The following is a 54,841-nucleotide window of genomic DNA, read 5'->3' as shown; positions in this document are numbered from 1 at the left end:
GCCGTACGGACCGGCCAGAGCGGTTCATGGGGTTTCACTTCATGAACCCGGTTCCGGTGATGCAACTGGTCGAACTGATCCGCGGCATTGCGACGGATGAACCAACTTTCAACGCGTGCAAGGCCGTCGTGGATCGTCTGGGAAAAACGGCCGCCAGTGCCGAAGACTTCCCCGCCTTTATCGTGAACCGCATTCTGATGCCGATGATCAACGAAGCGGTCTATACATTGTACGAGGGCGTTGGAAACGTGCAGTCCATAGACCAGTCCATGAAGTTGGGCGCGAACCATCCGATGGGCCCACTGGAACTGGCTGATTTCATTGGGCTGGACACCTGCCTGGCCATCATGAACGTGCTGCATGATGGGTTGGCAGACACCAAATACCGTCCCTGCCCATTGCTGACCAAATATGTCGAAGCCGGTTGGCTGGGGCGCAAGACCGATCGTGGGTTTTATGACTACAGGGGCGAGGTTCCGGTCCCCACCCGCTAATGCAGAGGGGCAAAGCCCCTCTGGCCCTTCGGGTTTGGGTGGCGTGACTGTCTAGCGTTTCAGCGTCTCGCCCAATGACATCGTGTGTTTTCTCAACCACGCCATAAAGCCGCGCGGATCACGCTCTAGCAGTTGCATATCTTCATCCGAAATCGGCTCTCCGATGACAGGTGACTGCGGTTTGTTGCACGAGCGCACGATCTCATGCAGCAAAAGCCCCTGCCGCAAAATCGGGGACAGCTTGTTGGCGATCTGGTAAGCGCGCGAGTTTCGGCCGGGGAAAAAGATGGGAACCACGCGCGCACCAGAACGGCGGATCATCTTGGCGGTAAACACGTTCCATTCCCGTTCTTGCGCGGGCCCAAACCAGTCGTCCGAGGACATAACAACACCCGACGGGAACAATGCCACGACCCCGCCTTGTTTCAGGTGATCCATCGCCTTGCCGCGCATTTCGAGCATTTTGCCTTGCGCCTCGGGGTCATGCGGGAACGGAACCGGGATCATGAATGATGTCGCCGCCTCGTCCAAACCGGTCAAAACAGAGCGGGTCAGGATTCTGTAGTCACTGCGGACCCGGCCGATCAACTCAGCAAGGATCATACCGTCGACCATACCGTGCGGATGGTTCGCCACCACGACCACCGGGCCTTCTTTGGGAATGCGGGCAATCTGCTCTTGCGGCGTGGTCAGGTCGATTCCCATAACCTCAAGCGCGCCGCCCCAAAACCTTTGACCGCGGTAATATTCGTTCTTCTTTTCGAATTTGTTGACCATACGCAGAATGGTCAGTTTGCCGGTGCACCATTCAATCGCGCGAATGGCGGTTGAGGTCCAAACATCGTCGAACGAGTTCGCGTAAGTCAGGGTTCTACGGTCGTAGATTTCGCCCTGATCTTTGGTCCCATCCAACAAAGGGCCTGTCTTGGTCTCGTGCGTAGTTTCCGCCAATTCCTGGTCATCCCGTTCTTCATCGCGCGGCCGATGAGGTCAGAACCCTTCCCCGAACTTGTCATTCACCAGGGTTTCCAAAGCATCAGCTAACGCCTCAGCATCCGGTCCGGACGTCTCGACGTCAATAGTCGTTCCACGCGATGCTGCCAACATCAAAAGGCCCATAATGCTGTCGCCCGAAGCAGAAAAACCGTCTTTGGATACTTCGGCTTGGGCATCAAAGCCCTCGACCACCTCAACCAACTTGGCCGAGGCGCGGGCGTGCAAACCCTTTTCGTTTACTATTTTCAAACTTCGGTTGGTCATTCTTAATCAGTCCGGTCTTCTTCTAATGTCACATTTTGCGCATTGATGTATTTACGTCCAGCCTCCATCGCCTGCCGAACGGCGTCTGCCACAGGCAGATGGCGGGTTTTGGCCAGTTTAATCAACATAGGCAGATTTGCACCATAAAGGATACGACGATCATGCGGGGCGCAGGCGCGTAGGCTTAGATTCGACGGGCTGCCCCCGAACAGATCGGTCACGACAACGACCCCATCCCCAACATCCACACTGTCAGCGGCCACACAAATTTCGGCCTGCTTTTCCTCGCGATTATGGTCTGCCTCAATCGAAATCGCTATAAGACCAGGTTGCTTTCCAACCACATGCTGAACGGCAGCCAGATACTCTCTGGCCAACCCACCATGTGCTACGATTACAATCCCGATCAATCCGGCCTCACATTCAACGATCGACGTTCCATTTCGCGGTGCCTAATTGCCACTTGCTGCCCCTTCTCTGCAAGAGCCTTTGCGACCGCCTCTGCCATGGCAACCGACCGATGTTGACCGCCGGTACAGCCAAAAGCCACTGACAGGTGTGCTTTGCCTTCTGCACGGAAGCTTGGCAGCAACAGGTTCAGCAAATCCACGACCCGATCGAAAAACGGAGCATAATTCGTATCAGATTTTACGTAGCTGGCAACGTCCGGGTTTCGACCATCTTCCGACCGCAATTCCGGCCGCCAATAGGGATTGGCCAGAAATCGGCAATCGAAGACCATATCAAGCCCACGTGGAAGGCCCCGTTTGTACGAAAATGACTCGATCGAAACCGCAAGGTGCCGCCCGCCCTGCGGAGCAAACCAGCGCTCGACCTCTTCGCGCAGTTGGTGGACATTCAGCGGGGAGGTGTCGATCAGCGTATCTGCAATCTCGCGGATCGGGGCCAAAAGCTCTTTTTCCTGCCGCACGCCAGTTTCCGGGCTTGCATCAGTGGCCACTGGATGTCGGCGGCGGGTTTCCGAAAAACGCCGCAGCAGAACCTCGTCATTGCAATCAAGGTAAAGCGTCGTCAAATCAACCTGCTCCATGCGCCTCAGGCGCACAGCCAGTTCGATGAACCCGATTGTCGAGAAATCGCGGTTGCGCGCGTCGATACCCAAGGCCATCGGCCGATCATCCTGCGGCCCGTCCAAAAGGCGCATCAACAGACCCATGGGAAGATTATCGATGGCTTCGAAGCCCAGGTCTTCAAGCACACGGATTGCAGTCGAACGGCCCGCGCCTGATGGGCCCGTGACCAAAACAATACGCCGTTGCGGTTTTAAGTGCTGGGCCATTCCGGGTCTAAACACCCCATTTTCAGAAGTTGCATCAGTATTGCGGACAAATTGGGGATGCCTTTCGCCCGAAGCAAGGGCACAGTTTGCCTCAGTACAACCGTGTTCACCGGCTCCGGTAAACGGGCGGGTTCGGATTGATCGAGATCCACCACGTAACAAACCGGCGTTGCCCCAGCGGTTTTTGCACGAAGCAACCCAACGCCCCGAGCCTCAATCACTCCGCGCAACGTCGGAACAGCATCCGCAATAACCGCTCCGTCAACCATGGTCAGGGCAACACGATCATCAGCAACCAGCGCTGCCCCATTTGCCATCATCTGCAACGCCAACGCCGATTTACCTGATCCCGAAGGTCCCACGACCAATGCACCGCGCCCTTCGACGGCCACGCATGTTCCGTGAACGATAGCTGTGTTCTGATGTCGAATGTCCAAGAGGGTCTGGCCACTCATGCGTTTACACCGGCAACCCCACCACAAATCGCGCACCCAGCGGATCCGATGTAATGTCTGCCTCGGTCGGGCGGATATTTTCGGCCCAAATCACACCGCCATGAGCTTCTACAATCTGTTTCGAGATTGCCAGCCCAAGGCCGGAATTGTTGCCAAAATGCTCTTCCGGTCGCTGCGAATAGAACCGTTTGAATATCTTGGTCAACGCCTGATCCGGAATTCCGGGGCCTGTGTCTTCGACTACGATCAGCACTCGGTTTTCTCGGCGACGCACCCAGACGCGTATGGCGTCGCTGTCTTCGCAGAACGAAATCGCGTTAGTGATCAGGTTGACGAAAACCTGCGCCAGACGCGCCTCAAGCCCATTCACGACAATCGGCTGACGCGGGAGATCGGTAATGTAATCAATGCCTTTGGCGCGGGCGTCTTCACCCAAATACTGCCCGATATTGTCCAGTAGCTTGAGCAGATCGAAAGGCTGTTCCTCTTCCTTTACCAACTCAGCATCCAGGCGTGACGCGTTCGAGATATCACTGACCAAACGATCCAACCGACGCACATCATGTTCGATCACGCCCAGCAATTTATCGCGTTGGTCGTCGCGCTTGACCACACGCAAGGTTCCAACGGCCGACTGCAAACTCGCAAGTGGGTTCTTGATTTCGTGCGCGACATCAGCAGCAAACTGTTCGTTTGCATCGATGCGGTTGTACAATGCCGAAACCATCCCCCGCAAAGCCTGGCTGAGACGCCCGATTTCATCTGGCCGCGCGCTAAGGTCGGGAATGCGGATGCGACCCGGATTGACACCTGCCCCCCGGTCTTTGCCCGTCTCAGCCGCAGCGGCGAGATCCGCCAGCGGGTTGGCAATGGTGGATGCCAGAACAAGGCTCAGGCCGATAGAGACCAAAAGTGCCACGACGAACATTTGCAGGATACGTTCCTGTTCGCGCCGGGCCAGCGCGTCGATTTCACCAGCAGGACCGGCCATTGCCACAGCCCCCATAGGCGCCCCATCCTGCAGGATCGGAGCCGCCGCAACGATAACCGTCTTGCCGGCTGCATCCTTTACCGCTTCGACTTGTAACTCTCCCCGCAATGCCTCAGGAATGAGATCTTGCACGCGCTGCGCCAAAGTCGGTGCTTCATCGATTTCCGAGCGTGTAAATACCCGGGACAATCCAGTCCAGACGGCGTTCAGCGCATCACTGATCAAAGTGCTGCCGGTCTGAACCTCGGAGCCGTTTTTAAGCAACGCAGTGTTCTGCGAAGGGGCCGCCACCCCGCGCGTCCAGCCAATCAGCGTGCCGTCTGCGTCGTATACAAAAACTTCGCCCCCGTCTGGCAGGCTGAGCCCAGCCAGCGTATCCTTGACGTCCAGTGCAGATGTGACCTGAGAATGCCCAATCAGGTTCTGCCGCAGCTGGGTTTCGAACACGTTGCTGACAAGCTGCGCGTCACCGATCAGGTTGCGCGCCGTTTGCTGGACCTGGTCCTCGCGGGAATCGTTGAGGTACAGCAGCCCCGTAACAAGGATAACAAGAGCAATCAGGTTGAAGGTGATAATCCTGCGCGCCAAAGGCGAGCCCCGCAACGAGAACATGTTGCGACGTTGGCGTGACGACCGCAGCTCGGCAGACTCCGGATCCTGCGGGATCACCCAGTCATCCCCCAGAACGACGTCGCCGTCCCGCAATTCGCTGGCTTGCTCTGTATCGCGCACGAGGTTCGGTTACCCCTTCTCAGTGGCCACGCTTATTCTTCGTTGTACCTGTATCCGATGCCATACAGTGTTTCGATTGCCGAAAACTCTGGGTCTGCGGCGCGCATTTTTTTACGCAGGCGCTTGATGTGGCTGTCGATGGTCCGGTCGTCGACATAAACCTGATCATCATAAGCGACATCCATCAGCTGATCACGGCTTTTGACGAAACCGGGGCGCTGCGCCAGCGCTTGCAGCAACAGAAACTCGGTCACGGTCAGTGAGACGTCCGCCCCCTTCCAGCTGACCGCATGGCGCAGCGGGTCCATCCGCAGGTCACCCCGTTCCATCACTTTGGTATCGCCCGAAGCGGCATTGGTCACATCGCCGGACGTAGCCTCCTGCCGGCGCAGCAACGCACGGATGCGTTCAACCAGCAACCGCTGTGAAAAAGGCTTTTTTACATAGTCATCCGCGCCCATGCGAAGGCCAAGAACCTCATCGATTTCATCGTCCTTCGACGTTAGAAAGATGACCGGCATCTGGGTTTTCTGCCGCAGCCTCTGCAACAGGTCCATGCCGTCCATGCGTGGCATTTTTATATCCAGCACGGCCATATCGGGCAGTTTTTTATTGAATGCGTCCAGGGCTGCTTGCCCGTCGTTATAGGTTTCAACCTCGAACCCTTCGGCTTCGAGAGTCATGGACACAGACGTCAGAATATTTCTGTCGTCGTCCACCAGTGCAATCTTCGACATCGGGTTTACCCCTATTCCTGCTCACTCATGCAATATTTCGCTTATTAGTAGGGCATCTTTGTCGTTTTTATGTCCGCGAATCAATCCGTATCTGCGAATCGTGCGTTTGTTGTCACACAGCTGCGGCAAAAAAGCCGTTAATGGCTTCAGAAACGCGCATTGATTTCCGTCAGGAAATTTCTGGTGGCGCTAAACCTGAATTTGGTTGCGCTAACTGCGCCAAACCGTCCTGTTCACGCCCTAAATGACCATGATAAGACCCGTCTGTCCGCCGGAACGATCCGGCAAAATGCCCCAAGAGCGCATGCGGCCCACCCGCCGAAGCGCCGCCACAGGAGAAGACACACATGACATCTGGACGGGTCAACCCGCAATTCCGCCTCGAAGATCAGGGCATCGGGGGTCTGGGAAATGTCTATTATAACTTCATGGAACCAGCGCTGATCGAAGAGGCGCTGAAGCGCGGCGAAGGCACCCTTGGCAATGGTGGGGCTTTTCTGGTCACCACCGGCAAGTTCACTGGCCGCTCGCCCGAGGACAAGCACGTTGTCAAGACCGACAGCGTCGCTGACACTATCTGGTGGGAAAACAATGCCGAGATGAGCCCCGAAGGCTTTGACGCTTTGCACGATGACATGCTGGCCCATATGAAGGGCCGCGATTACTTTGTGCAGGATTTGGTAGGCGGTGCCGACCCCGCCTTTTCAATAAACGTTCGGATGGTCACAGAACTGGCCTGGCACAACCTGTTCATCCGTCATCTGCTGCGTCGCCCGGATCGCGAGGATCTGGACGAGTTCGTCGCCGATTTCACCATCATCAACTGCCCCAGTTTCCAGGCGGATCCTGCAAAGCACGGCTGTCGCAGCGAGACCGTGATTGCGCTGAACTTTGACCGTAAACTCATCCTGATCGGTGGCACTGAATACGCAGGTGAGAACAAAAAATCCGTGTTCACATTGCTCAACTACATGTTGCCGGAAAAAGGTGTGATGCCGATGCACTGTTCGGCCAACCATGCCGTTGGCAACCCGGTCGATACCGCCGTGTTTTTTGGCCTGTCCGGCACCGGTAAAACCACGCTGTCCGCCGACCCTGCGCGCACCCTGATCGGTGACGACGAACATGGCTGGTCGGACCGCGGGACTTTCAACTTTGAAGGCGGCTGCTATGCCAAGACCATCAACCTGAACCCCGAGGCCGAGCCGGAAATCTACGCGACAACCAGCAAGTTCGCCACGGTGATCGAGAATATGGTCTTTGACCCAGAAACCAAAGAGCTGGACTTCGAGGATGACTCGCTGACGGCAAACATGCGCTGCGCCTACCCGCTGGAATATATCTCGAATGCATCCAGCAGCGCCCTTGGCGGTCACCCGAAGAATATCATCATGCTGACCTGCGACGCATTTGGCGTTCTGCCTCCGATCGCGCGGCTGACCCCGGCGCAGGCGATGTATCACTTCCTTTCGGGCTTCACCTCGAAGGTTGCAGGGACCGAACGTGGCATCACCGAACCCCAGCCGACATTCTCAACGTGTTTCGGCGCCCCATTCATGCCGCGCCGACCGGAGGTTTACGGCAACCTTCTGCGTGAAAAAATCGCTCAGCACGGTGCGACATGCTGGCTGGTGAACACCGGCTGGACCGGTGGCGCGTATGGTGTCGGGTCCCGAATGCCGATCCGGGCAACCAGAGCGCTGCTGACCGCTGCGCTGGATGGGTCGCTGCGCGACGCCGAGTTCCGTAAGGATGCCAATTTCGGGTTTGACGTGCCCGTGGCCGTACCCGGCGTGGCCGAGGTGCTTCTGGACCCGCGCCGTACGTGGGACGATCAGGCCGCCTTTGACAAACAGGCCGACAAACTGGTGCAGATGTTCGCAGAGAATTTCGAACAGTACCTGCCCTTCATCGACGAAGACATCAAAGCCGTGGCAATCGGCTGATCTGACATTGGGGGCATCTTGCCCCCAACGTCCTTTTGGGCAGCTTGCCAGACAATATCGCCAAAAAATCTCGGCAACATCACAATATCGTTGTATGTCACATTGTCTGCACAAAACGCGTTGCCCGAAACGTGCTATTCAATTAGTTTTTGCATCTGTCGAAATAAAAAATGCCCGAAGCCTTTTCTTCGGGCGGGACGTAAATACTGTTGGGTCGCTCGGGCAAACTCTCAAATCAACACATTTGCCACCCAATGACAAAATACGTCTGCGACAGAGGGGATGAGTGTCAACTTGCGACCTTTTGGACGCCGCCAAAGAATTGGCATCTCTGGTCGTGCCGCGGGGCGGCAACGGTTGGCACAAGTAAAGACAGGTAGACTATGACGGAAATCTCAAAACTGACTGAACTGCGTAAACTGATGCAGAGTATGGAACGCACGCTGGGCCTTGAGCAACTGTCTCCGGTGGAGCGCGACATATACTACGCGGCCGAAGAGCTTTCGAAGTCAGACGACGAGGTACGTACATTCGGTTTGATCGAGCATACGTTGGTGCGAAGCGTTTCGCGCCCGACCTTTTTTCGCGCGCTGAAATCGCTGGTTGAAAAAGGGTATCTGTCGCAAAGCGGCACCGCAAATCGAGGGCGGTACATCGTTCATGCCCCAAAGTAACACCGCAAATTCGCGTATTGGTGGCTGAAACTCGTGCGCAGGTGGGCTACGGACACGTTCTACGCCTCTTTGGCTTATATCGTGGCATCGCTGCTGACGTTCGAAGTTCTGACGCCGCTTCAGAACATGTTTTTCCCCGAATATCCCAGCCGGGCCAGCCTGCTGTTCCTGCCGCATGGTGTGCGGGTTTTGGCAGCTTGGCTGCTAGGGTGGCGGGCGGTGTTTGCGCTTTTACCCGGCGTATTTATCGTCTTCGCCCTTTTGGGTGGCAGTGATGTTTTCCTGCCAAGCCGATTGATGGCCATCGTCATTGCCGTCACGACCGTTCCGGCGGTGTTCTACATATGCAAATGGGTCGGTTGGGACTTGTTCCCCCGACCTGACCGCAAACCGTGTTGGGCCTGTGTGATGGCGGTGGGGATCATCACGTCTTTTCTTGTATCAGGTCTGACCAACATAGCTTTCGGCAGCGCACGCGCCGAGTATGTCGCTTTTTTAATCGGTGATATTTCAGGGCTTTTCTTCCTGATGCTGGCTTTGTACTTCGCCTTTCGTATTGCCGACCAGCGCGGTTAACCCAGCAATCCCCGTCGCAACAGGTTCAATCCAGTTACCAGCAGGACCAACAGCGTCACTTTCCGGAACAGCGCCTGATCGATCCGTGATTGCAATTGCAATCCGATCCACATACCGATCGCAGCGGGTAAAATCAAAGCTGCCGAAAACGGGGCGGTATCGGCCCGGAATATGCCTGATCCCACATGCGCCACCAGTAGCGCAACAGCCCCCAGTCCATAGATTACACCCTGAACCCGCATTTGCATCGCTTTGGGTGTGTTCAGCGCAGTCAGATACGCAACGGTTGGCGGCCCCCAGATGCCCGACATTCCTCCGACAAACCCCGCAACAGAACCAATGCCCAATTCAATCCGAGGTGACGGATTGCGAAGGACCAATTGCACGCCCAAAACCTGAATCAGGGCAAAAAACGAAACCGGGATGCCGATTATCAACAGAAACGTTGACGCGGGCAGCGAACTGACCACCTGAGCCCCGATCAACAAAAACACCAGCCCTGCGGCCAGGAACACGCGAAACGCCTTCATCGCGGATATGGCGGCCGGAATACCTTCACGAAGAGCCTGAAAGCCATTCGTTACCAAAGTCGGCAAAATCAACCCGGCAAGCGCCAAGTCCGGCGGCAGGAACATACTGAGCCCCGAAACCAGGACCATCGGCATGGCAAATCCGACCATACCTTTGACCCAACCGGCCACAAGCGCAACGCCGGCGGCCAATAACAGTTCGTTTGGGTTAAGCAAGGAAAGCAGTGTCATGGCCCCGTGATACCACTATTGACGCGCGCTGCACTGCAAAATTGACAAAGCAATTTTAGAACTATTTCTCGCTATAATTCGTATTTTTCTTGCGCTGCACGTGCAGCATGATATGACCGGACGACACCAGAAAAGGACGTGATTCATGGCCCCTGACGGACAAGATGTGACCCAGATGACACCATCCGCTATTCTGCCCGACCTTCTGGCACTGACCCGTGCGGCTATCCCGGCGGTGGAAACGGTGTTTGATCATGCTCGCTCGATTGTGCGCAACTCTGTGACCGAGGATGGGCGTGTATCTGGTGCGCTGATTGAGGCGCATCAAACGGCCGCTCATGGACTTGCATGGCTGGCGACCTACACCCAATCGCTGCAACAGATGCAACACTGGGCTGAAGCGCTGGAGGCCGACGGCAAGTTCGGCGAGATCGAACAGTTGCTGCACCAGATCGCCTTTGGCGAATATCTCTGGCAGATTTACGGCGGCATCCAGATGAATCAGGGGGAAATCGTCCGTCTTCAGGATCTTGGATTAGGCCAGGACGACATGCGTGTGCTGATGGTGCCCGAGGTCATGACCCTGACCCAAAACGGCAATACTCAGGCCGCACGCACCCGCCTTGTCGCGCTGATGGAAGATCAGGCCGGGGCCACCATGTTTGGTGCCTCGGGGCTAGACGAAGAACTGGAAATGATCCGCGACCAGTTTCGCCGTTACGCCCAGGAAAAGGTCGAGCCGAACGCGCATGAATGGCACCTGAAGGACGAACTGATCCCTATGAAAGTCATTGAAGAACTGGCTGAAATGGGCGTCTTCGGCCTGACGATCCCGGAGGAGTTTGGTGGGTTTGGCTTGTCCAAAGCCTCGATGTGCGTGGTCTCGGAAGAGCTTTCGCGCGGCTATATCGGTGTGGGCTCGCTGGGCACACGCTCGGAAATCGCGGCGGAACTGATCATTGCAGGCGGCACGGAAGAGCAAAAAGCAAATTGGTTGCCAAAACTGGCCAGCGCCGAAATCCTGCCAACCGCTGTTTTCACTGAACCGAACACCGGCTCTGACCTTGGCAGCCTGCGAACGCGGGCCGTGAAGGATGAAAACGGCGATTACACCATCACCGGAAACAAGACATGGATTACCCATGCCGCGCGCACTCATTTGATGACCCTGCTGGCACGCACCAACCCGGACAGCACCGATCACCGTGGCCTGTCCATGTTCCTTGCCGAAAAAACGCCGGGAACCGATGAAAACCCCTTCCCCACCCCAGGCATGACCGGCGGCGAGATCGAGGTTCTGGGCTATCGCGGCATGAAAGAATACGAGTTGGGCTTTGATGGCTTCCACGTGAAGGCGGAAAACCTGCTGGGCGGAGAAGAGGGCAAAGGCTTCAAACAACTGATGGAGACCTTCGAATCCGCCCGTATCCAAACCGCCGCGCGTGCCATCGGTGTGGCCCAAAGCGCGCTGGATATCGCCATGCAATATGCACAGGACCGCAAGCAGTTCGGCAAATCCCTGATCAACTTCCCCCGCGTCTCGGGCAAGCTGGCGATGATGGCGGTCGAGATCATGATCGCCCGTCAGCTGACCTATTTCTCGGCCCGCGAGAAAGACAACGGGCATCGCTGTGATCTTGAGGCCGGAATGGCCAAGCTGCTGGGCGCGCGTGTGGCTTGGGCCGCTGCGGATAATGGCCTGCAAATCCACGGCGGCAACGGGTTTGCGCTGGAATACAAGATCAGCCGCATCCTGTGCGACGCGCGCATTCTGAACATATTCGAGGGAGCAGCCGAAATTCAGGCACAGGTCATAGCCCGGCGTTTGCTTGGGTGACCGAATTCGGCACTCCTGTTTCCCCAACTAACCCGGCCTGCGCGCCGGGTTTTTTTCTTGCGAAACTGAAATTGCACAAATGACGGGCACGAAGGCTCAAGCGTCGGTGGTGATCCTCCGGCAAGTAAATTTCACCTTTGAACTCGGCCCTGATCCCCGATAGATCACTTACTGGCCCTGATACAAAGGATCGCAGCAGGAATGACCACACGACTATTCGCAGTCTGGGCAATCGTGACTGCCCTTGTGCTGGGCGGCTGCGCCACCACACAGCCGACCGCAAGCCAAAACGATATCGACACGCTGGCATATGCGATCCAATCCCTCGGACCCGATGTCGATCCGGTCGAAGCGCGAACGGCCGCCACCATCTCGTACACCTACTCACAGCAGCTAAAGCAGGATTGGAATGTCACGGACTCGGCCATCATCCACAATGCCAAGGTTATCAATGGCTTTCGTGAGCGCGGTTTGTGCAATGACTGGGCCGAAGCCATGACCAAGCGCCTGCGGCAGGAAGATTTTCGCACGCTGGATATCCATTGGGCGACATCGCCACCCACCCAATTCAGGATCATCCATCACTCGGCCCTAATCAGCGCCGAGGGAGATTCGATGTATGACGGAATCATCCTTGATCCCTGGCGGGCCAGCGGTGCACTGACATGGGCGCCCGTACAGGAAGACACCAAGTACAACTGGCGCCCCCGACTGGAAGTGCGGCAAGAGCTGCTGAATGGTGAGTTGCCTTTGTAGCAGCGGTTCCGTCCGTGCGCTTGGTGGGTTAAACCGGTTACATGATACGCCTGATCCTGACCCTGCCGATGTTGGCCCTGTTTCAATGCGACAAGGATGAGACCGTCGCCGCTTATGGCGCGGCCGACACGACCTGGGCGCTGCAGGAAATCGATGGTCAGCCTTACAAGGCCAGCGCCCTGCTACGATTTCCTGAGCAAGGCAGGATCGAAGGCAACGCCCCTTGCAACAGCTATAGCGGCACCCTGACCGCGCCTTACCCATGGTTCGAAATCGCCGATCTGACGGCCACCCGCGCCGCCTGCGCCGGGCTTGAAGCCGAAGGGTTCTACTTTGCCGCCCTGATGGCCATGACCCAGTCCGAGGTATCTGGCAACGTTCTGATCCTGCGCAATGATGCAGGACACGAGATGGTGTTCACAGCCGTCGAGTAAACTGATCCACGAAACGCGCCCGTGCCTCGGGCAGAGGATAATTCCCCAGCGACGGGGCCAGATGGTGTGCCAGAAAATATCCGGTTGTCTGAAGGCCAAGTACAATCTCAGCGTCGGGCGCGCGCCCCTCTCCTCGCAAGCACGGGGGCAGCGGCAACAGCCTGTCTGCCCATTCCCCTGCCCCTTTGGCACTGACCGCACGGCCGGTTTTGGGTGAGACATAGGCCAAACCGCTGGTTGAACCGGTCACTGCACAGGACGATAGATCAAGACCGAACCCCAACTCTTCCAACAAGGCCAATTCCCACCGCAGATAAGCCAGCGGCCAAATCTCATCCTGCCCGAGCAAGTCCATCAACCGTTCGGTTTGCGCATAAATCGCTGGATGAGGCTCCCGCTCTGGCAGACAGAACGTCAGCAACGCAACAACTGCGTTCAATCCCGCCAGGGCCAATCGGCCAGAGAATGCAGCCGCGGCACGCGACCGCAGCGGTTCAACCTGAAAGGTTCCGATATGTTCCTCAAGCCGGGCGCGCCAAAGCACATCCAGCTGCGCCCCCGGTTGCAGGATCGGGGCGATCTTGCGGCTGGTCCCGCCCCGCACAACACCGGCATGGCGGCCATGGCATTCGGTGAAAACCTCAATAATGGCCGCCGTTTCCCCGTGGCGACGCGTGGTCAAAAGGATACCGTGATCACGCCAGTCCAACTTGGGCTCCTTTTGCCTGCGGGTTTCCGGTTTCCCGCAACAGATCGCAAGGCGCCAGTATCCGCAAGGGCTGTGATGACCAGAATTTTGCGCGCTTAAAACCTGACCCTGAAGGCCGCACCCACCAGCGGGGCTGTGTCGTAGCTCTGGCGGCTAAGCTCTGTTCCATTTGCGTCATCCAGCGTCAAACGCCCATCAAGCTCGGCCCCCGCAAAGACATTCAGCGAAACACCCGGATTGGGGTTATACCCGAACGAGATCACCACGGGGATGCTTTTGTCTTCGCCCACGCCATTTGGCGCCAGCCCATCATCGTCCAGTCGGAAGCGAATACGCTCATACCGGGCCGACAGGGCAAGGTTCATCGTGTCACTGAGCGCATAGCTGAGCGTCAGACCCGGCCCCTGCGTGGCCCCAATCCCCGAGCCCGTATTCAGGTTCCAGCGGTCATTGATGTCCCAATCCACAAGCAGAGCCGGAAAAAAGTCGATATCATTGTCTTCAATCTGCGAAAACACCCCAAAAGCCGGTCCGATGGTCAGCCGCTCGTTCAGCTTCCAAGCGACGCCCGCAAAAACGCCATAGGTTCTGCCATCACTGGCCTCGGCCCCGCTTTGATAGTCCCACCTGACTTGCGGAGAGATGAAAACCGTGGTCGCGTTCCCAACACCAAACCGAAGCGGTACCGCAACGCGGATGTCCCGAATGTCTTCCCATGGTTGGTTATTGGCCTGACTGAAGTTGTAGTCCAACCTGCCAAAGCTCGCCGAGACCCCAAGCGACGTGTCATCTTGAAACGTATAAAGCGCTGTGGTGCGTAGGAAAATGCGGCTTGCAGAGAACTCACCACCCTCACTCAAATCTGCGTCACCCTGATACGCGGCGAGACCATCGATTTGATACCCCCATCCCAACCGGGGCTGCGCAAGCGAAGGTAACGCAAAAAAACCGGAAATCGTCGCAGCAACGCAGCATAGTCGGGCAATCGTTTTCATAGAGCTCAACCTCAATAGGGCGGGGTACAAGGACAGATAACACTTCGGTGCGAACGGTAGAACGTATCGCAGAAATAGAATGCCGAACTGTGTCAACCAGGGCTGGAAGCTAGTCCAACCCTTCATCGCCCAGAAGGTGACGGCCTTGTCTGTCCTCGACCTCAATCACCCAAAGGTCAGGATCAAAACTGCGCTGGCGCTGGATGGCCTGATCCACCTCGGTCTCTGGGCCAGAAGAAAGCTCGACCCATTTGCGTTCACCGCTCATCAGGTCAAAGCTGCGCTGGAAGGCAATCGCCTGCCCGTCCAGCGTGTTCAGCTTGACCAGTACCGCACCCGCCGTATCGTCGCCGTGGGTCACGACAAAGGCCGGGATTTCCTGAAAGCGAAGCCGCGCCAGATAGGCGTGAACCCAGAATTCGGCCGTCAGGCGGGTCATGCGTTGCCGTCTTTGAAATCCAAACCCATTTCCGAGTAGCGCTCGGACTCTTCCAACCAGTTGGGCCGGACTTTGACCTGCAGGAACAGGTGGATCTTGCGGTCCAGAAACTCTTCAAGTTCTGCTCTTGCTGCTTGGCTGACAGCCTTGATCGTCTCACCGCGTTTGCCGAGAACAATACCCTTGTGACCATCGCGCATGACATAGATCACCTGATCGATCTTGGCCGAGCCATCCTTGCGTTCCTCCCAGTTCTCGGTCTCGACCGTCAACTGATAGGGCAACTCCTGATGCAGGCGCAGGGTCAGTTTCTCGCGCGTCATCTCAGCGGCAATCATGCGTAGGGGCAGATCGGCAATCTGGTCTTCAGGGTAAAGCCACGGGCCTTCGGGCAGTTCCGAAGCCAGCCATTTGCGCAGATCGTCGACGCCGTGGCCCTTTTCCGCCGAAATCATAAAGGTTTCGGCAAAAGGGTATCGCGCGTTCAACTCGCTGGTCAGGGCCAGCAGTTTCTCGGACGGAACCTTGTCGATCTTGTTGATCGCCAGCGCGATCTTGCGGCCCTGCCCGATCTCTTGCAGCCCCTCAAGAATGCGTTCGACCCCTTCGGTGATGCCGCGATGGGCCTCGACCATCAGCACGACGATATCGGCGTCTGCGGCCCCGCCCCACGCAGCAGCGACCATAGCGCGGTCAAGGCGGCGGCGCGGTATGAACAGGCCGGGCGTGTCCACAAAAACCAGCTGCGCGTCGCCTTCCATCGCGACGCCCCGGATGCGCGCGCGGGTGGTCTGAACCTTATGCGTCACTATCGAGACCTTGGCCCCGACCATGCGGTTCAGAAGGGTGGACTTGCCTGCGTTTGGCTCTCCGATCAGGGCGATAAATCCGGCGCGTGTGCTCATGTGTGTTGCGATCCTGTTAGCAAGTGCGCACCCCTATAGCAGAAACAACCCACGGACCAGAGGGATTTGTCGCATTGCTGCCATGCACCCCCGCTGCCACACCGCTATCACGCACTGTCAGCGATGGGTGTGATCCCACGGCCTGTTAAGGGCTCAATACCACCCGTCAACCTACCTACACGGAAGGTGCGTTCAGGTTAGCCGGTCCAGCAACGCCTTGGCCGCAGCCTGTTCGGCCTGCCGTTTGGACCCGGCGGTGGCTTGCGCCTCTGCACCGTCCTGCAAGCGGGCAGCGATCGTGAAAACGGGCGCGTGATCGGGGCCGCTGCGTTTGAGTTCGACGTAAGACGGCGGCTTTTGCCCGCGCGCCTGAGCCCATTCCTGCAACGAGGTCTTTGCGTCGCGCGCATCGGCTTCGACCTTGTGGATGCGATCACCCCATAGCCTTAGGATCACATCTCGTGCAGCTTCGAACCCTGCATCGCGATAGATCGCGGCGATGACGGCCTCCATCGCGTCACCCAGCAAAGCCTGCTTGCGGCGGCCGCCAGACAGCATCTCGGACCGGCCCAGCTTTAGCACTGCACCCAGATCGATCTGACGGGCGACGTCCGCGCAAGCCTCTTTGCGGACCAGCGCATTGAAGCGCGGGGCAAGTTGGCCCTCGGACGCCTTTTTGTCGGCCTCCAGCAGCGCTGTGGCCATGACAAGCCCCAATACGCGATCGCCTAGGAACTCAAGGCGCTGATTGTCTGGCCGCGTTGTCGATGAGACCGAGCCATGGGTCAGCGCCCGCACCAGCAGTTCCGGGTCAGAAAACTCATACCCAAGACGCCGCTGGAATGCCTTTATCTCAGCCGATAGCTTCAATTGATCGCCTTGAAAAAGCGATCGCTGCGCCATGTCCAGAAGAACAGCATCGACCGTCCCGCAGACGAGAACATGATCCGATCCGCACGACCAATCAGGTTTTCATACGGCACATAGCCAACGCCACCGGCGGATTGCGGCAGACGGCTGTCGCTGGAATTGTCGCGGTTGTCACCCATGAAGAAATAGTGGCCTTCGGGTACTGTGTAGATGCCCGTATTGTCCGAAGCCTGATTGCCGATGTTCAAGACATCGTAGGACACCCCATTAGGCAAAGTCTCGATCAGGCGGGATTTTTCGCAGGCACCACCAATGCCGACGGGGCCGTTTTCACAGCGCGGGCGCAGTCTTTGCGGCCCCTGCAGTTCGGCGGTTTCAGTAAAGACGCCATCTGGTTGTTGCGGCACCGGGGTCCCGTTCAGGATAACCTGTCCGTCGCGGATCTGAATACGGTCACCCGGCATGCCGATCAGTCGCTTAATGTAGTCGCGCCCGGTGACCGGATGGCGAAAAACAATGACGTCGCCGCGCTCGGGCTCTCCGCCCAGGATACGGGAATTATCTCCTCCTGGTATCCAGCCGCAGATATCTTCGGCATCAATGTTCAAACCGACACTGGGGATAATCAGGCTGGGGCAGGACGCATAGGAATAGCCATAGGCCATCTTATTAACGAAAAGGAAATCCCCGATCAGCAAGGTCTGTTTCATAGAACCGGAAGGAATCCAAAACGGCTGAAAGAACAGGGTACGGAAAACGCCTGCAATCAACAGGGCGTAGACGATGGTTTTGATCGTCTCCCATATGGGATTTCCGGTTTTGACGTCCTCGGCCATACTGCTCTCCGGTCCTTGAGTTGTTGGGGTGCTACATGCGGGGCCGTTGGGGGCAAGTCAAGACTGAGCGGCGTGATCTTGAAGCGGGCGGGCCTCAATCACAACGAAGGCCTGCGCCCATGGGTGGTCATCAGTCAGTGTGACATGGATAATGGCCTCGTGCCCCTCTGGCGTCATCTCTTTCAGACGTTCGGCAGCCCAGCCGGTGCAATGCATCACGGGCTGACCCGTGCGCAGATTGGTGACCGCCATATCCCGCCACGAAATACCCATGCGCAAACCGGTGCCCAAAGCCTTTGAGCAAGCCTCTTTCGCCGCCCAGCGCTTGGCGTAGGTTCCCGCGGTGTCGGCCCGGCGTTCGGCCTTGTTCTGCTCGGTTTCAGTGAAGACACGATTGCGGAAACGGTCGCCAAAACGGTCGAGCGTACCTTGAATGCGTTCGATATTCGCGAGGTCCGTGCCGATGCCAAGGATCACATCACACCTCCAGAACCACAGTGCCCATCTTCTCACCGGCTTCGACCATCTTGTGAGCTGCCGCAGCATCGGCCAAATGCCCCGCAGGCACGACCGCATGGGTCAAAACGCCCTGCTCCAACCATTCCGTCAGTTGGGCTTCGCCCCTGCGCCGCGCGACGGCGTCCAACTGATACACGATCAGCATGTGCAGGCGAATGTTCTTGAACATGAAGCCGTAGAAATCAAGCTCTGGGCGCATCTGCGACGCCGATGCATAGCTTGCGATGGTACCGCCGGGTCGGATCAAACCCAGCGAGGCATCCTGATTAGCTGCAAAATCGACTTCGACAATACGGTCAACACCGGCGCCATCGGTCATGTCCATCACAGCTTGCGTCACATTCTGAGTGCGGTAGTTCACAAACTCATCCGCGCCAGAATGTGCGGCCTTTTCCTGCGAACTCACCGTTGTGATGACCCGCGCACCACCAAGCGCGGCCATCTGGCAGGCGTAACGCCCCACGGTTCCCGCACCCCCGGTCACCAGAACCGTCTTGTCCGCAATCGGCCCGTCAGCATACAACGCGTACCACGCGGTCATCGCCGGGATTCCAAAGCAGGCCCCTTCGGCAAAACTGGTCGTCTCCGGCAGAAAAACCGCCTGCTCGGACGGCAGGGCGATATACTCTGCACCGGTTCCGAACGCGCGTTGCCATTGGCCATTCCAGATCCAGACCCGTTCGCCGACCCGAGCCGGATCGACATCCGCACCGACGGCTACGATAACCCCCGCACCGTCCGAATGTGGAATGACAACAGGATACTGCATGACCGCCCCGGGGCGCGCGCCACCGCGCAGTTTGACATCCGATGGATTGATTCCGGTGGCCTTTACCTGAACCACGACCTCACCCGGTCGAGCAACGGGGTCAGGCATGTCGACCAGTTCAAGCACATCTTCTGCCGTGCCAAAGCTACGATAAGTGATTGCCTTCATGGCGTCCCCTCTTGATCCGGCGTGTGTTGCGCAACCTGATCAGGCTCGTGCCTCATCCATCAGGCGACGCATCTCAGCTATTGCCGGGGTGAGACCACGGAAAATCGCCTCACCGATCAGGAAATGTCCGATATTCAACTCGCGCACCTCAGGGAAAGCCGCGACGGGTTGCACCGTTTCATAGTTCAAACCGTGCCCTGCGTGCACCTCAAGACCCAGTGAGTGGGCGAAGGCCGACATCTCGCGCAGGCTTTCCAGTTCGGTCGTTGCTTCCTCCATTCGGCCTTCGGCATGAGCGTCGCAATAAGCGCCTGTGTGCAGCTCAATCACTTCGGCACCGATGCGGTGCGCCGCCTCGATCTGGCGCTGATCGGCTGCAATGAAGATCGACACGCGACACCCCGCCTCGCGCAGCGGCGCGATATAATGGGCCAGCTTGTTTTCCTCACGCGCGACCTCAAGCCCGCCTTCGGTTGTACGCTCTTCGCGTTTTTCCGGGACAATGCAAACGGCATGCGGTTTGTGGCGCAAGGCGATCTTTTGCATTTCCGGCGTCGCGGCCATTTCGAAGTTCAGCGGCACCGACAGCACCTCCATCAGACCATCGATATCCGCGTCTGAGATGTGGCGGCGGTCTTCGCGCAAATGGGCAGTAATTCCATCTGCCCCGGCCTCTTCCGCCAGTTTGGCGGCGCGCAACGGGTCGGGATAGTCTCCACCGCGCGCGTTCCGCACGGTAGCGACATGGTCGATATTCACGCCCAGACGCAGGTGGTTTTCAGACATCGCTTGATTCCTTTCCCGAACTCTGGCCCGAGCCTAGAGGGTTTGATACCGGAACGGCAGGTTCGCTTTCGGCAAGACGTTTGATTTCTTCGAATTTCGCTTTGATCCGCGCACGGCGGCGTTGCTGGTAGGTACGAACCACCGGAAGGCTGAGGTGATAACAGACGAACCCGGCAATGAGCCCCGGAAAGATGCCCCCAATCATATAGGGAAAGAACACTTCGTCGTAAAAAATGCTCAACCCGCCCCAATCAGCGACGCGATCTGTGAACATGGCCATAAAGTTGTTCTTCAGATCACCAAGCGCCTGAACGAAACTGTCCGTCAGGCCGTGTGTTTCACCCTCTTCAAAATCGTCCCCCAACAGAAAATGACCCGTTTGCAGACAGACCACGGCGATTGGAACATAAGTCAGGGGATTTCCGAAAAATGTACCGCTCAGCGAAGCCAGCAGATTGCCGTTGATCAATCGGCTGATCAGCGCTGCGATAAAGAAATGAAACCCATAGAAGGGCGTGAACGCAGTAAACACGCCCGCCCCAACGCCGCGCGCAATACGTTCAGGTGAATCGGGCAGGCGCCGGATACGGTGTTTGACGTAGTGAAAGGCACGGGTCCATCCGCCGCGCGGATAAACGAACTCCGAAGCGATCTGAATGGGTGAGCGTCGGTCTCGGCGCTTAAAAACCACTCCTGATCACCCTCTCTCAAACAGCCGCTACAGCGGTTTTTTCCTTATCGCGATACCGATCAACCGCGGCGACGTCGCTTTCGGCCTCAAGTGTCAGCATCAGCGAATGCAATTGTTCAAGGTCGCGCAGCTCAACACTGATCAGAAGTCGGTAAAAATCCGGTTTGCGATCAACGAATTCCAGGTTCGAGATATTGGCCTTTTTCTCGCCAATCAATGTGCAAATACGCCCCAGTACCCCAGCGTCATTTCCGATGGTCAGATCAAGCGTCACACCATACACCGCCGGGTGCGTGCCGGAATGCCAGTGCAGGTCAACCCAGCGGTTAGGCTCGCTTTCGTATTCAGACAGTCGATCGCAATCGATTGCGTGCACCACCACGCCCCTGCCGCGATATGTGATGCCGACAATACGCTCACCAGGCAGAGGTTGGCAGCACGGTGCGCGTTCGAATTTCTGTCCGGGTTCCAGACCGATCACCGCACGGCGCGGGGAAATGGCATCGCCGTCATCCTGTGTCAGTTCGGGATAGACCGCGCTGACCACGTCATGCGCCGTCAATTCGGCACTTCCAAGGCGCGCCAACAACTCGTGACGATCCTTGAGCCGCAAGTGCTTGGCGGCAGTATCCAGGGCTTTGTCGGTGGCTTTGCGACCCACGTGGTCGAAGCCCGACCGGGCCAGTTCCTTGCCAAGCTTAATAAATCGCTCGCGGTCGACCTCGCGCAGCGCGCGGCGGATCGATGTCCGGGCCTTTCCTGTCACCGCGATCTCAAGCCACGTGACCTGCGGGGTCTGCCCATCAGCGGTAATGATGTCGACCGATTGCCCGTTCTTGATCCGGGTCCACAGCGGCACGCGGATGCCGTCAACCTTGGCACCCACGCAGGCGTGCCCGATCCGCGTGTGAATGGCATAGGCGAAATCAATCGGCGTCGCACCACGCGGCAGTTTCACCACGTCGCCCTTGGGCGTAAAACAGAAGACCTGATCCGAATACATCTCAAGCTTGACCGCTTCGAGGAAGTCTTCGTGATCCTCTTCACTATCGAACTGTTCGGTCAGATTCGCGATCCACTTGGCCGGGTCCACGGCAAATGGGTTTTCCGAACGCACACCATCGCGATACGACCAGTGGGCCGCCACGCCCGTTTCGGCCACGTCGTGCATCTGGCGGGTGCGTATCTGAACCTCAACCCGCTTACCATCGCGCCCTGAAACCGTGGTGTGGATTGAGCGGTATCCGTTCGATTTCGGCTGGCTGATGTAGTCTTTGAACCGCCCAGGAACGGCGCGCCAGCGCTGATGGATCGCGCCCAGCGTGCGATAGCAATCTTCTTCGGTCTGAGTGATGATGCGGAAGCCGTAGATGTCGGACAGGCGCGAGAAGCCCTGATCTTTTTCCTGCATCTTGCGCCAGATCGAATACGGTTTCTTGGCCCGTCCGAAGACCTCTGCGTCAATCCCGGCCTTTTCCAGCTCATGCCGCATGTCGCCGGTGATACGATGGATCACGTCGCCGGTTTCGCGCTGCAACGTGATAAAACGCCGGATGATTGACTGACGTCCTTCGGGATTGAGCACCCGAAAGGCAAGGTCTTCCAGCTCCTCTCGCATCCACTGCATGCCCATCCGGCCCGCAAGCGGTGCATAGATATCCATCGTCTCACGCGCTTTTTGAATCTGCTTTTCCGGGCGCATCGCCTTGATCGTGCGCATGTTGTGCAGACGGTCGGCGAGTTTAACCAGGATAACCCGCAGGTCTTTGGACATCGCCATGAATAGCTTGCGAAAATTTTCGGCCTGCTTGGTCTCTCGGCTGGAAAGTTGCAGGTTGGTCAGCTTGGTTACGCCATCGACCAGCTTGGCGACCTCTTCCCCGAACAGATCGGCCACCTTGCCGTAGCTGGCTTTGGTATCCTCGATCGTGTCATGCAGGAGCGCCGTGATGATGGTGGCATCATCCAGACGTTGTTCGGTCAGAATGGCGGCAACGGCAACGGGATGAGTGAAATACGGCTCGCCAGAATGGCGGAACTGCCCTTCGTGCATCTGACGTCCAAATTCAAATGCGCGGGCAATGCGGTCTGCGTTGGTTTTCGGGTTGTAGTTGCGGACCAGCGCAATCAAGTCGTCAGCAGAAATCATCCGGTCCGCACCTTGTGTAAGCTTGGGTTACCCCTGGCCTTGAGCCTCCATCAGAGCGCGCAACAGCTTCTCTTCGGACATGTCATCTTCGACAGGCTTGTCCGATTCCGCACCCATGAGAAGAGCCATCTGGTCTTCTTCAGGCTCATCAACCTCGATCTGCGTTTGGTTCGCTTCAATCAGGCGCTCGCGCAGTTCATCGGCGCTTTGCGTCTCATCGGCAATCTCGCGCAGCGACACGACAGGGTTCTTGTCATTGTCACGATCAACGGTGATCGCCGCACCGGCAGAAATCTCGCGCGCACGATGAGCGGCGAGCATTACCAGTTCGAACCGGTTTGGAACCTTGTCTACGCAATCTTCAACCGTCACGCGGGCCATTGGGCGCTCTCCGTTACTGAATCCATGTCAGGAAGACGTTTATCTATGCGCGAATCCCCGGCTTGACAAGCAGGAAATGGCATCCATCACACGGGGGTGACGGCCTTGATCTCATCAGCGTCCAGTTCTGCAAGCATCTCGGTGACAGTGCGCCCCAACACCGGGTGACGCCAATCCGGTGCCACGTCCGCCATCGGGACCAGCACAAAGGCGCGGTCCTGCAGGCGTGGGTGCGGCAGGATCAGCTCTTGCGGCGCCTGTTGTTTCTGCGCGTCAAGCGGCAAGACCCGCCATCGTTCGTATTCGGCCGCGTCCGGCAGGACAAGATCATCGTAGCAAATCAAATCCAAATCGAGCGTGCGCATGCCCCAGCGCTGCACCCGCTCGCGACCGAATTCATGCTCGACGTCGTGCAGCATGTTCAGCAGCTCGAGCGGGGTCTTGTCAGTTTCGACCACGACAGCCGCATTCACATAGTCCGGCCCGGCCCCGGCAGGAAAACATGGGGTCTCGAAAAAGCGGCTGATGGCGCGAATCACAAACCCTTGACGCGAAATTGCGTCAATTGCCCTTTCAAGTGTCACTCTGGGTCTTGATGCGCTCAAACTGAGATTTGCACCCAATGCTATCACCGCTTCTGACGAAGATTTGCGCATTTCATCCCCCATATTTGACAAATTGCCTGCTTGCGATACGTTTAAATTGCCCTAATTATAGGCATATCAGCGTGTTGCTCATTCACTAGCTCACTCACCTACCACTCGGCGCCGCTGGTTTGTACCGGAAGGATCTATTTATGTTTTATAAAGACGAACGGCTAGCGCTGTTCATCGACGGCTCGAATCTTTATGCAGCCGCAAAAGCACTGGGGTTTGATATCGACTACAAACTGCTGCGTCAGGAATTCATGCGCCGCGGAAAAATGCTTCGTGCTTTCTACTATACAGCGCTTTTGGAAAACGACGAGTATTCGCCGATCCGTCCCTTGGTCGACTGGCTGCATTATAACGGCTTTACCATGGTGACCAAACCGGCAAAGGAATACACCGACAGCATGGGGCGTCGGAAAGTCAAAGGCAACATGGATATCGAATTGACCGTCGATGCCATGGAACTGGCGCCGCGCGTCGATCATATTGTGCTGTTTTCGGGCGATGGGGATTTCCGCCCGTTGATTGCCAGCCTTCAAAGGCAGGGCGTGCGTGTATCGGTTGTCTCAACCATCCGCAGCCAGCCGCCAATGATTTCGGATGAATTGCGCCGTCAGGCTGACAACTTCATCGAGTTGGAAGATCTGCGCGACGTGATCGGGCGGCCTCCGCGTGAAATGCCGATGGAGCCGCGCAGCGTCGCCGCCGCCGGCGGTCAATAAGCCCCGGCTTCACACCAAACCAAATCAGGAATTCGGCGCGGTCAGAGTGTTTGTTCTGACCGCGCCTTCGCTATACCAATGAACAGGTGCTTAAACACCTATTGGCTAACATCGATTCGTGTCAGGTAAATGACACGGTCGCGTCTGGACCAAGGCCACGAAAAGACTTACCTGTGCCCTATGGAGATCGCGACATGACAAAGCCACGCCTGACCCTTTACCTTGCTGCCCCGCGCGGATTCTGCGCCGGAGTCGACCGCGCCATCAAAATCGTGGAAATGGCGTTGCAGAAGTGGGGCGCGCCCGTCTACGTGCGCCACGAGATCGTGCATAATAAATTTGTCGTCGACGGGTTACGCGCCAAAGGCGCGGTGTTTGTCGAGGAACTGGACGAATGCCCTGATGATCGGCCGGTGATCTTTTCTGCACATGGCGTACCGAAATCCGTGCCTGCCTCTGCCGCGGCGCGCGAGATGATCTACGTCGATGCCACCTGCCCGCTGGTCTCAAAAGTGCATGTTGAGGCACAGCGCCACGCCGATGCTGGTCTGCAAATGATCATGATCGGTCACAAGGGCCACCCCGAGACTGTCGGAACCATGGGCCAACTGCCTGAGGGTGAGGTGTTGCTGGTCGAAACCGTCGAGGACGTCGCGACGGTGCAGGTGCGTGACCCGGAAAAGCTGGCCTTTGTCACGCAGACCACTCTCTCTGTTGACGACACCAAGGATATCATAGCAGCGCTTGAGGCACGGTTCCCGGCCATCGTCGGCCCGCACAAGGAAGATATCTGCTACGCCACCACCAACCGGCAGGAAGCCGTGAAGGCCGTAGCTCCGAAATCGGACGCGCTGCTGGTTGTAGGTGCGCCGAACTCATCTAACTCGCGTCGCCTGGTCGAAGTCGCCTCGCGCGCTGGGTGCAATTACGCGCAACTGGTGCAGCGCGCGACTGAGATTGACTGGCGCGCGCTTGAAGGGATTTCGTCGGTTGCCGTCACGGCGGGTGCTTCGGCCCCCGAAATACTGGTGAACGAGGTGATCGACGCTTTCCGCGAACATTACGACGTGACAGTCGAACTGGTGGAAACCGCCGTGGAAAACGTTGAATTCAAAGTCCCGCGCGTCCTGAGAGTACCCGCATGAGCGGTATACCAAGGGCTCCGCTGTTCCTTGGGCTAGCTGGGTTGATCCCCTTTATCTGGGGCGCGCTCACTTACCTGAATGACGACCTGCACGCATGGGGGACGCAGGCGTTCGGATCGCGTTTTGTGGGACCGTATGTTCAACTGTTCTACGGCTCGGTCATCCTCAGCTTTATGTCCGGCGTTCTGTGGGGCTTCGCCACCAAGACGTCGGGCAGTAAGGCAGCGACCTGCTATGCCCTGTCCGTGCTGCCCGCGCTTTGGGCCTTTGTACAAACTGGCGGAGGACCGGTGAGTGCGGGGACCAACCTGATCTATGGATTTACCGGCCTTTTGGTGCTTGATGCCATTTTTGCATACTGGCGGCTGACCCCGACCTGGTGGTTGCGCCTGCGTGTGTTACTGACGGCCATTGTGCTGGCTTGCCTAGCTGTGGGGGTATATCTGTGACCGACGAAAGAACGATCAAAGCCTATTCCACCCGCGTGGCAGACTACCTGAAAATCCCTCTGCCGCCGGAACAGATCAAAGCCCGTCAGGCGTTTGCCAAAGCGGTCGGTGCTGGGCTTGTACTTGATTTGGGCTCTGGCCCCGGATCAGACAGTGCCTTTTTCATGCGTGAGAGACTTACGGTGCGGGCGCTGGACGCAACGCCTGAATTTGTTGAGCATGCGCGTAACAATGGCGTGGACGCACATCTGGGCACTTTCGACGATGTGACCGAAGTGGACACGTATGACGGCATCTACGCCAGCTTTTCCTTGCTGCACGCCCCACGCGAGGCCTTCCCACGCCATTTGGCCGCCATCCACAAGGCGCTCAAACCGGGTGGCATTTTTTTTCTTGGCCTGAAACTAGGCGCTGGCGAACACCGCGACGAACTGGATCGCGCCTACACCTATTTCTCGCAGACCGAGATCGAGGACGCGCTGGCACAGGCGGGGTTCTCAATCGACCGTATCACAACCGGCATGGGTAAAGGGCTGGCTGGATCCTATGACGGCTTTATCCTGGTGATGGCCCATGCCTGAGCTGTTCGCCTATACCGACGGCGCGTGTTCCGGCAACCCCGGACCGGGCGGCTGGGGCGTCTTGTTGCGCGCGATGGATGGCGACACCGTTCTGAAAGAACGCGAATTGAACGGTGGTGAGGCCAACACGACCAACAACCGCATGGAGCTGCTGGCCGCGATCAGCGCGCTGGAAACTCTTGAGCGTGCCTCGAAAATCACCATCGTCACCGACAGCGCCTATGTTAAGAACGGTGTGACGGGATGGATATTCGGGTGGAAGCGGAACGGCTGGAAGACCTCGAACAAGAAACGTGTAAAGAATGTCGATCTATGGCAGAGGCTGGATGAGGCGCAGATCCGGCACAAAGTAACCTGGGAATGGGTCAAAGGCCACGCAGGTCACCCCGAAAACGAAAAAGCAGATGAACTGGCCCGCGCCGGCATGGCTCCGTTTAAACCTCAAAAGGCAAAATCGTGAACGGTCTGGCCCTGCTGGATTATGCCTCGGTTCTGGTTTTTGCCTTGACCGGCGCATTGGTGGCCAGCCGGGCTCAGCTAGATCTGGTGGGGTTTGCTTTCATCGCCTGTCTCACGGCGGTGGGCGGTGGCACGGTACGCGATCTGTTGCTGAACAGGCATCCGGTGTTTTGGGTCGGTCAACCGGATTACATCCTTATCGGAACCGGTGCAGCGGTGCTTGTCTTCTTGACTGCCCACCTGGTTGAAAGCCGGTACAATTGGCTGATCTGGCTGGACAGTTTCGCCCTGTCTATCGCGGTTGCCGCCGGCACTGGTGTCGCCTTGTCGCTCGGGCAATCCGGTACAATCGTGGTGTTGATGGGCATTTGCACGGGGTGCCTGGGCGGCTTGATGCGCGACGTGGTCTGCAACGAAGTGCCACTGGTCCTCAAACAAGGCGAGCTTTACGTTTCATGCGCTTTTGCTGGCGCCATGACCGCGGTTGTCGTGCACCGCCTTGGGTTCGATGAATTGATCACTTTGGGGGCATGCGCGCTGGTTTGCTGGGCTTTGCGGGCCGGATCGTTGTTGTTTGGTTGGAAACTGCCGGTCTACAAAAGCCGCCCCCCTCGCACCTAGCGGGAGGTGACGCTTGAACGTACGCATATTCTGCGATTATCGCATGAACGGATAGCGTCTTGAGCGCTTAGCCGTCCGGCTGCGACCCTAACCACACTTAGATCACTTCCTCCAATGCGTCGGCACGATGATCAGCGCACCGATGGATGATAGGACAGCGTCTAGCCCCGGAGGGCCAAAGCTGATGCCGAACATGATCCGCACAAAGTAAAACAAGAACGCGCCACCCATACAAATGATGATCGAAGGCACATATCCGTTATGGGTAAAGCCGGTTTTCTCGGAAAGGTATCCAACGATCCCGGCGATCACGACAGTGCCCATCAGAACCATGAACATCTGACTTACTCCGAGCTCAGGCAGGTTCCGGCAGCGACCGTCCAGCCCCGCAAAAAGGTTTCCGCGTCCTGTGCGCCTTTGCCCGCCCGTTGCAGGCGTAACAGGTCAACCGCGCCCGTACCACATGCGACGCGGAGCCGTCCGTTCAGGACCATCCCTGGTGTACCCTCTCCATCTGCATGTTTTGAGGCCAACAGCTTGACCCTTTCACCGCCGATTTTGGTCCAGGCCCCGGGAAACGGGGAAAGGCCACGGATCTGTCGGTCGATTTCAACCGCAGGGCGGGTCCAGTCCACCTGGGCTTCGGCCTTGTCGATCTTTGACGCATAGGTCACGCCATCTTCGGGCTGAGGCTCGGGTGTCAGATCAGGAAGACGTCTCAGCGTCTCGACGATAAGCTCCGCGCCCATCTGCGAAAGACGATCGTGCAGCTGCGCGGTGGTTTCCTCAGGCCCGATATCCGTGGCCTGACGGAGCAGAACAGGACCAGTGTCCAACCCAGCCTCCATTTGCATGATACAAATGCCGGTCTCTGCATCCCCCGACATGATCGCGCGGTGGATCGGCGCAGCCCCACGCCAGCGTGGCAAAAGGCTTGCATGGATATTCAGGCACCCGTTCGCCGGTGCATCCAGAATGGGTTGTGGCAACAACAAACCATAGGCCGCGACCACCGCAACGTCAGCGTTTAGCGCAGCAAAGGCCTCTTGCTGCTCAGACGACTTTAGCGACACCGGATGACGGACGGGCAGACCCAACGCCTCGGCCCGTGCGTGCACCGGCGTTGGTCGGTCTTTCTTGCCACGCCCAGCGGGCCGGGGTGGTTGGCAATACACCGCAGCAATCTCATGCCCGGCCTCAACCAGCGCGTCCAACACTGGAACCGAGAAGTCCGGCGTGCCCATGAAAACGACGCGCATCCCTAACCCTGCTTTCTGGCTTTGCGCAGCAGTATATCGCGCTTCACCTTGCTCAGCCGGTCAAAATACATCTTGCCGTTCAGATGATCGATCTGATGCTGCACGCTGGTGGCCTCGATCCCTACAAAATCACGGCGATCCACAATGCCTTTCTCGTTCAGGTACTTCACCGTCACAGCACGCGGACGTTTTACCTTGGCCGAAACACCGGGCAGGTTCGGGCTGGCTTCGTCGTGTTCACGCAGTTCAATCGAGCTGTGCAGGATTTCAGGATTTGCCAACCGCACCGCCCGGCCGCGCTCGGTCGAGCCATCAACAACCGCCAACCGCAGCATGACACCAATCTGCGGCCCGGCAAGACCAACACCGGGCATCGCCTCCATCGTGTCGATCATATCGTCCCATATGGTACGAATGTCATCCGTGATTTCAGCTACATCTTCGGCCTTGGTCCGCAAGCGTTTATCGGGCCATGGCAGGCAGGGGCGAATCGTCATGTACGGGCCATCTCGCGTTTCAGCTTCTGCATCTTGCGCGTGATCATCTGACGCTTCAGCGGTTTGAGATAGTCGATAAAAAGCTTGCCGTTCAGGTGATCAATCTCGTGCTGAACGCACGTCGCCCATAGCCCGTCAAACGTTTCCTGCTGCAAGTTGCCGTCGCGGTCCAGCCAGGTAACCTCAACAACCTTTGGCCGCGTCACCTCGGCAAATTGCTCAGGTATCGACAGGCAACCTTCTTCGTAGACATTGGTTTCGTCAGACGAGGCGATGACCTCGGGGTTGAACATGACCAACGGGCGCGGCGCCTCACCCTCTTCTTTCACGCAGTCCATCACGATCAGCCGATCCAGAACGCCGACTTGTGGCGCGGCCAGCCCAATGCCGGGCGCATCATACATTGTCTCCAGCATGTCATCGGCCAAATTGCGCAGCTCATCCGACAGGTCGGTGACAGGGGCACAGACCTTTTTCAGACGGGGGTCGGGATGGATCAGGATATTGCGTTTCATAGGGTTGATTTAGGCCATCCCGCCCCCCGCCGCAACGCCCCCCTTGCACCTGCCGCGATTGTGACTAGCTTCGCAGCGGACAGATGGAGAAAACATGACTTTCAATGACGTGATCGACCGCCGGGGGACGAACAGTTCAAAATGGGACAAGATGGAAGACCTGTATGGCGTCTCGCCACAGGACGGGTTGGCCATGTGGACCGCAGATTCCGACTACCCCACTGCGCCCTGCGTAAGAGAGGCAGTCCGCAACGCAGCTGATCACGGTGTCTTCGGCTATTCCTGGGAACATCCCGCGTATCTGGCCGCGGTCCAGTGGTGGATGCAGAACCGCCACGATTGGTCGATCGACACAGACTGGGTTCTGACCTCGCAAGGGTTGGGCAATGCAATTGCTCTGTGTCTGGATGTCTGGACCGATCCCGGTGATGGCGTCGTAATATTCAGCCCCGTTTATCACGAATTCGCCCACAAGATTAACAAGACCGGAAGACGGGTTGTGGAATGCCCGCTGGTGCGGGATGGCGACAGCTATGGCATTGATTTCGAAGATGCGCAGTCGCGGTTGGACGGGTCGGAAAAACTGTTGATGTGGTGCTCGCCCCAAAACCCTTCGGGCCGGGTTTGGTCGAACGAAGAATTGCGCGCTGTGGCCGCGTTTGCCATGCGCAATGGCTTGATCCTCGTATCGGACGAAGTCCACCAGGATCTTGTTTATCCAGGCCAAACTTTCATACCTATGGCAAAGGCCGCGCCCGAAGCGCAGCCCTTCACGGTGACGCTGACCGCGGCCTCCAAAACGTTCAACATCGCGGGGCAGCGCACTGGAAATATGATCATCCCTGATGACAACTTGCGCGCCGCCATGCGGCATCGGCTGAAAACACTGGATTACATGCCCAGTGCGTTAGGCGTTTCTATGGTCACAGCGGCTTATACACCCGAAGGCGCGGACTGGGTCGATGCGCAAATGGTGCATTTAGATGGCAACCGCAAACTGTTCGATGCAACCATTGCCGAAATTCCGGGACTTTGGTCAATGCCCCTGCAGGCCACCTACCTGGCCTGGGTAGATTTTTCGGGCACGGGAATGACGCATGACGAGGTGATGAAGCGTCTGCGCATGGATGCCCGGATCGCCACATCATCCGGCCCGGGCTTCGGCACTGGCGGAGAAACCTTTGAACGGTTCAATCTGGCCACGCAACACGCACGGGTAGAAGAGGCCTGCAAGCGATTGAAACACGCGTTTTCCGATCTTCAATGACGGTCACGCGCCGGGCCTTGCTGAAATCCATCTTCCGATTTTTGCCCGGCGCAGCACGTTTTGGCTGGCATTCAAGCTGCGCACGTCTACACGAACAGCCAATGGTTGTGACCATCTTTCAAGGCATTCGGTGACCATGCACATAGGCCAACCACCTGCTGACGCGAGATATTCACTGCGCGTCAGCATGCTGTTCTGGTGCGTTTTGTGAACTACTGCGTCCAATCGATACCGAAGCAGGCAAATTTGGCTAGTCTTCGTACCCCAGCAACGCAATCGGCGCATCAGGTGGGCGATAGAAGTCGAGCGGAGCCCTGTCGGCGGCGGCTGTACTGCGTTTGAATTCGTACCGCATTTCACCAGCCTCTTCCTCATCGGCGATGATCAGGCATTGGTAAAGGTGGCGCGCCCCGTCGTAGATATCCACAAGGCCGCGCAGTTGCGGTGTTGTTTCAGCCTCAACCGTAAAGCCGTCTTTCCACAATCTGAGTATTTTAAATGTATTGTCGCCAAACTCGACGCGCAGGCGGCTGGTCTTTTTCAACCCCGCGATTCGCGCAGCATCCAATTCAGCGCTTATTTCCTTTGAAATATAAGTCGTCATGGCACAATTCCCCGGGCAACGGACTCTATTGTGAAGTCCGGATTGTAAAAATCCAGTAAAGTCGGCCGCATAGATTTGCGCATATCGAACCTGTTGCATCGAAATCTCAGGCCCCTCTGTGCGCAGGTGCAGACCATATGCGCGGCCTCTGAAGTGGGAAGGCCGCGTGCAACCTCCTATGTTTGAAGAAATCGCAATGCGGAGGACACCCAATGGGCCTGTTGGTCGACGGCAAATGGCATGACACCTGGTACGACACCAAATCCACTGGTGGCGCCTTTAAACGCAGCACTGCCCAGTTTCGAAACTGGCTGACCGCCGACGGCAGTGCCGGTCCGTCTGGCAAGGCAGGTTTCAAGGCTGAACCAAACCGCTATCACCTCTATGTCAGCCTCGCTTGCCCGTGGGCGCATCGAACATTGATTTTCCGCAAGCTGAAGGGGCTCAGCGATCTGATTTCGGTCTCGGTTGTGCATCCGGACATGCTGGACAAGGGCTGGACCTTCAAGACGGATGAGCACGGCGCGACCGGAGACACACTGTTCGGCCTCGACTATGCCCACCAGATTTATACCAAAGCTGATCCAAACTATTCGGGCCGCGTCACCGTGCCGATCCTTTGGGATAAACAGCAGGAAACGATCGTTTCGAACGAAAGTTCCGAGATCATCCGGATGTTCAACTCGGCCTTTGACGGCATTACAGGAAACTCCGACGACTATTGGCCCGAAGCGATGCGGGACGAAATCGAAGAGGTTAACGCGCGGATCTATTCCAACGTCAACAACGGCGTCTACAAATCCGGCTTTGCCACGTCGCAACAGGCCTACGATGCCGCCGTTCACCCCCTGTTTGAAACCCTCGACTGGCTTGAGGATCGAATGGCCCACAGCCGGTACTTGATGGGGGATCGCGTAACCGAAGCCGACTGGCGGTTGTTCACCACCCTGATCCGGTTCGACCCCGTTTACCACCTGCATTTCAAATGCAACAAACGTCGCTTGATCGACTATCCGAACCTATGGGCCTATACGCGAGAGCTGTATCAGTGGCCTGGTGTGGCCGAGACGGTAAACATCAACCACATCGTGCGCCACTACCACTATAGCCATGACACGATCAATCCCAACCGGATCATTCCGGTAAACCCTGTGTTGGACTACATGGAGCCGCATGGGCGCGGTCAACGATCCGCCGCGTAGTGCTGAACCATCGCCGCCAGGTCTTCTGGCGGCGTTGCGCTTTGCACATAAGCGCAGGCGTTTGGACTGTGGGCAAAGATGGACCCGTCCGAGAAAAAGGTCGTGTTGGTGACAAAGATCACCCGCGCTTCGGGCCTTCGGTAGCTGGCGAAATCCGCAACTGCCAATGCGCTGCCTTTTTCCAGAACCAGATCCAACACGATGATTTCAAATTCTTGCCCGTACAGGGCAAGAATAGCAGCCTCTTGCCCGGTCACCAACGTCACTTCGGCGCCGTACCGCTCCAGATGCCGCTTCCAAACCCGACCGAGGTCGGGGTCACTTTCAACTATCAAAACATTCATCGTTATAACCTGGGCACTTGTTAGAGAAGGAAATAAACATTCCCTTAATCGGTGATCACGTCATTTCGTTAACAAAGCGTTAACGCTGCCGGATGGCATCACCTGGATCACGCAGATTTGCTTGTGCAAACGGCGAAATTCCGCTTGAAAAGAGCCCGAACAGGCAATTCCAACGAGGTTCCGATGGCGGGCCAGAAGCAACACTTGACCCCTCGCACCACGCGCGATCACGGCGGTGGCCTGGACGGGGCGATAGCAAGTTTTGGCGGCGCGCGCTCAGATTGGATGGACCTGTCCACGGGGATCAATCCCGTACCTTATGTTGTAACAGGTTTGACGTCATCAGACTGGTCTGAGTTGCCCGATCATGGTGCATTCGAACGACTAAGTAAAGCCGCCCGCCAGTTTTGGGCCGTGCCCGAGGGCGCGGCCATATTGCCCGCGCCCGGTGCCTCGGCTGTCATCGCGCGGATTCCAGCGCTGGCCGAGCCGGGCCGCGTTCAAATCACCACACCCACCTATAACGAGCACGCCGCTGCCTTCGCTGCTCAGGGCTGGAGCGTTCAGGCAGACAGCCCAGCAGAGGCGCGCGTAATTGTGCACCCGAACAACCCCGACGGGCGGCTGTGGCAGGAAGCGGATGCAAGCGCCACGCTGACCGTGATTGACGAAAGCTTTTGCGATGTCACTCCCGAAGCGTCGCTGATACATCTCGCCGCTCGACCCGGAGTGATCGTCTTAAAGAGCTTTGGTAAGTTCTGGGGGCTGGCGGGGTTGCGGCTAGGGTTTGCCATCGGCCAGCCCGAGCTCATCGCCAGACTGGACGACCTGATCGGACCATGGGCGGTCTCAGGTCCGGCGCTCAAGATCGGTGAACGGGCGCTGTGTGACACCAACTGGGCCAATGCAACCCGCCAACGATTGACCGCTGACACGAAGCGCTTGGATCGGCTTTTGACGACCAGGGGGGCAGACCTTGTGGGGGGAACCGCTCTGTTCCGGCTCTATGACGTGGACGATGCCAATGAGTGGCAGGACCGGCTGGCCCGCGCCCACATCTGGAGCCGTGTTTTTCCCTATTCCAAAACATATCTGCGACTGGGATTGCCGCCCGCGACGGGCTGGAACAGGTTGGAGGCCGCATTGTGAGCACCCCATTTCTGCTGGTGTGCGCCATGTGTCTGGACGCAGCCCTGGGAGAGCCGGATTGGCTATGGTCCCGTGTTCGCCATCCCGCCGTGATGATTGGGAACATTGTTGGGTGGTTGGACAAGCGCCTGAACCACGGAGGCAGTCGGCGCCTGAAAGGGGCGGTCGCACTCGTGCTGCTGGTCATCGGTGCATTTGTTTTGGGCTGCGGCCTGGCTCTGCTTGGACCATGGGTAGAAATACTCGTCTGCGCCATTTTGCTTGCGCAGAAATCGTTGGTTTCGCATGTGCGTGATGTGGGCCACGGACTGCTCCGATCCCTGTCTGAAGGCCGCGCCAGTGTCGCGATGATCGTATCCAGGGACACAGGCAATATGACAAGGGCGCAAGTCGCGCGGTCCGCCATCGAAAGCGCAGCCGAAAACGTAAGCGATGGCGTCATCGCACCGGCCTTCTGGTTTCTCGTCGCCGGACTGCCGGGGCTTTTGATTTACAAGACCGTCAACACGGCGGACAGCATGATTGGCTACCGCACTAAAAAATACCGTGAGTTCGGATGGGCGGCTGCCCGGATGGACGATGTGCTAAACCTCATACCCGCACGCCTGACCTGCGTCATGATCATGGGTCTGACCGGGCAATGGGCAAGTTGGCCCAACATAGTGGCCGATGCGCGCCGCCATATCTCTCCTAACGCCGGCTGGCCAGAGGCAGCGATGGCGCGCGCCCTGAATGTGGCCCTTGCTGGCCCGCGAAGTTACGACGGTCAGGTCCGTGATCTGGCATGGGTAAATGGCGCGGCCCGGAGAGAAATCGGCGCGGAGGAGGTTTTCAGCGCATGTAACATGCTTTGGACCGTCTGGGGACTTGCGGTTGGGATTTTGGCGGTTTGGAGCGGGATAGACCTTTTCTTTTGACCAAAGCTCCTTACGAGGCGTGCTACGTCACAAACCCAGACTCCAGCACCGAAAATTCAGCTAGCAATCCTGAAAGACGTATCCCGTCGCCGGAAAAGCCTTACTCGGGCCTGACGGGATAGCGATCCCCCTTTTGATCAATCAAAATGAGACGCTCTCCACTATGAACGTACAGGTCACAGCGGCTGAACCCGTTTCGATAGGCTATACAGACGCTGCCATCTTCGGCGATGGAATACGTCCCAAACGCAGATTCTCCGCTTGCATAAGTATAGGAATAAGCCCCTCCGACCGAAAATTTGGATTGCCCATCATCATAAAACGTCAGCGTCTGGCCCGCTAAAGCGTCCAGCTCTTGGGACGAAAGGCGGGTATCACCGGGTTTCATGGGCCAGTCGGCAGCCGCGACAGGGGCGGCCGTCAGCAGTGCAAGAATAACAAATCTGATCATGATGGCACCCTACTCCAGTTGGTGCAGAAGCGGGTGTCACGTTCCGGTGATGGATCAGGCAACCATCTGCTCGGCCTTCTTAAGATCGACCGATACCAACTGACTCACGCCCTGCTCTTGCATTGTCACGCCAAACAGCCGATCCATGCGCGCCATCGTCACCGCGTGGTGTGTGATGATCAGGAACCGCGTATCGGTCTGGCGGCACATTTCATCCAGCAGATCGCAGAAACGAGTGACATTGGCGTCATCCAGCGGTGCGTCAACCTCATCCAGCACACAGATAGGTGCCGGGTTGGCAAGGAAAACGCCAAAGATCAGCGCCGTCGCCGTCAGGGTTTGTTCACCACCCGACAGGAGGCTGAGGGTCGACAGTTTTTTACCCGGCGGCTGGCACATGATTTCAAGCCCGGCATCCAGCGGGTCATCGCTTTCGACCATGACCAGATTTGCCTCACCGCCGCCAAACAGATGCTTGAACAGCATCGCGAAGTTCGAGTTTACCTGTTCAAACGCGGTCAGCAGACGCTCGCGCCCTTCGCGGTTCAGGCTGGCTATTCCGCTGCGCAGCGCTTTGATCGCCTCTTCCAGATCAGCTTTTTCCGAGTTCAGCGTATCGAATTCTTCCTGAACTTCTTTGGCATCCTCTTCGGCCCGTAGATTGACCGCCCCCATCGCATCGCGCTGACGTTTGTGGCGGTTTACCTCGGCCTCCAAAGCATCCGCTGCGGGCATTTGATCAGGATTTACATCCAATCGATTCAAAAGCTGATTGGGCGTCAGCTGCTGATCCTCGGCAATCCGCTCAGCTGCAGCTGTCACGCTTTCCTTAGCAGCATCACAACGCGCTTCGGCCGCTGCACGGGCTTCGCGGGCCTCCGAGGCTCGCCGTTCGGCGTCGCGTTCGGCCATCACAACCTCGCGTTGCCGCGATTCAGCTTCGGCCAACCTGTCGGCTGCCTCGGCACGGCGGGCCTCGGCAGTTTCGATTAGCTCGTTCAGTTCTTCACGCGCCTCGGCGATCTCGCCGGGGGTGGCCATGGCTTCGGACAGATCCTCTTCCGAGCTTTCCTTGCGCTCGACCAGTTCCGCGATCCGCTTTTCGGCTGTTTCCAAACGGTGCTTCCAGCCGCTGAGGTCTTTGGTCACTTCCTGCGCGCGCCGCGTCCGGGCCTCACCCTCGCGGCGCAGTTCGTCATGGGTCGAGCGATGGGTCAGCATGGTGATCCGCGCGGCCTCGACCGTTTGCTTAATGTCCTCAACCTGCGCGCGGGCTGTGTCGAGATCACCCAACCCAGCCAATGCGCCTTCAGCCTCGCGCAATTGCCCGCGGGCTGACATCGCGTCCTGTTTGTGGCGGTCCACGGCGAGTGTCAGGGTTTCCAGCTTGCCCTCTGCCAAATTGCGATCAGCCTCAGCCCGGCTCAACTGGCGCGCGGTTTCGGCCATGCGCTGATCCGCGGCCCGGCGTGCCTCGCGCGCGCGGCGGTCGGCCCCTGTCACATCGGCCAGCTGCTGCGACAGCGTCTCATGCGCGGCACGGGCGCCTTCGGCCCGCGCGTCGGCCTGAGAAAGCTCCTGTTTCAAAGCTTCCAGCTTGTTCAACTGCTCCAAACGCAAGGCTGCGGCACTTGGCGCGTCTTCAGCCCAGGCGCGAAATCCGTCCCAGCGCCACAGGTCGCCAGCGCGTGACACCAGACGCTGCCCCGGCTTCAGCAGGGATTGCAGGCGGGCGCCCTGATCGGGATCAACCAGACCGATTTGCGCGATCCGGCGGCTCAGACGATCAGGGCCGGACACATGCAAAGCCAGAGGTTCGACCCCGTCCGGCATCGGCTGATCAGAGTCGTAGCTTGCGACCTGAACCCAACCCGACGGACCATCCCCTTCAACCAAAGGCGCGCGCAAATCATCAGCCAGCGCCGCACCCAGCGCCTTTTCATAACCCGGCTCGACGCGCAGCAGATCCAGAACTTGACCACCTTCGGCAGTATCACGTTCAACCAGCTTGGCCAGAGCAGAGGTTTCCGCGCGGATCGCCCCAAGCTCACCTTCGGCCTCGGACCTTTGCGCGCGTGCCTCGGCCTCGCGCGCTTGGGTTTCGTTGCGCAATTCGTCTGCGGCGGCCAGGGCTTCCTCGGCAGCTTCAGCGGCTTCGCGGGCTTCTTCTTCACCCTCTTGCGCGGCCTCAAAAGCGTCGCTGGCGTTATTCAACGCCTCGCGCGCCTGATCCACTGCGCCGCGCGCTTTTTCCTCTTCGGCCTCTGATCGGGCCAGTGTTTTGCGACTATCCTCGACCAAACGCTGCGCGGATTGGTGCCGGGCGACGAGGCGCGCCATGTCCTCGGTTTCCTGCGAAAGAAGATCTTCGCGGTCCTTCAGGACCGAGGCAGCCTCGCGCGCGATCTCGGCGGCTTCGGCCACCTTATCGCCATGCCCCTCGGCGGCCTTGGCAAGCTCGCGCGCCTCCCATTCCAGACGTTCGATCATCTGACCTGCGTCGCGGTTCAGTCCTGTTTCACGTTCGATATCGTTGCTTAACTGCTGAATGCGGTTGGTCAGTGTTTCTATCGTCTGGCGGGCTCGGGTTTCCTGATCCGAAAGCTGATCGCGTTGCACCTGCTGGCGTTGCAACACGGCTGCGGCAATAGCTTCTTCCTCGCGCAGGGGCGGCAAAGCCTCCTCTATCTCGGCGCGCTTGGCGGCAACGGCGCGGGCTTCGGCCTCGGCGCGGGATGCCTCGGTCGTTCTGTCGCGCAGCTTTTCTTCGGCCTGCTGACGGGCGATGTCAGCTTCTTTCCAACGGCGATAAAGCAGCATGCCCTCGGCTTGGCGCAACTGCTCTCCAATTTCACGGTAGCGCGCGGCTTGACGGGCCTGCCGGGCAAGCTGCGCCAGTTGCGTGCCCAATTGCTCAAGCACATCATCGACACGTGTCAAATTGGATTCGGTGCCCTTGAGTTTCAGCTCAGCCTCATGCCGGCGCTGATAGAGGCCCGAGATTCCGGCGGCTTCTTCCAAGATACGGCGGCGGGCGCGGGGTTTGGCATTAATCAACTCGGCAATGCGGTTCTGCCCCACAAGCGCGGGCGAATGCGCCCCGGTTGAGGCATCGGCGAACAGCATCTGCACATCACGGGCGCGCACATCCTTGCCGTTGGTCTTGTAGGCACTGCCCACATCGCGCGTAATGCGCCTTACGATTTCCAACTGATCAGTGTCATTAAACCCGGACGGCGCGAGCCGTTCGGAATTGTCCATGGTCAGGACAACCTCGGCGAAATTGCGAGCCGGGCGCGTGGCGGCCCCGGCAAAGATCACATCCTCCATCGCGCCACCGCGCATCGATTTGGGACGATTTTCCCCCATCACCCAGCGCAAGGCTTCCAAAAGATTGGATTTGCCGCAGCCATTCGGACCCACCACACCGGTCAACCCATCCGCGATGATCAGATCGGTTGGATCAACAAAGCTTTTAAAGCCGGTGAGTTTGAGTTTGCTGAAGCGCAAAGGTGACGGGTCCCGTGATTCCTACGTATCGCAAGTCTGCGCAACTGAGTGGGCCTGAGTCAACGTCGTAGCGCAGGATATGGGTCATCGACCCCAATTATCCACAATATCTTGCCAAAATACGCGAAATTCTGCGTATGTCAGTATGGCGTGCATTCAAATACCTGGTAGCCGAAGACATGCCCCAAGTTTTCATAAATGCCATAGTCGACACATTCGTAGTTCGGGGTTGAAATAGCTGTCAGCAACAGACGCTCACCAGCCTCACGATCGCACCCCAACACGCCGACCGTCACCGCAGCATCCCCAAGCACGTCCAGAATGGGACAGCCAGAAACCTGCGCCATTGCCAATCCGGCCCTGTCCCGGATCGGACCTAAGCGCGGTGCATATTGGGTGTTGATCCGCACGGCCTCAGCCAGATGTCCACGCACACGCACATCAAAGACACTGCCATTCACCGCAATGCGGGTGGCTGGTATGTCACGGAAAAAAGGGGTGCCAGCCGAACACCCGGCCAGCACCAACAGGAGGAGCAGAGAGCGGATCATGCCAACAGCTTTGCCGCAATTTGGTTAACCGATTCTTTCCGGCACTCAGGCCCGCAAGACATCCCCCAGCCGGCAGATGCCCTCACGGATCGTATCCTCATCCGAGTTCGAAAAGCTCAGGCGGATCGTATTGGACCCGGTGGCGTCCGGGAAAAATGCCTGACCGGGAACAAAAGCCACCTTGACCGTTTCAAGCGCCCGTTCCAACAGATCGGCCCCGTTCACGCCTTTGGGAAGGGTCACCCAGATGAACATACCGCCCTCGGGTCGGGTCCACTCCACTCCGTCCGGCATGTGCCGCTGCAGCGCGCCCAGCATTGTGTCACGACGTGCGCCATAGACGCGACGCAGCTTGGGGATATGCGTGTCAAAGCAAGCACGCGCCACGTCGTTGACCGCCATCTGGTTGATGGTGGCCGAGTGTAGGTCTGCGGCTTGTTTCATCAACACCAGTTGTGAGATGACGGGCTTCGCAGCCACAACCCAGCCCACGCGCAATCCGGGCGATAGGGTTTTCGAGAAACTGCCACAGTACACAGTCCGGCAGTCTTGTATTGAACCTTTGCGCGCCAATTCCAGCGCCAACACCGGCGGGATTGGCTCACCATCATAACGCAGCGCCTGATAGGCTCCGTCTTCGATCACCGCACAGTTCAAATCGTCTGCCAAATCCAGCAGATCTTCGCGACCGCGCAGGTCTACGGTTTCTCCGGTTGGGTTGGCGAAATCAGGTGACAGATAGGCGAATTTCACCGCGCCTTCACCGGCTGCGGCGGCATATTCAGACGCCCCCCGATTGCCACTCATATGAAGCCGGTCAAAGCGCGGTTCATAAGCGTTAAATGCGGCCAGCGCGCCTAGATAGGTGGGCCACCCAACCAGCGCAGTATCGCCCGGAGACAAGTACAATTTACCCAGGTAATCCAGCGCCTGTTGCGACCCCGAGGTGATCAGGACGTTGTCGACGCCGCACTCAACGCCGATCTGCCGCATGTGGTCGACTAACCATTCGCGAAGCGGAAGATACCCCTCGCTAACAGAATATTGAAGCGCCATGCTACGGTTGTCGGACCCAAGCGCGCGCTGGAAGGCTGCGGCAAACTCGTCCGCCGGAAACAGGGCCGGGTCCGGAATGCCGCCCGCAAATGAAATGATGCCAGGCTGGTCCAGCAGCTTGAGCAGCTCGCGTATCTCGGACGCCTTCATTCGCGATGTCCTGGTGGCGAACAGGTCTTTCGTCGACATGAGTCTCCTCCGTTCTCACATCGTCAGATTAGTCGGCTATCGATAAATGTCAATAATGCTGACCTTCTTGCTAAAAGCGGTATCCGCTTCCTTGAGCTAGCCACCGATACGTGGTCATATGATTTGACCAAATCGAGAAAATCCCACATGCCCTTTCAGAAAATCCGGACCGAAAAGCTGTCTATCGCAGTGGTGAAGCAGATCGAGTTGCTGATCCTGCGTGGCATCCTGCGACCGGGTGAGCGCTTACCGGCCGAACGCGAACTGGCCGAAAGGCTGGGCGTCTCGCGCCCATCACTGCGAGAGGCGATCTCGGACCTTCAGGGCCAAGGGTTGCTGACCGCCAAGGCCGGGTCCGGCATCTATGTCGCCGAGGTTTTGGGGTCGGCCTTTTCCCCGGCATTGGTCCGCCTGTTCGGTAGTCATGACGAAGCGGTGTTCGACTATCTTTCATTCCGGCGGGACATGGAAGGGCTGGCTGCCGCGCGCGCCGCGCGGCTGGGTTCGGACAGCGATTTGAAGGTTGTGCAGGCGATTTTTGACAAAATGCAGGCAGCGCATGAGCGTAACGCAACCGAAGATGAAGCCCATCTGGATGCCCAGTTCCACATGGCCATTATTGAGGCCAGCCACAACGTCGTGATGCTGCATATGATGCGGTCCATGTTCGACCTGCTGCAACAGGGCGTGTTCTACAATCGCCAAATGATGTTTCAACAACACACTACGCGCAGCGCAATTCTGGATCAGCATCGCGACATTAACACGGCCCTCCAAACACGGGATGCCGAAGGTGCGCGCAGCGCAATCCACCGGCATTTGGACTATGTTCAGCGCTGCATGGAAGATCACCAAAAAGCCGAACGAAACGAAGCCATAGCACGACAGCGCCTGCACCATGAGATTGGGAACCGCTAGTTTTGCGGCCCCCTAGATGTGATGCATTCGGCGCACAAGCGCATGTTTCCAGAGTTTGGTCCGTTTGAACGGCTTTGGATCACGTTTCCTTAAGCCCGGAAAGGTCGCTTCGGCCTCTTTGCGTTGGCGCAATTGAAGGGGTGCATCCAAAATCGTCTTGGTCAAGTCATTCGTTTCCGTTGCATTCCGTCGTTCGCGGTCGATGACTTTCAGCATCTCCGCGTGGTACTCATCAATCGCTTCGGACCTTTGTCCGCTGCGAACCCGAAACGCGCCGATTTGTTTGTGAACCGACGTTAGTTGGGCATACCGTGAGAAGCGCAACCAAAGCTCGCCATCTACGGCAAGACTCAAGGACTCGTCTAAATAACCACCCGCGCGCGTCCAAAGACTGCGCCGCCAAAAGGTCGATTCCTGCTGTATCCACTGATAGTCAGCCGCCAAAAACCTCTCATGCGTCAAAGGCCGGGGACGTACAGCACACTGGACCTGGTCGTTCTCGTCAATAACGGTCAATCGTCCGGTCAACCATTCCGTCTTTTGGTTGAGCGTGAACAGTGATCCAACAAGCGACAAGCTGTCGGGCAGCAAGATATCATCAGAATTGATCCACCCCATGATTTCACCGGTCGCGAAGGCAAAACCCTTGTTTAACGCATTGGCCTGACCGGAATCCGGCTCGGAAATGATGTGCGAGAAATGGGGTCGATATTTTTCAATGATTTCGAGTGATCCATCCGTGCTGCCGCCATCGGACAGGATCAGTTCAAGATTGGGATAATTCTGATCAAGGACTGACCTTATCGTGCGTTCAATGAACTTAGCGCAATTCAGATTGGGGATCACGAGGCTGATCCGCGGCAGCTCAGGCATGTTTCGCTCTATATCGAGAATAACCGCTGAGGTGGTAAACTATTTCAAAAAAACAATCAAACCGATAGTGAAAGGCGAGGATGCATGCACCCTCGCCTGTTTCGAATTCGATTAAGCCATGCAAAGCGTCCCTGAAACACTGTGGTACGCCTCACTTTGCACTGGTTTATCAATGCAGCTTTTCGCCTACATCCTCGATGGACGCATCGATCAACTTGTTCGCCTGCGCTGCCGTCATCTGCTTTGCCAAAACCGCGTTGGCTGCCGAAACAGCCACGGTGACAGCCTGATCGCGCACTTCTTTCACAGCCGAGGCTTCGGCTGACGCGATCTGATCCTGTGCAGCGGCCAAACGGCGTGCGATGGACCTTTCCAGATCGGCCTTGGCCTGCTCGGCCGCCAGAGCAGCATCGTCTTTCGCGGCCGCCACAATGGCATCCGCCTGAGACTGAACTTCGCGCTGTTTGCGCTCGTAGGACGCCAACAGGCTGCGGGCCTCTTCATGCAGGGCGCGGGCTTCGTCCAGTTCGGACTTGATGCCTTCGGCACGTTTGTCCAGCGCACCGCCGATCATACCCGGTACCTTGAAATAGAACAGAACCGCGATAAAGACGATGAAGCCCAGAAGAACGACAAAGTCGGTGTTGCCAAGCGAGAAGAACGGGCCTTTGGCTGCCAGTGCCGGACTGGCTGCGCCAAAGGTCAGGATAAGGGCAAGAGTGTTCCGCATGTCACTTATCCTTTCATCTGCGCGTCAACGGCACTGTCGATGGCTTTGGCATCTGCCTCGCCGCCCAGTGCGGTCACCAGTTCAGCCGCCGTATCCTTGGCAACCAATTGAATGCTTTCCAGCGCCCCGGCACGGATTTCGGCAATTGCCTTCTCCGATTCAGCCGCCTTTGCAGCGATTTCCGCATCCGCCTTTGCAATCGCGTCATCCAGACCAGACTGGATTTCAGCGCGGGCTTCCGCTGCGATACGCTGCGCTTCGGCACGGGCATCGGCCAGCGCCTTGTTATAGGCCTCTTCGGCCTCGACCGCCTTGGCCTTCAGATCTTCGGCCGCAGCCAGGTCATTTGTAATGGTCCCTTTGCGCTCGGCCAGGATTGCCGCGATGCGGGGCAAGGCCACGCGGGACAGGACCAGAAAGATGACGACCAGCGTGATGACCAGCCAGAAAATCTGGTTGGGGAACCAATCGAAGCAGAGCTGCGGCATCCCGATGGCAGAGCCACCAGCGTCGACGCACGAGCCAGCTACTTCTTCGTGTACGGGTTCTGTCGCCATGATGTCCTCCGTCGGAACGTTGTCTTTACAACAGGTGGGCCGCTATGGCTTGGGCCCACCTGCGCGTAAGGATCAGGTTCCGCAGATTAGACGGCGAACATCAGCAGCAGCGAGACCAGGAATGCGAAGATCCCCAGAGCTTCTGCAAACGCGATACCGATGAAAAGGGTTGCGGTCTGCGACGCAGCCGCCGAAGGGTTGCGCAGAGCGCCGGCCAGGAAGTTGCCTGCTACGTTGCCCACCCCGATTGCGGCTGCGCCGGAACCGATTGCTGCCAGGCCTGCGCCGATATGTGCGAGATCGCCTTCCATGATGTTTCTCCTTACGAATTGGAAGTTTCGATGTTGGGTTATCGTTCCTGTGCTCAGGGTCGCCCCTGATCAGTGATGCGGATGCAGAGCGTCCTTCAGATAAACACAGGTCAGAATGGTGAAAACGTAGGCCTGGATGAAGGACACGAGGACCTCAAGGCCATACATTGCGGTGATTGCCAGAACGGACACGGGCGAGATCGCGGCAATCGCGGCAAAGCCTGCGAACACCTTGATAACCGCGTGACCTGCCATGACGTTACCGGCAAGACGGATGGAGTGGCTGACAGGACGTACAAAGTACGAAATCAGCTCGATGATCGCCAGGATAGGGCGCAACGCCAGAGGCGCGCTCGACACCCAGAACAGGCTGAGGAAACCAGCGCCGTTTTTGACAAAGCCCAGAACTGTCACAGTCAGGAACACGGCCAGTGCAAGCGGGATGGTCACAGCGAAATGCGACGTGGTGGTGAAGGACATGGGGATCATGCCCAGGAAGTTCGCGCAGACGATGAACATGAACAGGGTCATCACATAAGGGAAATACTTAACACCCTCTTTGCCGCAGATGTCTTCCAGCATTTTATAGATAAAGCCATAGGCCAGTTCAGCCACCGACTGCATGCGGGTCGGAACAATCGCGCGCTTTGAGGTCGGCCAGATCAACAGCAGCACGATGGCCACAATCGCCAGGAACAGCCAAAGCGTCACGTTGGTAATCGTGAACATGCCCACCGCACCGTCTCCGAACAACGGCTTGACAATGAACTGATCCATCGGGTGAAAAACCAGGCTGCTGCCCTCTGCTGCGGTGGTCTCAGTTGCCACGTTCAGTCCCTCTCGTCCTTTTCGGCAGCCGTCGCCGCCGCTTGTTTCTCTTGAACCTCTTTGGCGCTGCGGAGCATAACCTTCACCCCGGCGACAAGGCCCAGCAATGTAAACAGCACCAGAAAGATCGGGATCGTCCCGAGCAGGCTGTCCAGCCCGTAACCGATGCCAAATCCGATCCCCAGACCGGATACCATTTCGATGACCATCCGCCAGGCAAGCTCGCCCCCGGACACGTCAGCATCTGCGCGGGTCTCGGGCTTTTTGGCCTTTTTCGCCGCTTCGATCTTGGCCTCAAGCTGCGCCATACGCTGCTTTTGGTCATCATCAGTCACGGGCGTTTTCCTCGCACAGTCTTGGGCTAGGTGCTAAGGTGCAAGACGCACAGAGTCAACGGCCTTAAAGGTCGGAAATGCCGCAGGTTAACGGACTGATTTTAATATGTTTTATGGCACTTCCGCCCAATCGTGAGTTCGATCGCCCGCAGGGGTATCACCTGAAAGGCAGGATTCAGTATATTCAACCAAATGGTTGACCAAACCGGGGCGCTGTGGTTCAGCGGTTGCATGTCCAATGATCTCGACACCGTGTTTGCGGCCCTCGCCGACCCTACGCGCCGCGCCATCCTCGCGATGCTGCTTGAGGATGACATGGCCGTTACAGACGTGGCCGAGCCGTTCGAGATGTCGCTGGCGGCAATCTCGAAACATCTGGTGATCCTGACCAAGGCCGGGCTTATCTCTCAGGAAAAACGAGGCCGTGTGAAATGGTGCAAGCTGGAACCTGACGCCTTACGCGCGGCCTCGGTCTGGATGCAGGGGTTCGGGCAGTTCGAACCGGTCAATCTGGACGCGTTCGAACGGTTTCTTGAAATCGAGCTGCCCGCCTCTGACGACCCCTAGCCCCAATCAACGCACCGCGAAGACTGAAACGCTGGCATGATTGGCCAGATACCCTGCGTGGCTTGAAAAGATATAGTCGGTGATCCGCGGGGCGTGGGTTCCGACAACAATAAGGTCAGCACCGATTTCCTCGGCGGTGCGCTTTAGGTCACCGTCCACCTCAACCGCAACATCGAGCGAATGGATATTGCGAAAATCAACTTCGGCTCCACTACTTTCAGCAAGCTGATCCGCAAACGCGTTCAACGCTTCGCTTATCGCCGTGTCCGTCAGGGCAGGATCACCGGGCTGTGTGCCGGTCACGGTGACAAGAGTAATCTTGGCGCCCTGCCATTTTGCAACTTCAGCCGCGACATCGGCTGCCTTGCGAACTTCGGGCGGCAGATGCAGGTCAACAGGGAACATGATATGGGCGTACATGGCGAAATCCTCCTTGATCCAGACCTAGGGGACTTCGCCAAAGGCGACCTTGATCTGTCTCAACGGTAGGGTCTAGTCCTGCACTGGCTCTGCTGCGGGCCTTGGTTGATCGTGGGACTTCAACAGCAGAACAAGCGCGATAACGGTCAGAAGCGCCCCAACGAAAACAATCAAGGTTGGCCATTGCTGACCCAGACCGACCTCCCACAGGATCACCCAACTGGGCGTCAGGTAGGTATAAGCCATCACCTTTGCCGAAGGCAGGCGCAATGCCGCGAACTGAACCAATACAAAACTGACTGCCGTGGCAAAGATCGAGACGTATAAAAGACCGACCCAGACGATCAATGGCAGGTTTGTCCAATCAGTCGCCCGTATATCGGACCAGCCATAAAGGGTCAGCAACACACACCCCGCGACCAGCGTTCCAAACGTAAATACGACAGCCGGTTCACCCCTGTTCAGTTTGCGCACCATCGGCGTATAGATCGCATGGGCCACGCAGCCCCAGAAATAGATGATCTCTCCGCCGCCGATCTCGAACGCTACAAACGCCTGCCAATCTGCACGGAAAATGACCCAAAGCGCACCAACCGCGCCAACGGTCAATGCCAAAGCCATCCTTGGTGTCGTGATTTGCCGCAGCAGCACCCAACCCGCCACGGCGGATAGCACCGGGGTCAGAGTAAACACAGCCGCCGCACTGACGGGTGGCGCGGTTTTCAATCCGTGGAACATCAGCACGAAGTAACTGGCAAACAGCCCACCAAGCACCACGTATCGCCACGGTGCCTTTGCCGCGCTGCGGGGCAGACCAGTGGTCATCCCGGCAGCCACCCCAATCACAACCGAGGCGATCAGGAACCGCGCTGCCGTGATCGCCTCGGGCGCGATCTGGTTGGCGATCAATGACCCCAGCGAAAAGCTGCCGGCAACCAGCGCCGAAAAGACCAGCATCGCAAGATGGCCCTGGGCTTGAGGTGTCAAACCACCCACTCTTTCACGCGGGTTTTCAAGAACGTCAGGAACGCCTGAACCTTTGTGGTCCGATGCAGGTCGACATGCGTCACCAGCCACAGCTTACCGGACCATTCAGGCAAACTGTCTATTACCTCTTGCAAGTCGGGACTGCGGGCCGCCTCCCATCGTTCCATGAACCCGATACCTGCCCCCGCCAATACCGCCTGCCGCATCGTAAAATTGTTCGAGCATCGGAAGGTAATCGCGCTCTCTGGCACATTTTCACGCAGCCAGCGAGAAAACGGCGCCCGACTGTTTTCATCGTCATTTCCGACGAAGTGATGGTTGGCGAAATCTTCGATGCTCGAAGGAACGCCGTGCCGCTTGATATAATCTTTGCTGGCGTATAACCCCATCTGCTGGGTCCAGAACGGTTGAACAACGTTGTCCGGTTGATCCGGTGCAGCCCCAGCGCGGATCGCCACATGAGCCTCGCCGTATTCCAGGCGGAACAACCGATCACCTGTCAGATAGCGCACGATTACACTGGGGTGCAGCTTCTGAAACTCGCTCAGCACAGGCACGACCAAAGGCGCCAGCGAAGACAGCGATGTCACGACCAACTCACCTGCAACATCATCTCCCCGGCCTTTCATACGGCCAACAAGTTGGTTGAACTGATCCTCGGTTGCTTGCGCCACACGCAGCAGATCTTCACCAGCTTCGGTGGGTGTGTAACCACGGGCATGACGCTGAAATAGCTTGACGCCCAACCGCGCCTCGATCGAGTCGATGTGGCGGATAACGGTAGCGTGGTGAACGCCCAGCACCTCGGCCGCGCCGCTAACGGTTCCCATGCGGGCCACTTGGTAAGCGGTTCTCACTTCATCCCAATTGTCCACGCCATCACCAACACTGTGCAATTTCCAACAATACCTGTTGATATATCCGACTTTTGTTCAATCGCGCAACATTCATATACGACCATAGAGTAAGTTTTGTTAACCCAAGGATCGAAGAGATGACCAAAACTATCCTGCATATCGACGCCTCCGCCCGCCGCGAAGGTTCCACCAGCCGTGACCTGACTGACCGTATCGTCAAGCATCTGGGCGCCGGTCGCATCATCCGCCGCGATCTGGCAAAGCCGCTGCCCCTTCTGACCGAGGACTGGATCAACGCCAATTTCACGCCGGCGGATCAACGCAGCGATGCGCAACGCGACCAGCTGGCATTGTCCGATAGCCTGGTGAATGAGCTTCAAGATGCCGACACGATCGTCATTGGCTTGCCCATCTACAACTTTTCAGTTCCTGCGGCTTTCAAAGCCTGGATTGATCTGGTCGCTCGCGTAGGTCTGACATTCTCGTACAGTGAAAATGGCCCCAAAGGTCTGTTGGAGGGCAAGCGCGTGGTTCTCGCCATCGCATCGGGCGGCACGGCAGTCGGGTCCGAGATCGACTTTGCCACCGGCTACGTCCGTCACATGCTTGGGTTCATCGGTATCACCGATATTGAAATTGTTGCCGCAGACTCGATGGCGATAGACGCCGAAGCCGCGTTGAGCAACGCTCATAAGGCCGTGACCCAACTGGCTGCCTAAACGAAATCTGGCCTTTGCGCCGGGAAACGTCCAGTCTGCGTCTGAAACAGAATTCGCAGGCTGGGCGTTTATCATGAAGAAAATTGGCATTCTGGGCGGCGTGGGCTGGGCCTCGACCGTGGATTACTATCGGGCAATCGCCCAGGGCGCAGGCCAGTACTTTGCTGAACGCGGGCATGGGTCTCCGCTGCCTGTCCCGCCGATGACCATCGAATCTGTAACACAAGCCAAAACCCGTGCGTTGCGCGGCGTGGCCGGGGATGAGGGCAGCTGGGCCGGGTTTGACGTCGTCTTTCGCGAAGCATTGCTGACACTGGAACGTGCCGGATGTGATTTCGGAATAATTGCCTCAAATACCCCGCATGCCAGGCTACATGCGATCAGGCAGGGTGTCTCGATGCCGATCCTCAGCATCTTCGACGCCACGGCCCGAGTTACTGCCGCAACGGGCGCGTCCAAAGCGCTGGTCTTGGGGACAACCGTCACGATGCAGGCGACCGACTACGCCGACCAACTGGCCCAAGAGGGCATTACAGCCAATGATCGCTTACCCGCGGCTGAGATCGCCGAAATGCAGGCCATGATCGACAGTGAGTTCTATGGCGGTGCCTCAGCGGCTGCACGCAACAGGTTGCTGACCTATTGCAACAGACATGCAGAGCCGGGAACCGCCATACTGCTGGCCTGCACAGAATTACCGCTGGCGTTTCCGGATCATCTCGACGACCCGGTTTTCGAAGCTGATAGGCATCTTTTCGTCAATCCATCGGCGGCTCATGTCGCAGCCGCCCTGAAAGAAGCACTTCAGGGTTGATCAATGCAGCCAGCGAATGTCGCAGCCGATCTTGTCGAAAAATGCCATTAGGTCTGTGCGCGCCAACGCCACCGTGCGGTCATTGACCAGGGGGTGCATGTAAATGACATCCGCCTGCTGCGCTGCCGCGTCCATGAAGAAGCTGACGTTGTTTTGCACCCCGTTGATCATGGCAAGCGGGCTGACCGCGCCGGGACGAATACCAAGGTTCTGCATCAACCGATCCGCCGAACCAAACGATAGATTGCCCACCCCGAGTTCAGCACCCAGCGTCTTGAGATCAATCTCGCGGCTCTGCTCCAATGTCACGAGGTAGTTCCGTTTTTTCTTGTTTCGCAAGTACAGGTTCTTAAGGCGCAGGGCATTTTCGCCCGGCACCATAAACTGATCTTCGGCCGCCTTTGACTCTTCAACCGTGCGCAGTGGAACATGGGTGTGCAGACGGTAGGCCAGCCCCCAGCTATCCAACTGCGCCAGCAGCGCATCAGAACTGAGCGGCAATGTATCCTGAAAAGTCGATGATGCGTCCATGGGAACCTCCTGCGTGTTCCGGTCGTCATGACGAATACGCGGCCGCGATGCAAGCAGGCTGCAGCGCACATGGTTGACTCTGACATCGATCCCGCCTAGAGACCCCTCAAACATCCGGAAGCGTCTGATCTTCCGGTCCCTTGAGTCGTTCAGGGATCGCCCCCCACCAGCGAGTTTCGCCCGTGGGGGCAATTCCATTTGGCTTTACCCCACGTCTAATTCTGTGGGAGGGGCAATTGTGTATTTAACCGGTGTTTCCTACCTAGGAAGTGCCACGAGATAACCGGCTAAGGAGGCCGAAGGCATGTTTGAAAATCTATCCGAACGCCTCTCTGGCGTCTTTGACCGGCTGACCAAACAGGGTGCTCTGTCCGAAGTAGACGTGAAGACCGCCCTGCGCGAAGTCCGCGTAGCTTTGCTTGAGGCTGACGTCTCGCTGCCGGTTGCGCGCGAATTTGTCAAGAAAGTTCAGGATCAGGCCACTGGTCAAGCTGTCACCAAGTCAATCACCCCCGGCCAGCAGGTCGTCAAGATCGTGCATGACGCGCTGGTTGATACCCTGCGTGGCGAGGAAGACCCCGGCAAGCTGAAGATCGACAACCCGCCTGCCCCGATCCTCATGGTCGGACTGCAAGGTTCGGGTAAAACGACCACAACCGGCAAGCTCGCCAAGCGCCTGAAAGAGAAAGAGGGCAAGAAGGTCCTGATGGCCTCGCTGGACGTTTACCGCCCGGCGGCGATGGATCAGCTTGCGGTTCTGGGCACGCAGGTCGGTGTCGATACGCTGCCGATCGTTCCCGGCCAGAAACCGGTCGACATCGCCAAACGCGCCAAACAGCAGGCGACGCTGGGCGGTTATGACGTCTACATGCTCGACACCGCGGGCCGTCTGCATATCGACGAAGTGCTGATGGACGAGGTTGAGCAGGTCCGCAACGCGGTTGATCCGCGCGAAACCCTGCTGGTCGTCGACGGCCTGACCGGTCAGGTCGCCGTTGAAGTGGCCGAGGAGTTCGACGCCAAGGTTGGCATCTCAGGCGTGGTCCTGACCCGGATGGATGGTGACGGGCGCGGCGGTGCGGCGCTGTCGATGCGCGCCGTGACCGGCAAGCCGATCCGCTTTGTCGGTCTGGGCGAGAAGATGGACGCGCTCGAAACCTTCGAGCCGGACCGGATCGCCGGTCGTATTCTGGGCATGGGCGACATCGTTGCGCTGGTCGAAAAGGCCCAGGAAACGATGGAGATGGAACAGACCGAGCGCATGATGAAGCGCATGGTCAAGGGTCAGTTCAACATGAACGACCTGAAAATGCAGCTGGAACAGATGATCCAGATGGGCGGCATGCAGGGCATGATGGGCATGATGCCGGGCATGGGCAAGATGGCCAAGCAGATGGATCAGGCGGGTCTGGATGACAAGATCCTGCGCCAGCAGATCGCCATGATCCAGTCCATGACCAAGAAAGAACGCGCCAACCCGCAACTGCTGCAAGCAAGCCGGAAAAAACGGATCGCGGCGGGTTCGGGCATGGAAGTCAGCGACCTCAACAAGCTGATCAAGATGCACCGGCAGATGTCGGACATGATGAAGAAGATGGGCAAGATGGGCAAAGGCAAGATGCTGAAACAGGCCATGAAAGGCATGTTCGGCAAGGGCGGCCCCAGCCCTGAAGAAATGGCCGCAGGTATGGACCCCAAGGCTTTGGAACAGGCAGCCAAGGCGATGGGTGGCAAGATGCCCGGCGGACTGCCCGGCATGGGCGGTGGCATGGGGTTGCCTCCGGGTCTCAGCGGGTTCGGCAAGAAAAAGTAAATGAACACCCTCACCCCTCATATCCCCCGGCTTGAGACCCAGCGCCTGATCTTGCGCGCGCCGTCCGAGGCTGATCTGGACGCGGACGCCGCGTTTTTCGCCAGCGATACTGCGAAGTATGTCGGCGGACCTCTGCGCCGGGATGAAACATGGCGGATCATTGCCCTGCATTTTGGTCATTGGGCTCTGCGTGGCTTTGGTTATTGGAGCGTCGATGAAAAAGACACCGGTGCCTATGTCGGCCGAATCGGGTTGTGGTTCCCAGAAGGTTGGCCCGAGCCGGAAGTGGGTTGGACCCTGATGACCCACGCCACTGGGAAAGGCTATGCGACCGAGGCGGCTCTGGCAGCACGCACCTATGCCTATGATATGTTGGGATGGGACACGGCAATTTCGCTGATTGACCCGGACAACAACGCCAGCAAGGCCGTGGCACAGCGTTTAGGTGCGCAGTTCGAGTATCACTATGACCACCCGAAATTCGGTAAATCCGAAATCTGGCGGCACCCTTCCCCGGCCGATCTGGTAAATGGCGGAATCGAGGCGTACGCATGACCACGTTCACCATCCCGACCATTGAAACCGAACGACTGATCCTGCGGGCACCTCATGCGGATGACCTGCCGCGAATGACTGCGTTTTACGCGTCCGAACGCAGCCATATTGTCGGTGGGCCGCTAAACCCTGCTGAGGCGTGGGGCTCGCTTAGCCGTCGCCTGGGGCATTGGATGCTGAAGGGTTATGGATTGTGGCACCTGAGCGACAAGGCAACCGGAGCCTTTGCAGGCTGGGCCGGCATTATCGATGTTCCGGGTTGGGATGAGCCCGAGATCGGCTGGACCGTAATGGATGAGGCCGAAGGAAAGGGGTTGGCGTTCGAGGCAGCAATCGCTGCTCGGAACTATGCCGCGCGCATTCAGGGTCTGAATGGCGTGATCAGCTATATCGCGCACTCTAATGACCGTTCGCGTAATTTGGCCGAGCGGCTGGGCGCAACCTACGAACGCGAAGGCGAAGTTGTAGGCGAGCCCTGCCAAGTCTGGCGGCATCCCAAGATCGACATTTCCGAACCTGCTTTGATCTCTGAGAGGACCGGCCAATGACCAACCCCGTGACACAGGCTGCCACGCTGTTGAAAGACCACCGCGACAGCATTGACCGGCTGGACGCGATCCTTGTCTATACGCTGGGCGAGCGGTTCAAGCACACGCAGGCTGTAGGCAAGCTCAAGGCCGAACACGATCTTCCCCCGTCCGATCCCACGCGCGAGGCTGCGCAGATCGCTCGGTTAGAAGACCTGGCGAAACAGGCCGATCTGGATCCTGATTTCGCCAAAGCTTTTCTGAATTTCATCATTCAGGAAGTCATCCGACACCACCGGAAACATCAGGAATAACCCGTCGTTTCCACGAATACCAAGAATACCCGGTCCGCGACCGGTCACGCCATTCAAAGGAGATACCACCATGGCAATGAAAATTCGTCTCGCCCGCGGCGGCTCGAAAAAACGTCCTTTCTATCGCATCGTAGCGGCGGACAGCCGCATGCCGCGCGACGGCCGTTTCATCGAGAAACTTGGCGTTTACAATCCGCTGCTGCCGAAAGACAGCGAAGAGCGCGTGAAAATGGACATGGAGCGCATTCAGTACTGGCTGGATCAGGGCGCACAGCCGACCGACCGCATCGCACGTATGCTGGAAGCCGCCGGCACCCGCGACAAGGCCGAACGTAACAACCCGCAGAAAGGCACCCCGGGCAAGAAGGCGCAGGAACGCGCTGAAGAGAAAGCTGCAAAGGCTGCTGAAGCTGCCGAAGCGGCGGCTGCACCTGCTGAAGAAGCCGCAGCTGAAGAGTAAGCAGGCGGGCGCGTGCAGGGTCAGGCTTTTACCGACGATTTCCGTACGCAGTTCAATCTGTTGATGCGGCTCCGGCGCGACGTGCGCCGGTTCCGCACCGATCCCGTGGACGAGGCTGTGCTGATGCGCTGCCTCGACACGTTTCGGCTGGCCCCGTCCGTAGGCCTCAGCGAGCCGTGGCGCGTTATTCGCGTCGATAGCCCAAACGCTCGTGCTGCGGCGCTTGAAAATTTCCAAACCGCAAACGCGCAGGCTTTGGATGGGTATTCAGGCGAAAAAGCAAGAATTTACAGCCAATTGAAGCTGTCCGGAATGCAAGAAGCGCCGGTGCAGCTGGCAGTCTTCTGCGACGATGCCACTGACAAGGGGCAGCGCTTGGGCGCCGGAACCATGCCCCAGATGCGGCATTACTCAGTC

General features: G+C 57.8%; 68 protein-coding genes (2 of these 68 only partly in view). 27 read left to right on the top strand and 41 right to left on the bottom strand.

Annotated elements, in window-relative coordinates:
- Window positions 1-494: the 3' portion of a 3-hydroxybutyryl-CoA dehydrogenase gene (locus LCM21_RS17940; protein WP_224891825.1), read on the top strand. Its footprint begins 382 nt before the window's first position; the window shows 494 of its 876 coding nt (coding positions 383-876); the start codon falls outside the window, past its left edge; it ends in the stop codon at window positions 492-494.
- A gap of 51 nt (window positions 495-545) precedes the next feature.
- Here the strand turns inward: LCM21_RS17940 and LCM21_RS17935 are convergent, their stop codons facing one another.
- Genes LCM21_RS17935 through LCM21_RS17905 form a run of 7 tightly spaced genes read right to left on the bottom strand, consistent with a single transcriptional unit; the run spans window position 546 to window position 5,969 of the window.
- Window positions 546-1,445: a lysophospholipid acyltransferase family protein gene (locus LCM21_RS17935; protein ID WP_224891824.1), complete on the bottom strand. Its 900-nt coding sequence runs from the start codon at window positions 1,443-1,445 to the stop codon at window positions 546-548.
- 39 nt (window positions 1,446-1,484) lie between these two features.
- A complete protein-coding gene (locus tag LCM21_RS17930; protein WP_068339028.1) occupies window positions 1,485-1,754 on the bottom strand; it encodes an HPr family phosphocarrier protein in 270 nt (89 codons plus the stop codon).
- A 2-nt stretch (window positions 1,755-1,756) separates the two neighbouring features.
- Window positions 1,757-2,164 carry a PTS sugar transporter subunit IIA gene (locus tag LCM21_RS17925; RefSeq protein ID WP_068339031.1) on the bottom strand — a complete coding sequence of 136 codons (408 nt, stop codon included), beginning with the start codon at window positions 2,162-2,164 and terminating at the stop codon, window positions 1,757-1,759.
- Window positions 2,161-3,054, bottom strand: a complete 894-nt coding sequence (gene rapZ / locus LCM21_RS17920) for an RNase adapter RapZ (protein ID WP_068339034.1) — start codon at window positions 3,052-3,054, stop codon at window positions 2,161-2,163. The genes LCM21_RS17925 and rapZ overlap by 4 nt, the downstream gene beginning before the upstream one ends.
- A complete protein-coding gene (locus LCM21_RS17915; protein WP_224891823.1) occupies window positions 3,039-3,509 on the bottom strand; it encodes an HPr kinase/phosphorylase in 471 nt (156 codons plus the stop codon). Before LCM21_RS17915 ends, rapZ begins: the two co-directional genes overlap by 16 nt.
- 4 nt (window positions 3,510-3,513) lie before the next feature.
- On the bottom strand, window positions 3,514-5,232 hold the full coding sequence (locus LCM21_RS17910) for an ATP-binding protein (RefSeq protein ID WP_224891822.1): 1,719 nt from the start codon (window positions 5,230-5,232) through the stop codon (window positions 3,514-3,516).
- A 32-nt stretch (window positions 5,233-5,264) separates the two neighbouring features.
- Entirely contained in the window at window positions 5,265-5,969 is a 705-nt protein-coding gene (locus LCM21_RS17905; RefSeq protein WP_068339042.1) for a response regulator transcription factor, read from the bottom strand.
- A 347-nt stretch (window positions 5,970-6,316) separates the two neighbouring features.
- On the opposite strand from LCM21_RS17905, the gene LCM21_RS17900 reads away from it, so the two are divergent.
- The 3 genes from LCM21_RS17900 (at window position 6,317) to LCM21_RS17890 (ending at window position 9,165) form a co-directional block, all read left to right on the top strand.
- On the top strand, window positions 6,317-7,915 hold the full coding sequence (locus LCM21_RS17900) for a phosphoenolpyruvate carboxykinase (protein ID WP_224891821.1): 1,599 nt from the start codon (window positions 6,317-6,319) through the stop codon (window positions 7,913-7,915).
- A gap of 383 nt (window positions 7,916-8,298) precedes the next feature.
- The gene (locus tag LCM21_RS17895; protein WP_224891820.1) at window positions 8,299-8,589 is read left to right on the top strand and encodes a hypothetical protein; all 291 of its coding nucleotides are present in this window, start codon (window positions 8,299-8,301) and stop codon (window positions 8,587-8,589) included.
- A gap of 33 nt (window positions 8,590-8,622) precedes the next feature.
- Entirely contained in the window at window positions 8,623-9,165 is a 543-nt protein-coding gene (locus tag LCM21_RS17890; RefSeq protein ID WP_224891819.1) for a hypothetical protein, read from the top strand.
- Here LCM21_RS17890 and LCM21_RS17885 read toward each other — a convergent pair.
- Window positions 9,162-9,926, bottom strand: a complete 765-nt coding sequence (locus LCM21_RS17885) for a sulfite exporter TauE/SafE family protein (RefSeq protein ID WP_224891818.1) — start codon at window positions 9,924-9,926, stop codon at window positions 9,162-9,164. The genes LCM21_RS17890 and LCM21_RS17885 overlap by 4 nt on opposite strands.
- 145 nt (window positions 9,927-10,071) lie before the next feature.
- Here LCM21_RS17885 and LCM21_RS17880 point away from each other — a divergent pair, with 145 nt between their 5' ends.
- From LCM21_RS17880 to LCM21_RS17870, 3 genes are all read left to right on the top strand, one after another.
- Window positions 10,072-11,763: an acyl-CoA dehydrogenase family protein gene (locus LCM21_RS17880; protein ID WP_224891817.1), complete on the top strand. Its 1,692-nt coding sequence runs from the start codon at window positions 10,072-10,074 to the stop codon at window positions 11,761-11,763.
- Window positions 11,764-11,964: 201 nt separating this feature from the next.
- Window positions 11,965-12,519 (top strand): hypothetical protein, encoded by a 555-nt coding sequence (locus LCM21_RS17875; RefSeq protein ID WP_224891816.1) that lies wholly within the window; start codon window positions 11,965-11,967, stop codon window positions 12,517-12,519.
- A 41-nt stretch (window positions 12,520-12,560) separates the two neighbouring features.
- Entirely contained in the window at window positions 12,561-12,953 is a 393-nt protein-coding gene (locus tag LCM21_RS17870; RefSeq protein ID WP_068339060.1) for an META domain-containing protein, read from the top strand.
- Here the strand turns inward: LCM21_RS17870 and recO are convergent.
- From recO to folK, 13 genes are all read right to left on the bottom strand, one after another.
- Window positions 12,937-13,662, bottom strand: a complete 726-nt coding sequence (gene recO, locus LCM21_RS17865) for a DNA repair protein RecO (RefSeq protein ID WP_224891815.1) — start codon at window positions 13,660-13,662, stop codon at window positions 12,937-12,939. The genes LCM21_RS17870 and recO overlap by 17 nt on opposite strands.
- A gap of 95 nt (window positions 13,663-13,757) precedes the next feature.
- Entirely contained in the window at window positions 13,758-14,657 is a 900-nt protein-coding gene (locus LCM21_RS17860; protein WP_224891814.1) for a hypothetical protein, read from the bottom strand.
- Window positions 14,658-14,766: 109 nt separating this feature from the next.
- Window positions 14,767-15,096: a DUF1491 family protein gene (locus tag LCM21_RS17855; protein ID WP_068339067.1), complete on the bottom strand. Its 330-nt coding sequence runs from the start codon at window positions 15,094-15,096 to the stop codon at window positions 14,767-14,769.
- Window positions 15,093-16,001 (bottom strand): GTPase Era, encoded by a 909-nt coding sequence (gene era / locus LCM21_RS17850; protein ID WP_224891813.1) that lies wholly within the window; start codon window positions 15,999-16,001, stop codon window positions 15,093-15,095. Before era ends, LCM21_RS17855 begins: the two co-directional genes overlap by 4 nt.
- Before the next feature lie 192 nt (window positions 16,002-16,193).
- Window positions 16,194-16,871 (bottom strand): ribonuclease III, encoded by a 678-nt coding sequence (gene rnc / locus LCM21_RS17845; protein WP_224891812.1) that lies wholly within the window; start codon window positions 16,869-16,871, stop codon window positions 16,194-16,196.
- Window positions 16,868-17,707, bottom strand: coding sequence for a signal peptidase I (gene lepB / locus LCM21_RS17840; protein WP_224891811.1), 840 nt, complete (start codon window positions 17,705-17,707; stop codon window positions 16,868-16,870). Before lepB ends, rnc begins: the two co-directional genes overlap by 4 nt.
- Window positions 17,708-17,764: 57 nt before the next feature.
- A complete protein-coding gene (gene acpS, locus LCM21_RS17835; protein WP_224891810.1) occupies window positions 17,765-18,184 on the bottom strand; it encodes a holo-ACP synthase in 420 nt (139 codons plus the stop codon).
- Window position 18,185: 1 nt separating this feature from the next.
- Entirely contained in the window at window positions 18,186-19,163 is a 978-nt protein-coding gene (locus LCM21_RS17830) for an NADPH:quinone reductase (protein WP_224891808.1), read from the bottom strand.
- Window positions 19,164-19,202: 39 nt separating this feature from the next.
- Window positions 19,203-19,949: a pyridoxine 5'-phosphate synthase gene (locus LCM21_RS17825; protein WP_224891807.1), complete on the bottom strand. Its 747-nt coding sequence runs from the start codon at window positions 19,947-19,949 to the stop codon at window positions 19,203-19,205.
- Window positions 19,942-20,640 (bottom strand): DUF2062 domain-containing protein, encoded by a 699-nt coding sequence (locus LCM21_RS17820; RefSeq protein WP_068339086.1) that lies wholly within the window; start codon window positions 20,638-20,640, stop codon window positions 19,942-19,944. Before LCM21_RS17820 ends, LCM21_RS17825 begins: the two co-directional genes overlap by 8 nt.
- Before the next feature lie 16 nt (window positions 20,641-20,656).
- Window positions 20,657-22,789, bottom strand: coding sequence for a RelA/SpoT family protein (locus LCM21_RS17815; RefSeq protein ID WP_224891806.1), 2,133 nt, complete (start codon window positions 22,787-22,789; stop codon window positions 20,657-20,659).
- Window positions 22,790-22,816: 27 nt separating this feature from the next.
- On the bottom strand, window positions 22,817-23,170 hold the full coding sequence (rpoZ, locus tag LCM21_RS17810; protein WP_068339091.1) for a DNA-directed RNA polymerase subunit omega: 354 nt from the start codon (window positions 23,168-23,170) through the stop codon (window positions 22,817-22,819).
- A gap of 86 nt (window positions 23,171-23,256) precedes the next feature.
- Window positions 23,257-23,826 carry a 2-amino-4-hydroxy-6-hydroxymethyldihydropteridine diphosphokinase gene (gene folK, locus LCM21_RS17805; protein WP_224891805.1) on the bottom strand — a complete coding sequence of 190 codons (570 nt, stop codon included), beginning with the start codon at window positions 23,824-23,826 and terminating at the stop codon, window positions 23,257-23,259.
- 140 nt (window positions 23,827-23,966) lie between these two features.
- Here folK and LCM21_RS17800 point away from each other — a divergent pair, with 140 nt between their 5' ends.
- From LCM21_RS17800 to LCM21_RS17775, 6 genes are all read left to right on the top strand, one after another.
- A complete protein-coding gene (locus LCM21_RS17800) occupies window positions 23,967-24,542 on the top strand; it encodes a LabA-like NYN domain-containing protein (RefSeq protein ID WP_058283597.1) in 576 nt (191 codons plus the stop codon).
- A gap of 194 nt (window positions 24,543-24,736) precedes the next feature.
- Window positions 24,737-25,687 (top strand): 4-hydroxy-3-methylbut-2-enyl diphosphate reductase, encoded by a 951-nt coding sequence (gene ispH, locus LCM21_RS17795; RefSeq protein WP_224891804.1) that lies wholly within the window; start codon window positions 24,737-24,739, stop codon window positions 25,685-25,687.
- The gene (locus LCM21_RS17790) at window positions 25,684-26,136 is read left to right on the top strand and encodes a DUF3429 domain-containing protein (protein WP_068339097.1); all 453 of its coding nucleotides are present in this window, start codon (window positions 25,684-25,686) and stop codon (window positions 26,134-26,136) included. Before ispH ends, LCM21_RS17790 begins: the two co-directional genes overlap by 4 nt.
- Window positions 26,133-26,717: a class I SAM-dependent DNA methyltransferase gene (locus LCM21_RS17785; protein WP_224891803.1), complete on the top strand. Its 585-nt coding sequence runs from the start codon at window positions 26,133-26,135 to the stop codon at window positions 26,715-26,717. Before LCM21_RS17790 ends, LCM21_RS17785 begins: the two co-directional genes overlap by 4 nt.
- The gene (gene rnhA / locus LCM21_RS17780; RefSeq protein ID WP_224891802.1) at window positions 26,710-27,177 is read left to right on the top strand and encodes a ribonuclease HI; all 468 of its coding nucleotides are present in this window, start codon (window positions 26,710-26,712) and stop codon (window positions 27,175-27,177) included. Before LCM21_RS17785 ends, rnhA begins: the two co-directional genes overlap by 8 nt.
- Entirely contained in the window at window positions 27,174-27,797 is a 624-nt protein-coding gene (locus LCM21_RS17775; protein ID WP_224891800.1) for a trimeric intracellular cation channel family protein, read from the top strand. Before rnhA ends, LCM21_RS17775 begins: the two co-directional genes overlap by 4 nt.
- Before the next feature lie 102 nt (window positions 27,798-27,899).
- Here the strand turns inward: LCM21_RS17775 and LCM21_RS17770 are convergent, their stop codons facing one another.
- From LCM21_RS17770 to def (LCM21_RS17755), 4 genes are read right to left on the bottom strand one after another with little or no spacing between them, the layout of a single operon-like run.
- Entirely contained in the window at window positions 27,900-28,136 is a 237-nt protein-coding gene (locus LCM21_RS17770; protein WP_224891799.1) for a hypothetical protein, read from the bottom strand.
- A gap of 5 nt (window positions 28,137-28,141) precedes the next feature.
- Window positions 28,142-29,056, bottom strand: coding sequence for a methionyl-tRNA formyltransferase (gene fmt / locus LCM21_RS17765; RefSeq protein ID WP_224891798.1), 915 nt, complete (start codon window positions 29,054-29,056; stop codon window positions 28,142-28,144).
- Between the two features lie 2 nt (window positions 29,057-29,058).
- A complete protein-coding gene (def, locus tag LCM21_RS17760) occupies window positions 29,059-29,553 on the bottom strand; it encodes a peptide deformylase (RefSeq protein ID WP_224891797.1) in 495 nt (164 codons plus the stop codon).
- Window positions 29,550-30,068 (bottom strand): peptide deformylase, encoded by a 519-nt coding sequence (def, locus tag LCM21_RS17755; protein ID WP_224891796.1) that lies wholly within the window; start codon window positions 30,066-30,068, stop codon window positions 29,550-29,552. Before def (LCM21_RS17755) ends, def (LCM21_RS17760) begins: the two co-directional genes overlap by 4 nt.
- Before the next feature lie 94 nt (window positions 30,069-30,162).
- Between def (LCM21_RS17755) and LCM21_RS17750 the strand changes: the two genes are divergently transcribed.
- Entirely contained in the window at window positions 30,163-31,335 is a 1,173-nt protein-coding gene (locus tag LCM21_RS17750; RefSeq protein WP_224891795.1) for a MalY/PatB family protein, read from the top strand.
- 250 nt (window positions 31,336-31,585) lie between these two features.
- Here the strand turns inward: LCM21_RS17750 and LCM21_RS17745 are convergent, their stop codons facing one another.
- On the bottom strand, window positions 31,586-31,939 hold the full coding sequence (locus tag LCM21_RS17745; protein WP_224891794.1) for a hypothetical protein: 354 nt from the start codon (window positions 31,937-31,939) through the stop codon (window positions 31,586-31,588).
- A gap of 212 nt (window positions 31,940-32,151) precedes the next feature.
- Between LCM21_RS17745 and LCM21_RS17740 the strand changes: the two genes are divergently transcribed.
- The gene (locus LCM21_RS17740; RefSeq protein ID WP_224891792.1) at window positions 32,152-33,141 is read left to right on the top strand and encodes a glutathione S-transferase family protein; all 990 of its coding nucleotides are present in this window, start codon (window positions 32,152-32,154) and stop codon (window positions 33,139-33,141) included.
- On the opposite strand, the gene LCM21_RS17735 is transcribed toward LCM21_RS17740, so the two are convergent.
- Entirely contained in the window at window positions 33,123-33,485 is a 363-nt protein-coding gene (locus LCM21_RS17735) for a response regulator transcription factor (protein WP_224891790.1), read from the bottom strand. The two genes, LCM21_RS17740 and LCM21_RS17735, sit on opposite strands and share 19 nt — an antisense overlap.
- A gap of 183 nt (window positions 33,486-33,668) precedes the next feature.
- Here LCM21_RS17735 and cobD point away from each other — a divergent pair, with 183 nt between their 5' ends.
- Both cobD and cbiB read left to right on the top strand, forming a co-directional pair.
- Entirely contained in the window at window positions 33,669-34,634 is a 966-nt protein-coding gene (gene cobD / locus LCM21_RS17730; protein ID WP_224891788.1) for a threonine-phosphate decarboxylase CobD, read from the top strand.
- Window positions 34,631-35,551 carry an adenosylcobinamide-phosphate synthase CbiB gene (gene cbiB, locus LCM21_RS17725; RefSeq protein WP_224891787.1) on the top strand — a complete coding sequence of 307 codons (921 nt, stop codon included), beginning with the start codon at window positions 34,631-34,633 and terminating at the stop codon, window positions 35,549-35,551. The genes cobD and cbiB overlap by 4 nt, the downstream gene beginning before the upstream one ends.
- Window positions 35,552-35,651: 100 nt before the next feature.
- On the opposite strand, the gene LCM21_RS17720 is transcribed toward cbiB, so the two are convergent.
- From LCM21_RS17720 to LCM21_RS17705, 4 genes are all read right to left on the bottom strand, one after another.
- Window positions 35,652-36,002, bottom strand: a complete 351-nt coding sequence (locus LCM21_RS17720) for a hypothetical protein (protein WP_224891786.1) — start codon at window positions 36,000-36,002, stop codon at window positions 35,652-35,654.
- 54 nt (window positions 36,003-36,056) lie between these two features.
- Window positions 36,057-39,512, bottom strand: coding sequence for a chromosome segregation SMC family protein (locus tag LCM21_RS17715; RefSeq protein WP_224891785.1), 3,456 nt, complete (start codon window positions 39,510-39,512; stop codon window positions 36,057-36,059).
- 140 nt (window positions 39,513-39,652) lie between these two features.
- The gene (locus LCM21_RS17710; protein WP_224891784.1) at window positions 39,653-40,063 is read right to left on the bottom strand and encodes a hypothetical protein; all 411 of its coding nucleotides are present in this window, start codon (window positions 40,061-40,063) and stop codon (window positions 39,653-39,655) included.
- 45 nt (window positions 40,064-40,108) lie between these two features.
- The gene (locus LCM21_RS17705) at window positions 40,109-41,308 is read right to left on the bottom strand and encodes an aminotransferase-like domain-containing protein (protein WP_224891783.1); all 1,200 of its coding nucleotides are present in this window, start codon (window positions 41,306-41,308) and stop codon (window positions 40,109-40,111) included.
- 147 nt (window positions 41,309-41,455) lie between these two features.
- Here LCM21_RS17705 and LCM21_RS17700 point away from each other — a divergent pair, with 147 nt between their 5' ends.
- Entirely contained in the window at window positions 41,456-42,226 is a 771-nt protein-coding gene (locus LCM21_RS17700; RefSeq protein ID WP_224891782.1) for an FCD domain-containing protein, read from the top strand.
- A 12-nt stretch (window positions 42,227-42,238) separates the two neighbouring features.
- Here LCM21_RS17700 and LCM21_RS17695 read toward each other — a convergent pair whose 3' ends face one another.
- The 6 genes from LCM21_RS17695 to LCM21_RS17670 all read right to left on the bottom strand — a co-directional run bounded on the left by LCM21_RS17695 (window position 42,239) and on the right by LCM21_RS17670 (window position 45,860).
- On the bottom strand, window positions 42,239-43,099 hold the full coding sequence (locus tag LCM21_RS17695; RefSeq protein ID WP_224891780.1) for a glycosyltransferase family 2 protein: 861 nt from the start codon (window positions 43,097-43,099) through the stop codon (window positions 42,239-42,241).
- 169 nt (window positions 43,100-43,268) lie between these two features.
- Entirely contained in the window at window positions 43,269-43,829 is a 561-nt protein-coding gene (locus tag LCM21_RS17690; protein ID WP_068339162.1) for a F0F1 ATP synthase subunit B, read from the bottom strand.
- A gap of 5 nt (window positions 43,830-43,834) precedes the next feature.
- Complete coding sequence (locus LCM21_RS17685; protein ID WP_224891779.1) at window positions 43,835-44,386, bottom strand: F0F1 ATP synthase subunit B'; 552 nt, start codon at window positions 44,384-44,386, stop codon at window positions 43,835-43,837.
- Between the two features lie 86 nt (window positions 44,387-44,472).
- Window positions 44,473-44,697, bottom strand: a complete 225-nt coding sequence (locus LCM21_RS17680) for a F0F1 ATP synthase subunit C (RefSeq protein WP_005981269.1) — start codon at window positions 44,695-44,697, stop codon at window positions 44,473-44,475.
- 69 nt (window positions 44,698-44,766) lie between these two features.
- Complete coding sequence (locus LCM21_RS17675; RefSeq protein WP_068339167.1) at window positions 44,767-45,525, bottom strand: F0F1 ATP synthase subunit A; 759 nt, start codon at window positions 45,523-45,525, stop codon at window positions 44,767-44,769.
- Window positions 45,526-45,527: 2 nt separating this feature from the next.
- Entirely contained in the window at window positions 45,528-45,860 is a 333-nt protein-coding gene (locus tag LCM21_RS17670) for an AtpZ/AtpI family protein (protein ID WP_068339170.1), read from the bottom strand.
- A 231-nt stretch (window positions 45,861-46,091) separates the two neighbouring features.
- Here LCM21_RS17670 and LCM21_RS17665 point away from each other — a divergent pair, with 231 nt between their 5' ends.
- Window positions 46,092-46,427, top strand: a complete 336-nt coding sequence (locus LCM21_RS17665; RefSeq protein WP_068339528.1) for an ArsR/SmtB family transcription factor — start codon at window positions 46,092-46,094, stop codon at window positions 46,425-46,427.
- Between the two features lie 6 nt (window positions 46,428-46,433).
- Here the strand turns inward: LCM21_RS17665 and LCM21_RS17660 are convergent, their stop codons facing one another.
- The 3 genes from LCM21_RS17660 to LCM21_RS17650 all read right to left on the bottom strand — a co-directional run bounded on the left by LCM21_RS17660 (window position 46,434) and on the right by LCM21_RS17650 (window position 48,709).
- On the bottom strand, window positions 46,434-46,847 hold the full coding sequence (locus LCM21_RS17660) for a universal stress protein (RefSeq protein ID WP_224891778.1): 414 nt from the start codon (window positions 46,845-46,847) through the stop codon (window positions 46,434-46,436).
- A gap of 72 nt (window positions 46,848-46,919) precedes the next feature.
- Window positions 46,920-47,834, bottom strand: a complete 915-nt coding sequence (locus LCM21_RS17655; protein ID WP_224891777.1) for a DMT family transporter — start codon at window positions 47,832-47,834, stop codon at window positions 46,920-46,922.
- Window positions 47,831-48,709, bottom strand: coding sequence for a LysR family transcriptional regulator (locus tag LCM21_RS17650; protein WP_224891776.1), 879 nt, complete (start codon window positions 48,707-48,709; stop codon window positions 47,831-47,833). Before LCM21_RS17650 ends, LCM21_RS17655 begins: the two co-directional genes overlap by 4 nt.
- 119 nt (window positions 48,710-48,828) lie before the next feature.
- Here LCM21_RS17650 and LCM21_RS17645 point away from each other — a divergent pair, with 119 nt between their 5' ends.
- Window positions 48,829-49,410, top strand: a complete 582-nt coding sequence (locus LCM21_RS17645; RefSeq protein WP_224891775.1) for an FMN-dependent NADH-azoreductase — start codon at window positions 48,829-48,831, stop codon at window positions 49,408-49,410.
- A gap of 73 nt (window positions 49,411-49,483) precedes the next feature.
- Window positions 49,484-50,224 (top strand): aspartate/glutamate racemase family protein, encoded by a 741-nt coding sequence (locus LCM21_RS17640; RefSeq protein ID WP_224891774.1) that lies wholly within the window; start codon window positions 49,484-49,486, stop codon window positions 50,222-50,224.
- Here LCM21_RS17640 and LCM21_RS17635 read toward each other — a convergent pair whose 3' ends face one another.
- Window positions 50,225-50,755, bottom strand: coding sequence for a prolyl-tRNA synthetase associated domain-containing protein (locus tag LCM21_RS17635; protein WP_224891773.1), 531 nt, complete (start codon window positions 50,753-50,755; stop codon window positions 50,225-50,227). It abuts the gene before it with no gap.
- Window positions 50,756-51,059: 304 nt separating this feature from the next.
- On the opposite strand from LCM21_RS17635, the gene ffh reads away from it, so the two are divergent.
- The 6 genes from ffh to bluB form a co-directional block, all read left to right on the top strand.
- Entirely contained in the window at window positions 51,060-52,568 is a 1,509-nt protein-coding gene (gene ffh, locus LCM21_RS17630; RefSeq protein WP_224891772.1) for a signal recognition particle protein, read from the top strand.
- Window positions 52,569-53,123, top strand: coding sequence for a GNAT family N-acetyltransferase (locus tag LCM21_RS17625; protein WP_224891771.1), 555 nt, complete (start codon window positions 52,569-52,571; stop codon window positions 53,121-53,123).
- On the top strand, window positions 53,120-53,671 hold the full coding sequence (locus LCM21_RS17620) for a GNAT family N-acetyltransferase (RefSeq protein ID WP_224891769.1): 552 nt from the start codon (window positions 53,120-53,122) through the stop codon (window positions 53,669-53,671). The genes LCM21_RS17625 and LCM21_RS17620 overlap by 4 nt, the downstream gene beginning before the upstream one ends.
- A complete protein-coding gene (locus LCM21_RS17615; protein ID WP_068339190.1) occupies window positions 53,668-53,964 on the top strand; it encodes a chorismate mutase in 297 nt (98 codons plus the stop codon). The genes LCM21_RS17620 and LCM21_RS17615 overlap by 4 nt, the downstream gene beginning before the upstream one ends.
- 70 nt (window positions 53,965-54,034) lie before the next feature.
- A complete protein-coding gene (rpsP, locus tag LCM21_RS17610; protein ID WP_068339193.1) occupies window positions 54,035-54,424 on the top strand; it encodes a 30S ribosomal protein S16 in 390 nt (129 codons plus the stop codon).
- 12 nt (window positions 54,425-54,436) lie between these two features.
- Window positions 54,437-54,841, top strand: partial view of a 5,6-dimethylbenzimidazole synthase gene (bluB, locus tag LCM21_RS17605; RefSeq protein WP_224891768.1) — the 5' portion only. 231 nt of this gene lie beyond the right edge of the window; 405 of the gene's 636 nt are visible here — the first part of the coding sequence; its start codon is at window positions 54,437-54,439; the stop codon falls past the right edge of the window.

Source organism: Ruegeria profundi, assembly GCF_020171505.1.
Lineage (GTDB): Bacteria > Pseudomonadota > Alphaproteobacteria > Rhodobacterales > Rhodobacteraceae > Ruegeria > Ruegeria profundi.
Note: the sequence above shows the minus strand (reverse complement) of the source record. Positions and strands in the feature narration are given on the sequence as shown.

Coding starts and splice junctions, on each gene's coding strand:
- LCM21_RS17705 (WP_224891783.1), bottom strand. CDS start 41,308: ATGTCGACGAAAGACCTGTTCGCCACCAGGACATCGCGAATGAAGGCG.
- fmt (WP_224891798.1), bottom strand. CDS start 29,056: ATGCGCGTCGTTTTCATGGGCACGCCGGACTTCTCGGTTCCAGTGTTG.
- LCM21_RS17645 (WP_224891775.1), top strand. CDS start 48,829: ATGACCAAAACTATCCTGCATATCGACGCCTCCGCCCGCCGCGAAGGT.
- LCM21_RS17790 (WP_068339097.1), top strand. CDS start 25,684: ATGAGCGGTATACCAAGGGCTCCGCTGTTCCTTGGGCTAGCTGGGTTG.
- LCM21_RS17860 (WP_224891814.1), bottom strand. CDS start 14,657: ATGAAAACGATTGCCCGACTATGCTGCGTTGCTGCGACGATTTCCGGT.
- LCM21_RS17825 (WP_224891807.1), bottom strand. CDS start 19,949: ATGTCTGAAAACCACCTGCGTCTGGGCGTGAATATCGACCATGTCGCT.
- LCM21_RS17885 (WP_224891818.1), bottom strand. CDS start 9,926: ATGACACTGCTTTCCTTGCTTAACCCAAACGAACTGTTATTGGCCGCC.
- LCM21_RS17750 (WP_224891795.1), top strand. CDS start 30,163: ATGACTTTCAATGACGTGATCGACCGCCGGGGGACGAACAGTTCAAAA.
- LCM21_RS17635 (WP_224891773.1), bottom strand. CDS start 50,755: ATGGACGCATCATCGACTTTTCAGGATACATTGCCGCTCAGTTCTGAT.
- LCM21_RS17895 (WP_224891820.1), top strand. CDS start 8,299: ATGACGGAAATCTCAAAACTGACTGAACTGCGTAAACTGATGCAGAGT.
- era (WP_224891813.1), bottom strand. CDS start 16,001: ATGAGCACACGCGCCGGATTTATCGCCCTGATCGGAGAGCCAAACGCA.
- LCM21_RS17700 (WP_224891782.1), top strand. CDS start 41,456: ATGCCCTTTCAGAAAATCCGGACCGAAAAGCTGTCTATCGCAGTGGTG.
- LCM21_RS17745 (WP_224891794.1), bottom strand. CDS start 31,939: ATGACGACTTATATTTCAAAGGAAATAAGCGCTGAATTGGATGCTGCG.
- LCM21_RS17830 (WP_224891808.1), bottom strand. CDS start 19,163: ATGAAGGCAATCACTTATCGTAGCTTTGGCACGGCAGAAGATGTGCTT.
- rapZ (WP_068339034.1), bottom strand. CDS start 3,054: ATGGCCCAGCACTTAAAACCGCAACGGCGTATTGTTTTGGTCACGGGC.
- LCM21_RS17615 (WP_068339190.1), top strand. CDS start 53,668: ATGACCAACCCCGTGACACAGGCTGCCACGCTGTTGAAAGACCACCGC.
- LCM21_RS17880 (WP_224891817.1), top strand. CDS start 10,072: ATGGCCCCTGACGGACAAGATGTGACCCAGATGACACCATCCGCTATT.
- LCM21_RS17720 (WP_224891786.1), bottom strand. CDS start 36,002: ATGATCAGATTTGTTATTCTTGCACTGCTGACGGCCGCCCCTGTCGCG.
- LCM21_RS17855 (WP_068339067.1), bottom strand. CDS start 15,096: ATGACCCGCCTGACGGCCGAATTCTGGGTTCACGCCTATCTGGCGCGG.
- LCM21_RS17710 (WP_224891784.1), bottom strand. CDS start 40,063: ATGATCCGCTCTCTGCTCCTCCTGTTGGTGCTGGCCGGGTGTTCGGCT.
- ispH (WP_224891804.1), top strand. CDS start 24,737: ATGACAAAGCCACGCCTGACCCTTTACCTTGCTGCCCCGCGCGGATTC.
- def (WP_224891797.1), bottom strand. CDS start 29,553: ATGACGATTCGCCCCTGCCTGCCATGGCCCGATAAACGCTTGCGGACC.
- cobD (WP_224891788.1), top strand. CDS start 33,669: ATGGCGGGCCAGAAGCAACACTTGACCCCTCGCACCACGCGCGATCAC.
- LCM21_RS17875 (WP_224891816.1), top strand. CDS start 11,965: ATGACCACACGACTATTCGCAGTCTGGGCAATCGTGACTGCCCTTGTG.
- LCM21_RS17660 (WP_224891778.1), bottom strand. CDS start 46,847: ATGTACGCCCATATCATGTTCCCTGTTGACCTGCATCTGCCGCCCGAA.
- LCM21_RS17900 (WP_224891821.1), top strand. CDS start 6,317: ATGACATCTGGACGGGTCAACCCGCAATTCCGCCTCGAAGATCAGGGC.
- LCM21_RS17665 (WP_068339528.1), top strand. CDS start 46,092: ATGTCCAATGATCTCGACACCGTGTTTGCGGCCCTCGCCGACCCTACG.
- LCM21_RS17680 (WP_005981269.1), bottom strand. CDS start 44,697: ATGGAAGGCGATCTCGCACATATCGGCGCAGGCCTGGCAGCAATCGGT.
- LCM21_RS17800 (WP_058283597.1), top strand. CDS start 23,967: ATGTTTTATAAAGACGAACGGCTAGCGCTGTTCATCGACGGCTCGAAT.
- LCM21_RS17815 (WP_224891806.1), bottom strand. CDS start 22,789: ATGATTTCTGCTGACGACTTGATTGCGCTGGTCCGCAACTACAACCCG.
- LCM21_RS17740 (WP_224891792.1), top strand. CDS start 32,152: ATGGGCCTGTTGGTCGACGGCAAATGGCATGACACCTGGTACGACACC.
- rpsP (WP_068339193.1), top strand. CDS start 54,035: ATGGCAATGAAAATTCGTCTCGCCCGCGGCGGCTCGAAAAAACGTCCT.
- LCM21_RS17905 (WP_068339042.1), bottom strand. CDS start 5,969: ATGTCGAAGATTGCACTGGTGGACGACGACAGAAATATTCTGACGTCT.
- rnhA (WP_224891802.1), top strand. CDS start 26,710: ATGCCTGAGCTGTTCGCCTATACCGACGGCGCGTGTTCCGGCAACCCC.
- LCM21_RS17620 (WP_224891769.1), top strand. CDS start 53,120: ATGACCACGTTCACCATCCCGACCATTGAAACCGAACGACTGATCCTG.
- def (WP_224891796.1), bottom strand. CDS start 30,068: ATGAAACGCAATATCCTGATCCATCCCGACCCCCGTCTGAAAAAGGTC.
- LCM21_RS17695 (WP_224891780.1), bottom strand. CDS start 43,099: ATGCCTGAGCTGCCGCGGATCAGCCTCGTGATCCCCAATCTGAATTGC.
- LCM21_RS17640 (WP_224891774.1), top strand. CDS start 49,484: ATGAAGAAAATTGGCATTCTGGGCGGCGTGGGCTGGGCCTCGACCGTG.
- LCM21_RS17690 (WP_068339162.1), bottom strand. CDS start 43,829: ATGCGGAACACTCTTGCCCTTATCCTGACCTTTGGCGCAGCCAGTCCG.
- LCM21_RS17625 (WP_224891771.1), top strand. CDS start 52,569: ATGAACACCCTCACCCCTCATATCCCCCGGCTTGAGACCCAGCGCCTG.
- folK (WP_224891805.1), bottom strand. CDS start 23,826: ATGCGCAAATCTTCGTCAGAAGCGGTGATAGCATTGGGTGCAAATCTC.
- lepB (WP_224891811.1), bottom strand. CDS start 17,707: ATGGCCGAGGACGTCAAAACCGGAAATCCCATATGGGAGACGATCAAA.
- LCM21_RS17735 (WP_224891790.1), bottom strand. CDS start 33,485: ATGAATGTTTTGATAGTTGAAAGTGACCCCGACCTCGGTCGGGTTTGG.
- rpoZ (WP_068339091.1), bottom strand. CDS start 23,170: ATGGCCCGCGTGACGGTTGAAGATTGCGTAGACAAGGTTCCAAACCGG.
- LCM21_RS17930 (WP_068339028.1), bottom strand. CDS start 1,754: ATGACCAACCGAAGTTTGAAAATAGTAAACGAAAAGGGTTTGCACGCC.
- ffh (WP_224891772.1), top strand. CDS start 51,060: ATGTTTGAAAATCTATCCGAACGCCTCTCTGGCGTCTTTGACCGGCTG.
- LCM21_RS17915 (WP_224891823.1), bottom strand. CDS start 3,509: ATGAGTGGCCAGACCCTCTTGGACATTCGACATCAGAACACAGCTATC.
- LCM21_RS17685 (WP_224891779.1), bottom strand. CDS start 44,386: ATGGCGACAGAACCCGTACACGAAGAAGTAGCTGGCTCGTGCGTCGAC.
- LCM21_RS17770 (WP_224891799.1), bottom strand. CDS start 28,136: ATGTTCATGGTTCTGATGGGCACTGTCGTGATCGCCGGGATCGTTGGA.
- LCM21_RS17870 (WP_068339060.1), top strand. CDS start 12,561: ATGATACGCCTGATCCTGACCCTGCCGATGTTGGCCCTGTTTCAATGC.